General features: G+C 65.8%; 54 protein-coding genes and 1 tRNA gene. 39 read left to right on the top strand and 16 right to left on the bottom strand.

What is annotated here, in order from left to right:
* Positions 1–207: 207 nt before the first annotated feature.
* The 21 genes from QM470_RS16270 to QM470_RS16370 all read left to right on the top strand — a co-directional run bounded on the left by QM470_RS16270 (position 208) and on the right by QM470_RS16370 (position 14,786).
* A complete protein-coding gene (locus QM470_RS16270) occupies positions 208–1,941 on the top strand; it encodes an ABC transporter substrate-binding protein (RefSeq protein WP_280024768.1) in 1,734 nt (577 codons plus the stop codon).
* Positions 1,942–2,209: 268 nt separating this feature from the next.
* Positions 2,210–3,802, top strand: a complete 1,593-nt coding sequence (locus tag QM470_RS16275) for a glycerol-3-phosphate dehydrogenase/oxidase (RefSeq protein WP_218334114.1) — start codon at positions 2,210–2,212, stop codon at positions 3,800–3,802.
* A 448-nt stretch (positions 3,803–4,250) separates the two neighbouring features.
* Complete coding sequence (gene rplN, locus QM470_RS16280; RefSeq protein WP_016449173.1) at positions 4,251–4,619, top strand: 50S ribosomal protein L14; 369 nt, start codon at positions 4,251–4,253, stop codon at positions 4,617–4,619.
* 12 nt (positions 4,620–4,631) lie between these two features.
* The gene (gene rplX / locus QM470_RS16285) at positions 4,632–4,952 is read left to right on the top strand and encodes a 50S ribosomal protein L24 (RefSeq protein WP_066541323.1); all 321 of its coding nucleotides are present in this window, start codon (positions 4,632–4,634) and stop codon (positions 4,950–4,952) included.
* Between the two features lie 10 nt (positions 4,953–4,962).
* Positions 4,963–5,502, top strand: a complete 540-nt coding sequence (gene rplE, locus QM470_RS16290) for a 50S ribosomal protein L5 (RefSeq protein WP_066541321.1) — start codon at positions 4,963–4,965, stop codon at positions 5,500–5,502.
* 8 nt (positions 5,503–5,510) lie between these two features.
* Positions 5,511–5,816 carry a 30S ribosomal protein S14 gene (gene rpsN, locus QM470_RS16295; RefSeq protein ID WP_066541319.1) on the top strand — a complete coding sequence of 102 codons (306 nt, stop codon included), beginning with the start codon at positions 5,511–5,513 and terminating at the stop codon, positions 5,814–5,816.
* Positions 5,817–5,836: 20 nt separating this feature from the next.
* Positions 5,837–6,232, top strand: coding sequence for a 30S ribosomal protein S8 (rpsH, locus tag QM470_RS16300; protein ID WP_066541317.1), 396 nt, complete (start codon positions 5,837–5,839; stop codon positions 6,230–6,232).
* A gap of 24 nt (positions 6,233–6,256) precedes the next feature.
* Entirely contained in the window at positions 6,257–6,790 is a 534-nt protein-coding gene (gene rplF / locus QM470_RS16305; protein WP_066541315.1) for a 50S ribosomal protein L6, read from the top strand.
* Between the two features lie 11 nt (positions 6,791–6,801).
* A complete protein-coding gene (gene rplR / locus QM470_RS16310; protein ID WP_066541313.1) occupies positions 6,802–7,167 on the top strand; it encodes a 50S ribosomal protein L18 in 366 nt (121 codons plus the stop codon).
* Between the two features lie 16 nt (positions 7,168–7,183).
* Positions 7,184–7,705 (top strand): 30S ribosomal protein S5, encoded by a 522-nt coding sequence (rpsE, locus tag QM470_RS16315; protein ID WP_066541309.1) that lies wholly within the window; start codon positions 7,184–7,186, stop codon positions 7,703–7,705.
* 14 nt (positions 7,706–7,719) lie between these two features.
* The gene (rpmD, locus tag QM470_RS16320) at positions 7,720–7,902 is read left to right on the top strand and encodes a 50S ribosomal protein L30 (RefSeq protein ID WP_066475638.1); all 183 of its coding nucleotides are present in this window, start codon (positions 7,720–7,722) and stop codon (positions 7,900–7,902) included.
* 11 nt (positions 7,903–7,913) lie between these two features.
* Positions 7,914–8,348, top strand: a complete 435-nt coding sequence (gene rplO, locus QM470_RS16325) for a 50S ribosomal protein L15 (protein ID WP_066541308.1) — start codon at positions 7,914–7,916, stop codon at positions 8,346–8,348.
* A 19-nt stretch (positions 8,349–8,367) separates the two neighbouring features.
* Positions 8,368–9,684 carry a preprotein translocase subunit SecY gene (secY, locus tag QM470_RS16330; protein WP_066541306.1) on the top strand — a complete coding sequence of 439 codons (1,317 nt, stop codon included), beginning with the start codon at positions 8,368–8,370 and terminating at the stop codon, positions 9,682–9,684.
* Between the two features lie 134 nt (positions 9,685–9,818).
* Positions 9,819–9,932, top strand: coding sequence for a 50S ribosomal protein L36 (gene rpmJ / locus QM470_RS16335; protein ID WP_003050535.1), 114 nt, complete (start codon positions 9,819–9,821; stop codon positions 9,930–9,932).
* 25 nt (positions 9,933–9,957) lie between these two features.
* A complete protein-coding gene (gene rpsM, locus QM470_RS16340) occupies positions 9,958–10,323 on the top strand; it encodes a 30S ribosomal protein S13 (RefSeq protein WP_066541304.1) in 366 nt (121 codons plus the stop codon).
* Between the two features lie 12 nt (positions 10,324–10,335).
* Positions 10,336–10,740 carry a 30S ribosomal protein S11 gene (rpsK, locus tag QM470_RS16345; protein ID WP_066541302.1) on the top strand — a complete coding sequence of 135 codons (405 nt, stop codon included), beginning with the start codon at positions 10,336–10,338 and terminating at the stop codon, positions 10,738–10,740.
* Between the two features lie 90 nt (positions 10,741–10,830).
* The gene (gene rpsD / locus QM470_RS16350; protein ID WP_066541300.1) at positions 10,831–11,454 is read left to right on the top strand and encodes a 30S ribosomal protein S4; all 624 of its coding nucleotides are present in this window, start codon (positions 10,831–10,833) and stop codon (positions 11,452–11,454) included.
* Between the two features lie 107 nt (positions 11,455–11,561).
* Positions 11,562–12,560, top strand: a complete 999-nt coding sequence (locus QM470_RS16355) for a DNA-directed RNA polymerase subunit alpha (protein WP_066541298.1) — start codon at positions 11,562–11,564, stop codon at positions 12,558–12,560.
* Positions 12,561–12,696: 136 nt separating this feature from the next.
* Complete coding sequence (rplQ, locus tag QM470_RS16360) at positions 12,697–13,083, top strand: 50S ribosomal protein L17 (protein ID WP_066541296.1); 387 nt, start codon at positions 12,697–12,699, stop codon at positions 13,081–13,083.
* 24 nt (positions 13,084–13,107) lie between these two features.
* Positions 13,108–13,184: transfer RNA gene (locus QM470_RS16365), tRNA-Met, on the top strand.
* Between the two features lie 351 nt (positions 13,185–13,535).
* Entirely contained in the window at positions 13,536–14,786 is a 1,251-nt protein-coding gene (locus QM470_RS16370) for an Hsp70 family protein (RefSeq protein ID WP_283339979.1), read from the top strand.
* A gap of 36 nt (positions 14,787–14,822) precedes the next feature.
* On the opposite strand, the gene rsmI is transcribed toward QM470_RS16370, so the two are convergent.
* Positions 14,823–15,758 (bottom strand): 16S rRNA (cytidine(1402)-2'-O)-methyltransferase, encoded by a 936-nt coding sequence (rsmI, locus tag QM470_RS16375; protein WP_283339980.1) that lies wholly within the window; start codon positions 15,756–15,758, stop codon positions 14,823–14,825.
* Between rsmI and QM470_RS16380 the strand changes: the two genes are divergently transcribed.
* From QM470_RS16380 to QM470_RS16390, 3 genes are all read left to right on the top strand, one after another.
* Positions 15,758–16,171 carry a YraN family protein gene (locus tag QM470_RS16380; RefSeq protein WP_283339982.1) on the top strand — a complete coding sequence of 138 codons (414 nt, stop codon included), beginning with the start codon at positions 15,758–15,760 and terminating at the stop codon, positions 16,169–16,171. The genes rsmI and QM470_RS16380 overlap by 1 nt on opposite strands.
* A 126-nt stretch (positions 16,172–16,297) precedes the next feature.
* Positions 16,298–16,894, top strand: a complete 597-nt coding sequence (locus QM470_RS16385; RefSeq protein ID WP_066541284.1) for an SIS domain-containing protein — start codon at positions 16,298–16,300, stop codon at positions 16,892–16,894.
* Entirely contained in the window at positions 16,891–17,550 is a 660-nt protein-coding gene (locus QM470_RS16390; RefSeq protein WP_280014128.1) for a BON domain-containing protein, read from the top strand. The genes QM470_RS16385 and QM470_RS16390 overlap by 4 nt, the downstream gene beginning before the upstream one ends.
* Positions 17,551–17,633: 83 nt before the next feature.
* On the opposite strand, the gene QM470_RS16395 is transcribed toward QM470_RS16390, so the two are convergent.
* The gene (locus tag QM470_RS16395; protein WP_218334118.1) at positions 17,634–18,536 is read right to left on the bottom strand and encodes an NAD(P)-dependent oxidoreductase; all 903 of its coding nucleotides are present in this window, start codon (positions 18,534–18,536) and stop codon (positions 17,634–17,636) included.
* Positions 18,537–18,741: 205 nt separating this feature from the next.
* Between QM470_RS16395 and QM470_RS16400 the strand changes: the two genes are divergently transcribed.
* From QM470_RS16400 to QM470_RS16410, 3 genes are all read left to right on the top strand, one after another.
* A complete protein-coding gene (locus QM470_RS16400; RefSeq protein WP_283339984.1) occupies positions 18,742–19,470 on the top strand; it encodes a YggS family pyridoxal phosphate-dependent enzyme in 729 nt (242 codons plus the stop codon).
* Between the two features lie 140 nt (positions 19,471–19,610).
* Positions 19,611–20,747, top strand: coding sequence for an aminotransferase class V-fold PLP-dependent enzyme (locus QM470_RS16405; protein ID WP_066541276.1), 1,137 nt, complete (start codon positions 19,611–19,613; stop codon positions 20,745–20,747).
* A 170-nt stretch (positions 20,748–20,917) separates the two neighbouring features.
* On the top strand, positions 20,918–21,301 hold the full coding sequence (locus tag QM470_RS16410; protein WP_225608885.1) for an FKBP-type peptidyl-prolyl cis-trans isomerase: 384 nt from the start codon (positions 20,918–20,920) through the stop codon (positions 21,299–21,301).
* Positions 21,302–21,502: 201 nt separating this feature from the next.
* On the opposite strand, the gene QM470_RS16415 is transcribed toward QM470_RS16410, so the two are convergent.
* Positions 21,503–21,745 (bottom strand): DUF3297 family protein, encoded by a 243-nt coding sequence (locus tag QM470_RS16415; RefSeq protein WP_066541273.1) that lies wholly within the window; start codon positions 21,743–21,745, stop codon positions 21,503–21,505.
* 184 nt (positions 21,746–21,929) lie between these two features.
* Between QM470_RS16415 and QM470_RS16420 the strand changes: the two genes are divergently transcribed.
* Complete coding sequence (locus tag QM470_RS16420) at positions 21,930–23,213, top strand: DUF445 domain-containing protein (RefSeq protein ID WP_283339985.1); 1,284 nt, start codon at positions 21,930–21,932, stop codon at positions 23,211–23,213.
* A gap of 7 nt (positions 23,214–23,220) precedes the next feature.
* Here the strand turns inward: QM470_RS16420 and QM470_RS16425 are convergent, their stop codons facing one another.
* Entirely contained in the window at positions 23,221–24,630 is a 1,410-nt protein-coding gene (locus QM470_RS16425; RefSeq protein ID WP_283339986.1) for an ATP-binding protein, read from the bottom strand.
* A complete protein-coding gene (locus QM470_RS16430; protein WP_283339987.1) occupies positions 24,627–25,286 on the bottom strand; it encodes a response regulator in 660 nt (219 codons plus the stop codon). Before QM470_RS16430 ends, QM470_RS16425 begins: the two co-directional genes overlap by 4 nt.
* 141 nt (positions 25,287–25,427) lie before the next feature.
* Between QM470_RS16430 and QM470_RS16435 the strand changes: the two genes are divergently transcribed.
* Positions 25,428–27,197 (top strand): phosphoethanolamine transferase, encoded by a 1,770-nt coding sequence (locus tag QM470_RS16435; RefSeq protein ID WP_283339989.1) that lies wholly within the window; start codon positions 25,428–25,430, stop codon positions 27,195–27,197.
* 116 nt (positions 27,198–27,313) lie between these two features.
* Here the strand turns inward: QM470_RS16435 and QM470_RS16440 are convergent, their stop codons facing one another.
* Together QM470_RS16440 and QM470_RS16445 are read right to left on the bottom strand one after the other, a co-directional pair.
* Positions 27,314–28,699 (bottom strand): class I SAM-dependent methyltransferase, encoded by a 1,386-nt coding sequence (locus QM470_RS16440; RefSeq protein ID WP_283339991.1) that lies wholly within the window; start codon positions 28,697–28,699, stop codon positions 27,314–27,316.
* Between the two features lie 142 nt (positions 28,700–28,841).
* Entirely contained in the window at positions 28,842–31,064 is a 2,223-nt protein-coding gene (locus QM470_RS16445) for a FepA family TonB-dependent siderophore receptor (protein ID WP_283339992.1), read from the bottom strand.
* Positions 31,065–31,241: 177 nt separating this feature from the next.
* On the opposite strand from QM470_RS16445, the gene QM470_RS16450 reads away from it, so the two are divergent.
* The gene (locus tag QM470_RS16450) at positions 31,242–32,225 is read left to right on the top strand and encodes a siderophore ABC transporter substrate-binding protein (RefSeq protein ID WP_283339993.1); all 984 of its coding nucleotides are present in this window, start codon (positions 31,242–31,244) and stop codon (positions 32,223–32,225) included.
* Positions 32,226–32,264: 39 nt separating this feature from the next.
* Here QM470_RS16450 and QM470_RS16455 read toward each other — a convergent pair whose 3' ends face one another.
* Positions 32,265–32,726 (bottom strand): hypothetical protein, encoded by a 462-nt coding sequence (locus QM470_RS16455; protein ID WP_283339994.1) that lies wholly within the window; start codon positions 32,724–32,726, stop codon positions 32,265–32,267.
* Positions 32,727–32,883: 157 nt separating this feature from the next.
* Between QM470_RS16455 and QM470_RS16460 the strand changes: the two genes are divergently transcribed.
* The 8 genes from QM470_RS16460 (at position 32,884) to QM470_RS16495 (ending at position 42,145) form a co-directional block, all read left to right on the top strand.
* Positions 32,884–33,351 (top strand): hypothetical protein, encoded by a 468-nt coding sequence (locus QM470_RS16460; protein ID WP_283339995.1) that lies wholly within the window; start codon positions 32,884–32,886, stop codon positions 33,349–33,351.
* 124 nt (positions 33,352–33,475) lie between these two features.
* A complete protein-coding gene (locus QM470_RS16465; RefSeq protein WP_283339996.1) occupies positions 33,476–35,605 on the top strand; it encodes a TonB-dependent copper receptor in 2,130 nt (709 codons plus the stop codon).
* Positions 35,606–35,753: 148 nt separating this feature from the next.
* The gene (locus QM470_RS16470) at positions 35,754–36,299 is read left to right on the top strand and encodes a hypothetical protein (RefSeq protein WP_283339997.1); all 546 of its coding nucleotides are present in this window, start codon (positions 35,754–35,756) and stop codon (positions 36,297–36,299) included.
* A 148-nt stretch (positions 36,300–36,447) separates the two neighbouring features.
* Positions 36,448–37,383, top strand: a complete 936-nt coding sequence (locus QM470_RS16475; protein WP_283339999.1) for a TauD/TfdA dioxygenase family protein — start codon at positions 36,448–36,450, stop codon at positions 37,381–37,383.
* A 263-nt stretch (positions 37,384–37,646) separates the two neighbouring features.
* Positions 37,647–38,606, top strand: a complete 960-nt coding sequence (locus tag QM470_RS16480) for an ABC transporter substrate-binding protein (protein WP_098066295.1) — start codon at positions 37,647–37,649, stop codon at positions 38,604–38,606.
* 169 nt (positions 38,607–38,775) lie between these two features.
* Complete coding sequence (locus QM470_RS16485) at positions 38,776–39,768, top strand: ABC transporter ATP-binding protein (protein WP_283340168.1); 993 nt, start codon at positions 38,776–38,778, stop codon at positions 39,766–39,768.
* Positions 39,769–39,775: 7 nt separating this feature from the next.
* Complete coding sequence (locus QM470_RS16490) at positions 39,776–40,681, top strand: ABC transporter permease (RefSeq protein ID WP_283340000.1); 906 nt, start codon at positions 39,776–39,778, stop codon at positions 40,679–40,681.
* Between the two features lie 132 nt (positions 40,682–40,813).
* Positions 40,814–42,145: a serine hydrolase domain-containing protein gene (locus tag QM470_RS16495; RefSeq protein ID WP_283340001.1), complete on the top strand. Its 1,332-nt coding sequence runs from the start codon at positions 40,814–40,816 to the stop codon at positions 42,143–42,145.
* Between the two features lie 16 nt (positions 42,146–42,161).
* Here the strand turns inward: QM470_RS16495 and QM470_RS16500 are convergent, their stop codons facing one another.
* From QM470_RS16500 to purU, 8 genes are all read right to left on the bottom strand, one after another.
* Positions 42,162–43,289, bottom strand: coding sequence for an ABC transporter permease (locus QM470_RS16500; RefSeq protein ID WP_280013524.1), 1,128 nt, complete (start codon positions 43,287–43,289; stop codon positions 42,162–42,164).
* Between the two features lie 207 nt (positions 43,290–43,496).
* Positions 43,497–46,259 carry a ribosome-associated ATPase/putative transporter RbbA gene (gene rbbA, locus QM470_RS16505; RefSeq protein WP_502846853.1) on the bottom strand — a complete coding sequence of 921 codons (2,763 nt, stop codon included), beginning with the start codon at positions 46,257–46,259 and terminating at the stop codon, positions 43,497–43,499.
* Positions 46,260–46,271: 12 nt separating this feature from the next.
* A complete protein-coding gene (locus QM470_RS16510; RefSeq protein WP_283340003.1) occupies positions 46,272–47,351 on the bottom strand; it encodes an HlyD family secretion protein in 1,080 nt (359 codons plus the stop codon).
* 15 nt (positions 47,352–47,366) lie between these two features.
* Positions 47,367–48,812 carry an efflux transporter outer membrane subunit gene (locus tag QM470_RS16515; protein ID WP_283340004.1) on the bottom strand — a complete coding sequence of 482 codons (1,446 nt, stop codon included), beginning with the start codon at positions 48,810–48,812 and terminating at the stop codon, positions 47,367–47,369.
* Between the two features lie 186 nt (positions 48,813–48,998).
* Positions 48,999–49,619, bottom strand: coding sequence for a TetR/AcrR family transcriptional regulator (locus QM470_RS16520; RefSeq protein WP_283340005.1), 621 nt, complete (start codon positions 49,617–49,619; stop codon positions 48,999–49,001).
* A 216-nt stretch (positions 49,620–49,835) separates the two neighbouring features.
* Positions 49,836–51,338: an FAD-linked oxidase C-terminal domain-containing protein gene (locus tag QM470_RS16525; RefSeq protein ID WP_192334806.1), complete on the bottom strand. Its 1,503-nt coding sequence runs from the start codon at positions 51,336–51,338 to the stop codon at positions 49,836–49,838.
* A gap of 181 nt (positions 51,339–51,519) precedes the next feature.
* Complete coding sequence (locus QM470_RS16530) at positions 51,520–52,458, bottom strand: LysR substrate-binding domain-containing protein (RefSeq protein ID WP_280013529.1); 939 nt, start codon at positions 52,456–52,458, stop codon at positions 51,520–51,522.
* 10 nt (positions 52,459–52,468) lie between these two features.
* Positions 52,469–53,317 carry a formyltetrahydrofolate deformylase gene (gene purU / locus QM470_RS16535; RefSeq protein ID WP_066541228.1) on the bottom strand — a complete coding sequence of 283 codons (849 nt, stop codon included), beginning with the start codon at positions 53,315–53,317 and terminating at the stop codon, positions 52,469–52,471.
* Between the two features lie 97 nt (positions 53,318–53,414).
* Between purU and QM470_RS16540 the strand changes: the two genes are divergently transcribed.
* On the top strand, positions 53,415–56,108 hold the full coding sequence (locus QM470_RS16540; protein WP_283340008.1) for a sensor domain-containing protein: 2,694 nt from the start codon (positions 53,415–53,417) through the stop codon (positions 56,106–56,108).
* The last annotated feature ends 66 nt before the right edge of the window (positions 56,109–56,174 follow it).

Here is a 56,174-nt window from a genome sequence, read left to right on the forward strand (position 1 = left end):
ATTTTAAACAACCACACCCCGCAACACGCTTTGTTTTTTTTTTTGGGGGGGGTTGTTTTTTTTTATTACTTTACTTGGGTTTGGGGGGCGGGGGCGCGGGGGGGGCGGCCCCGCTGCCCAGCGAACAGGTCTGGCCCGATCCTCCCCCGTGGCCGGGATCCATGTGACGGCGGGGAGCGCTTGCAAACACACCAACAGGAGACAGCTATGAACGTGCAATTTCGGGCCATTGCCTTTGCCGCTGCGGCACTGGTAGCAGGCCATTCCGCCTGGGCCGGTGAAGCCGAGGCCAAGAAATGGGTGGACAGCGAATTCCAGCCCAGCACCTTGAGCAAGGACCAGCAGATGGCCGAGATGAAATGGTTCATCGAAGCGGCCAAGAAGCTGCAGGCCAAGGGGGTGAAAGAGATTGCCGTGGTGTCCGAAACCATCACCACGCACGAATACGAAAGCAAGACGCTGGCCAAGGCCTTCACCGAAATCACCGGCATCAAGGTGACGCACGACCTGATCCAGGAAGGCGATGTGGTGGAGAAGCTGCAGACCTCGATGCAGTCGGGCAAGAGCATCTACGACGGCTGGATCTCGGACTCCGACCTGATCGGGACCCACTACCGCTACGGCAAGATCATGAACCTGACCGACTACATGGGCGGGGCCGGCAAGGAGTGGACCAATCCCGGGCTGGACCTGAAGGATTTCATCGGCATCAGCTTCACCACCGCCCCGGACGGCAAGGTCTACCAGCTGCCCGACCAGCAGTTCGCCAATCTGTACTGGTTCCGCGCCGATCTGTTCGAGCGCAAGGACCTGAAGGACAAGTTCAAGGCCAAGTACGGCTACGACCTGGGCGTGCCGCTGAACTGGAGCGCCTATGAAGACATTGCCGAATTCTTCACCAACGATGTGAAGACCATCGATGGCAAGCCCATCTATGGCCACATGGACTACGGCAAGAAGGACCCGTCGCTGGGCTGGCGCTTCACCGATGCCTGGCTGTCCATGGCGGGTGCGGCCGACAAGGGCATTCCCAACGGCATGCCGGTGGACGAGTGGGGCATCCGCGTGGCGGATGACAAGTGCACGCCGGTGGGCGCCTCGGTCTCGCGTGGCGGGGCCACCAATTCGCCGGCCGCGGTCTATGCGCTGACCAAGTATGTGGACTGGATGAAGAAGTACGCGCCCAAGGAAGCCATGGGCATGACCTTTGGCGAATCCGGCCCCGTGCCGGCCCAGGGGCATATTGCGCAGCAGATCTTCTGGTACACCGGCTTCACCGCCGACATGACCAAGCCGGGGCTGCCGGTGGTGAACGCCGATGGCTCGCCCAAGTGGCGCATGGCCCCCGGCCCCAACGGCCCGTACTGGAAGCAGGGCATGCAGAACGGCTACCAGGATGTGGGCAGCTGGACCTTCTTCAAGAACCATGACGCCAACCGCACGGCTGCTGCCTGGCTGTATGCCCAGTTTGTGACGGCCAAGACCACGAGCCTGAAGAAGACCATCGTGGGGCTGACGCCGATCCGGGAATCCGACATCCGCTCCAAGGCCATGACCGATATGGCGCCCAAACTGGGCGGGCTGGTGGAGTTCTACCGCAGCCCGGCCCGGGTGGCCTGGACGCCCACCGGCAACAACGTGCCCGACTATCCCAAGCTGGCCCAGCTGTGGTGGAAGAATGTGGCCCAGGCCGTGACGGGGGAAAAGACACCGCAGGCGGCCATGGACACGCTGGCGGAGGAAATGGACCAGGTGATGGCCCGTCTGCAGCGCGCCGGCATGGCCCAGTGCGCGCCCAAGCTCAACCCCAAGGGGGACCCAGCCAAGTGGCTCAGCGACCAGCATGCGCCATGGAAGAAGCTGGCCAATGAAAAGCCCAAGGGCGAAACCATTGCCTACGACAGCCTGCTGAACGCCTGGAAGAACGGCAAGGTGCGTTGAGTGGGCCTGCTGCCTGCGCACCCTGGGCAGGCAGCAGCGCCAGGCAGGGCGTGTGCCAGGGGCAGCCCTGCCCGCAGTACGGCGTGGCGACGCCGTTTCTTTTTCGTATTGTGAATTTTTGCCGTGTAACGAGCAGAAGCGAAACAAAATTTCGCGCAAAAACGCGCACTAAAAACGAAAAAGAGCGAAAATTCTGTTTGCCCCTTTGGGTTTTTCCGTGGCGCAGCTGTTGTGACCCTGCGGGAAGGCCTTCACCAGATTTTTGCCCATGAACACCACCGCCCCCCAGTCTACCGACCGCGCCGCCCTGCTGGAGCGGCTGGCACAGCCCGAAACCTATGATCTGGCCATCATCGGCGGCGGTGCCACCGGCCTGGGCACGGCGCTGGATGCCGCTGCACGCGGCTTCAAGGTGGTGCTGCTGGAGTCCCACGACTTTGCCAAGGGCACGTCCTCGCGCGCCACCAAGCTGGTGCACGGCGGTGTGCGCTATCTGGCCCAGGGCAATATCGCCCTGGTGCGCGAGGCGCTGCACGAGCGCACCACGCTGCTGCACAACGCGCCCCATCTGGCGCAGCCGCTGGCGTTCGTGATGCCGTCCTACCGCCTGCTGGACACGCCGTTCTACGGTGCCGGCCTGAAAATGTACGATGCGCTGGCCGGCAAGGACGGCCTGGGCCGCACCGAATTCCTCAGCCGCGACAAGACCTTGCGCTTTCTGCCCACGGTGCGCGGCGAAAGCCTCAAGGGTGGCGTGAAGTACTGGGATGGCCAGTTTGACGATGCCCGCCTGGCGCTGGCGCTGGCGCGCACGGCCGTGGCCAAGGGGGCGCTGCTGGTGAACTACTGCCCGGCCAAGGAGCTGGTGCACGAAGCCGGCAAGGTGGCCGGGGTGGTCTGCGAAGACGCCGAGACCGGCCGTCGCTTTACCGTGAAGGCGCGCTGCGTGGTGAACGCCACCGGCCCCTGGGTGGATCTGTTCCGCCAGCAGGACGCCGAGCTGCTGGGCAAGCCGGTCAAGCCCATGGTGGCGCCCAGCCAGGGCGTGCACGTGGTGGTGGACCGCGATTTCCTGCCCTCGGACCACGCGCTGCTGGTGCCCAAGACGGCCGACGGCCGGGTGCTGTTTGCCGTGCCCTGGCTGGGCAAGGTCATCCTGGGGACCACCGACACGCCCCGCAACGACCTGGCGCGCGAGCCGCAGGCCTTTGCCGAAGAGATCGAATTCATCCTGCGGGAAGCCGGCAACTACCTGAGCCGCCGCCCCACGCGGGCCGACATCCGCAGCATCTGGGTGGGCCTGCGCCCGCTGGTCAAGCCGCAGGACGATGACGGCGAGAACACCAAGAAGATCAGCCGCGAACACACGGTGCTGACCAGCAAGTCCGGTCTGGTGACCGTGACCGGCGGCAAGTGGACCACCTACCGGGCCATGGCCGAGGATGTGCTGTCCGAATGCTTCAGCCAACGCCTGCTGGATCCGCGTGCCGGCGGTGTGACCGTGCACCTGCCGCTGGTGGGGGCACCCGCCGCAGGTACTGTGCGCCACGGCATGAATGCCGCCCAGGGGCTGCACAGCTATGGCACCGAGGGGGAGGCCGTGCAGGCGCTGCCCGGGGCCGGTGTGGAACTGGTGCCTGGCCTGACCGAGGCCATGGTGCGCTTTGCCGTGCGCTTTGAGTATGCGCGCACGGTGGAAGACATGCTGGCGCGCCGCAGCCGCCTGCTGTTCCTGGACGCCCGCCAGGCCGCGGCCGTGGCGCCGCGTGTGGCCGAGATCCTGCAGGAAGAGCTGGGACAGGACCCCCGTCTGGAAGATTTCCTGGCACTGGCGCAGCAGTACCTGCCCGCCGGCGCCTGAGGGCAGGGTGCCTGCGGCCGCGGTTCCGGGTGGCCGTTGCTGCGGCGTTCTCCGTCCAGGTCGGACCATGCACCCCACAAGCCGCTTCGGAATGGAGCGGCTTGTGCGTTTCTGGTTTCTGGCAGGCTGTTGCGTGCTGCGCCTTTTTTTGCGCAGAACGCTTTGTTGCAAGGGCCGCGGCAGCTATGGTTTTGGGGGTGTGTCGGCGCCGGTGCGGGAGGCATTTGCGCAACAGGGGAATGCCTGGCTAAACGCTTGACGCATAAAGGAATTTCTGCGACAATCCCAGGCTTCACATGTAAAAGTGTGAGCTTTCTGCCCAGCGGGAAGCCTTTCGGAATGGTCCGAGAGGTGGACGACGGGCCCAAGACTGACCGGCTGTTTTGTTCAGCCCTTGAGAAGTTCTCTGGGGCTGTCGAGATTGCTGGAGCAAGTTGGGAATATTGAAATGATCCAAACAGAATCTCGTTTAGAGGTTGCCGACAACACCGGCGCGAAGTCTGTCCAGTGCATCAAGGTGCTGGGCGGTTCTCATCGTCGCTACGCAAGTGTTGGCGACATCATCAAGGTGAGCATCAAAGAAGCCGCTCCGCGTGGCCGCGTCAAAAAAGGCGAGGTCTACAGCGCTGTGGTGGTGCGCACTGCCAAGGGCATCCGTCGTGCTGACGGTTCGCTCGTGAAGTTCGACGGCAATGCCGCCGTGCTGCTGAACGCCAAGCTGGAGCCTATCGGCACCCGCATCTTTGGCCCCGTGACCCGTGAACTGCGCAATGAGAAGTTCATGAAGATCGTGTCCCTGGCCCCTGAAGTTCTCTAAAGGAAAAGCACCATGAACAAGATTCGCAAGGGCGACGAAGTCATCGTGTTGGCTGGCCGTGACAAGGGCAAGCGTGGCGTCGTTTCGCTGCGCAAGGATGACTCCCACCTGGTGATCGATGGCATCAACCTGGTGAAGAAGCATGTCAAGCCGAACCCCATGAAGGGCACCACTGGCGGCATCGTGGAAAAGGCCATGCCTATCCACCAGTCCAACGTGGCTATCTTCAATGCTGCGACCGGCAAGGCCGATCGCGTGGGCATCAAGGTGAACGCCGACGGCACGCGTGCTCGCGTGTTCAAGTCCAGCGGCGCCGAAATCAAGGCTGCCTGAGGAGTAACACATGGCACGACTGCAAAAACTCTATCGCGAAAAGATCGCGGCTGAACTGAAAGAAAAGTTCGGCTACACCTCCGCTATGGAAGTGCCCCGTCTGACCAAAATCACCCTGAACATGGGTGTGAGCGAAGCCGTGGCCGACAAGAAGGTGATGGACAACGCCGTGGCTGACCTGACCAAGATCGCTGGTCAGAAGCCTGTGGTGACCAAGGCCAAGAAGGCTATCGCTGGTTTCAAGATCCGCGAAGGCCAAGCTATCGGCTGCATGGTGACCCTGCGTGGCGTCCAAATGTACGAATTCCTGGACCGTTTCGTCACCGTGGCTCTGCCCCGCGTGCGTGACTTCCGTGGTATTTCGGGCCGTTCGTTCGACGGTCGCGGCAACTACAACGTTGGCGTCAAAGAACAGATCATCTTCCCTGAAATCGAATACGACAAAGTGGATGCTCTGCGTGGTCTGAACATCAGCATCACGACTTCGGCGAAGAACGACGAAGAGTGCAAGGCACTGCTCGCTGCGTTCAAATTCCCCTTCAAGAACTGAGGCAGCGCATGGCTAAGAAAGCTTTGATCGAGCGCGAACTGAAGCGCGAAAAACTGGCCGCCAAGTATGCTGCCAAGTACGCAGAATTGAAGGCCATCGCCGGCGACGCCAAGCGTTCCGACGAAGAGCGTGACGCAGCCCGTCTGGGTCTGCAAAAGCTGCCCCGTAACTCGAACCCCACTCGCCAACGTAACCGTTGCGAAATCACGGGCCGTCCCCGTGGCACATTCCGTCAATTCGGTCTGGGCCGCGCCAAGGTGCGTGAAATGGCCTTTGCTGGTGATATCCCCGGCGTGACCAAGGCCAGCTGGTAAGCAAGCAGGAGAGATACAAGATGAGCATGAGTGATCCTATCGCCGACTTGCTGACCCGCATCCGCAACGCCCAAATGGTGTCCAAGGCCACCGTGTCGGCTCCTTCCTCCAAAGTGAAGGTTGCCATTGCACAAGTGCTGAAGGACGAGGGCTACGTTGACGGTTTCGAAGTCAAGACCGAAGACGGCAAGTCTGAACTCGTTATTACCCTGAAGTACTACGCCGGTCGCCCTGTGATCGAGCGTATCGAACGTGTGAGCCGTCCTGGCCTGCGCGTGTACAAGGGCAGCAACGCAATCCCCCAGGTCCAGAACGGTCTGGGCGTGGCCATTGTCACCACTCCCAAGGGCGTGATGACCGATCGCAAAGCACGTGCTACCGGTGTCGGCGGCGAAGTGCTGTGCTATGTGGCCTAACGGACATTAAGGAGAAATACTGAAATGTCTCGCGTAGCAAAAGCTATTGTGACCATCCCCGCTGGCGTGGATGTGTCTTTGAATGCTGACTCCATCAAGGTCAAGGGCAAGGGCGGTGATCTGTCCCTGGCCATGAACGCTCTGGTGGCTATCAGCAATAACGACGGCAAGCTGTCGTTCGCACCCGCTAATGACTCCCGTGAAGCTGACGCTCTGGCCGGTACTTTCCGCCAGCTGGTCAACAACATGGTCAAGGGCGTGACCGAAGGCTTCGAAAAGAAGCTGTCGCTGATCGGCGTGGGCTACAAGGCCGCTGCACAAGGTTCCAAGCTGAACCTGGCTGTGGGCTTCTCGCACCCCGTCAACTTCGAGATGCCTGCCGGCATCACCGTTGCTACCCCCACTCCGACCGAAATCGTGATCAAGGGTGCTGACCGCCAAGTGGTGGGTCAGCTGGCTGCTGAGATCCGCGCCGTTCGTCCTCCCGAGCCTTACAAGGGCAAGGGCATCCGCTATGTGGGTGAGAAGGTCGTGATCAAAGAGACCAAGAAGAAGTAAGGAGCTGCATTATGTTGACCAAGAAAGAGCAGCGTCTGCGTCGTGCACGTCAAACCCGCATTCGCATTGCACAGCAAGGCGTGGCGCGTCTGAGCGTGAACCGCACCAACCTCCACATCTACGCCTCCGTGGTGTCGGAAGATGGCACCAAGGTGCTGGCTTCGGCCTCCACTGCAGAAGTCGAAGTGCGTTCGCAAATCGGCGCCGCAGGCAAGGGTGGCAACGTGGCCGCCGCCACGCTGATCGGCAAGCGCATTGCTGAAAAGGCAAAGGCTGCTGGCGTGGAGAAGGTGGCTTTCGATCGCGCTGGTTTCGCATACCACGGCCGCGTGAAGGCCTTGGCTGAAGCCGCTCGCGAAGCGGGCCTGCAGTTCTAAGCGGAGCGGATAGAAAATGGCAAAGTTTTCCCCCAAGGTGCAAGACGAAGGTCGTGACGACGGTCTGCGCGAAAAAATGATCGCGGTGAACCGCGTCACCAAGGTTGTGAAGGGTGGCCGTATCCTCGGCTTCGCTGCACTGACCGTGGTTGGCGACGGTGATGGCCGCGTGGGTATGGGTAAGGGCAAGTCCAAGGAAGTGCCCGCAGCCGTGCAAAAGGCAATGGAAGAATGCCGTCGCAATCTGGTGAAGGTTTCGCTCAAGAGCGGCACCATCCACCACTCTGTGATGGGTCACCACGGTGCTGCTCGCGTTGAGCTGCACCCCGCCCCCAAGGGTACCGGCATCATCGCTGGCGGCCCGATGCGCGCTGTTTTCGAAGTGGTCGGTATCACCGACATCGTGGCCAAGAGCCACGGCTCTTCGAACCCCTACAACATGGTTCGCGCCACGTTCGACGCTCTGCAAAACGCTACGACCCCTGCGGAAGTGGCTGCAAAGCGCGGCAAGTCGGTTGAAGACATCTTCACCGCCTGATCGGAGTTCAGCACATGACAACGCAACAAACCGTGAAGGTGCAATTGGTGCGCAGCCCCATTGGCACCAAGCAAGATCACCGCGCTACCGTGCGCGGTCTGGGTCTGCGCAAGCTGAATAGCATCAGCGAACTGAAGGACACCCCTGAAGTGCGCGGCATGATTAACAAGATCGCCTACTTGGTGAAGGTTCTCTGAAAGGATTGATGATGGAACTCAATAGCATCAAGCCTGCAGACGGCGCCAAGCACGCCAAGCGTCGCGTGGGTCGCGGTATCGGTTCTGGTCTGGGTAAGACCGCCGGCCGTGGTCACAAGGGTCAGAAATCGCGTTCGGGTGGCTACCACAAGGTGGGCTTCGAAGGCGGTCAAATGCCTCTGCAGCGTCGCCTGCCAAAGCGTGGCTTCAAGTCGCATCTGCTGAAGTTCAATGCAGAAGTGACCCTGTCCGCTCTGGAGCAACTGGGTCTGGCTGAAGTTGATCTCGCAGCACTGAAGCAAGCTGGCCTGGTGCCCGCTATCGCTCAGGTGGTGAAGGTCATCAAGAGCGGCGAAATCAGCAAGGCTGTGAAGCTGAGCGGTATCGGCGCTACTGCTGGTGCCAAGGCTGCCGTTGAAGCTGCCGGTGGCAGCTTCGCTGAATAAGATCTGAAAGAAGACATCCGTGGCTACTAGCGCAGCGCAAATTGCAAAAACTGGCAAGTTCGGTGACTTGCGTCGCCGACTGGTTTTTCTGCTGCTCGCGTTGGTCGTGTACCGCATCGGGACTCACATCCCGGTGCCGGGAATCGACCCTGCGCAGCTGCAACAGCTGTTCAATGGCCAGCAAGGCGGTATCCTCAATCTGTTCAACATGTTCTCGGGCGGCGCCTTGTCGCGCTTCTCGGTGTTCGCTCTGGGGATCATGCCGTACATCTCGGCATCGATCATCATGCAGCTGATGTCTTATGTCATCCCGACATTCGAACAGATGAAGAAGGAAGGTGAGGCGGGTCGTCGCAAGATTACCCAATACACCCGCTATGGCACTTTGGGCCTGGCAATCTTTCAATCCCTGGGTATTGCAGTCGCTCTGGAAAGCCAAGCAGGTCTGGTGTTTGCTCCAGGCATCGGTTTCCGCCTCACGGCGGTGGCCAGCCTGACAGCCGGCACCATGTTCCTGATGTGGTTGGGTGAGCAGATCACGGAACGTGGTCTGGGCAACGGCATCTCCATTCTGATCTTTGCTGGTATCGCCGCAGGCCTGCCCAGCTCGATCGGTGGATTGCTGGAGCTGGTGCGCACCGGTGCCATGAGCATTCTGGCCGCGATCATCATTGTTCTCGTGGTGGCAGGCGTGACGTATTTCGTCGTGTTTGTCGAGCGGGGCCAACGAAAGATCCTGGTGAATTACGCACGCCGTCAAGTCGGCAACAAGGTGTATGGTGGCCAGTCTTCGCACTTGCCGTTGAAGCTGAACATGGCAGGTGTGATTCCTCCCATCTTCGCTTCGTCCATCATCCTGCTGCCCGCAACGGTGGTGAACTGGTTCAGTGCAGGGGAGTCCATGCGCTGGCTGAAGGACATCGCAGGTGCTCTGACCCCCGGTCAGCCCATCTATGTGATGCTCTACGCAGCCGCCATCATCTTCTTCTGCTTCTTCTACACCGCCCTGGTTTTCAACAGCCGGGAAACTGCGGACAACCTGAAGAAGAGCGGCGCCTTCATCCCCGGGATTCGTCCTGGTGACCAGACGGCTCGCTACATTGACAAGATCCTGGTGCGTTTGACACTGGCTGGTGCTGTCTACATCACCTTTGTGTGCTTGCTGCCCGAATTCCTGATCCTGAAGTACAACGTTCCGTTCTACTTCGGTGGTACATCGCTGCTGATTATTGTGGTGGTGACCATGGACTTCATGGCACAGGTGCAGAACTACATGATGTCTCAGCAGTACGAGTCACTGCTGAAGAAGGCCAACTTCAAGACATCTGGCAATTAAGCAAGAAATGGTCTATCCTTGCGGGTTCGCCCGTAAGGTGCCCCAACCTCGTGAAGAGCCCTGCGCATTCTTGTCGGTCACAGGCAGTGTCCAGGACAAGAAAGAGCTCGGATGAAAAGTTTTAGGAGAATGAAATGAGAGTTTCGGCTTCGGTCAAGAAAATCTGCCGCAACTGCAAGATCATCCGCCGCAAGGGTGTGGTGCGCGTGATCTGTACCGACCAGCGCCACAAGCAGCGCCAAGGTTGATTGAAAGTATTAGAGGACTACTAATATGGCACGTATCGCCGGCATTAACATCCCGCCGCACAAGCATGCTGAAATCGGCCTGACCGCCATCTTTGGCATTGGTCGTACCACTGCACGCAAGATCTGCGAAGCATGCGGCATCGATTACTCCAAGAAGGTCAAGGACCTGACTGACGCTGATCTGGAAAAGATCCGCGACCAGCTGACTCCCATGACCCTGGAAGGTGACCTGCGTCGCGAGACCACGATGAACATCAAGCGTTTGATGGACATCGGTTGCTACCGTGGTTTCCGTCATCGTCGTGGCCTGCCCATGCGTGGTCAACGTACCCGCACCAACGCTCGCACCCGCAAGGGTCCGCGTAAGGGCGCAGCGGCTCTGAAGAAGTAAGGATAGATCACTATGGCAAAGTCTCCTTCTAACAACGCAGCTCAACGCGTGCGCAAGAAAGTTCGCAAGAACATTTCTGACGGTATCGCTCACGTTCACGCTTCGTTCAACAACACGATCATCACCATCACCGACCGCCAAGGCAACGCTCTGTCGTGGGCCTCGTCGGGTGGCCAGGGCTTCAAGGGTTCGCGCAAGTCGACTCCCTTCGCTGCTCAGGTCGCTTCGGAAGTGGCCGGCCGTGCTGCTATCGAACAAGGCATCAAGAACGTGGACGTGGAAATCAAGGGCCCCGGTCCTGGCCGCGAATCTTCGGTTCGCGCCCTGGGTGCTCTGGGTATCCGTATCACTTCCATCTCGGACGTGACCCCGGTTCCCCACAACGGCTGCCGCCCTCAAAAGCGTCGTCGTATCTAATCTGTACTGAAGACCACCGCCGCCCTGGGTGTTTCACCCTGGGCGGCTCCCGTGCGTTATTGGCACGGTAGATGAAACAAAGGAAATCAAGTGGCACGTTATACCGGCCCCAAGGCCAAACTCGCCCGCCGTGAAGGCACCGACCTGTTCCTGAAGAGCGCTCGCCGCTCCATCGCGGACAAGGCCAAGTTCGACTCCAAGCCCGGCCAACACGGTCGCACCTCGGGTCAGCGTACGTCTGACTTCGGTCTGCAACTGCGTGAAAAGCAGAAGGTCAAGCGCATGTACGGCGTGCTGGAAAAGCAATTCCGCCGCTACTTCGCTGAAGCCGATCGCCGCCGTGGCAACACCGGCGCCATGCTGCTGACCCTGCTGGAAAGCCGCCTGGACAACGTGGTGTACCGCATGGGCTTCGGCTCCACCCGCGCTGAAGCACGCCAACTGGTGTCGCACAAGGCCATCACCGTGAACGGCAAGTCCGTGAACATTCCTTCCTTCATGGTCAAGGAAGGCGATGTGGTCGCTCTGCGCGAAAAGTCCAAGAAGCAAGCCCGCGTGGTCGAAGCCCTGCAACTGGCTTCGCAAGTTGGCTTCCCCGCTTGGGTGGAAGTGAGCCTGGACAAGGCTGAAGGTACCTTCAAGAAGGCTCCTGACCGCGACGAATTCGGCGCCGACATCAACGAATCTCTGATCGTTGAACTGTACTCGCGTTAATTTTCCCGGTTTTTAGCAACCCGTCCCTACGGCGCGAGGCATCGCGCCGTAGGTGCTTCACCAGCCTTACCGGTGTAACGAGCCGGGGGTATTGAGAGGAAGTCTGCATGCAAACAAATCTGCTGAAACCCAAGACGATCAATGTAGAGCAGCTGGGCCACAACCGTGCCAAAGTGACCCTGGAGCCTTTCGAACGCGGCTACGGCCATACGCTGGGCAACGCCCTGCGTCGCGTGTTGCTGTCGTCCATGGTGGGTTATGCAGCGACGGAAGTCACGATTGCTGGCGTGTTGCACGAGTACTCGTCCATCGACGGTGTGCAAGAAGATGTGGTGAGCATCCTCCTGAACCTCAAGGGCGTGGTGTTCAAGCTGCACAACCGTGATGAAGTCACCCTGAGCCTGCGCAAAGACGGCGAAGGTGTGGTCACCGCTGGTGACATCCAGACTCCGCACGATGTGGAAATCATCAACCCTGATCACGTCATCGCCACCCTGTCGCAAGGCGGCAAGCTGGACATGCAGATCAAGGTGGAAAAGGGCCGTGGCTATGTGCCCGGTAACGTGCGCCGCTATGGTGACGAGTCGACCAAGTCGATCGGCCGTATCGTGCTGGACGCATCGTTCTCGCCCGTGCGCCGCGTGAGCTACAACGTGGAATCCGCTCGCGTGGAACAGCGTACCGATCTGGACAAGCTGGTCGTTGAAATCGAAACCAACGGCGCCATCAATGCCGAAGACGCCGTGCGCGCATCCGCCAAGATCCTGGTGGAACAACTGGCTGTGTTTGCACAGCTGGAAGGCGAGTTCGGTGAAGGCGGCATCCTGCAAGCCGGCGGCAACCAACGTGCCAACGCAACGTTCGATCCGATCCTGCTGCGCCCTGTGGATGAGCTGGAACTGACCGTTCGCTCGGCCAACTGCCTGAAGGCAGAAAACATCTACTACATCGGTGATCTGATTCAGCGCACCGAAAACGAGCTGCTCAAGACGCCTAACCTGGGTCGCAAGTCGCTCAACGAAATCAAGGAAGTCCTCGCTTCGCGCGGCCTGACCTTGGGCATGAAGCTGGAAAACTGGCCACCCGCTGGCCTGGAAAAGCGTTAATCAGACGCTTTTTTCAGCATCACGCTATAATCTGCGGCTCCCCACCCGAGAGGGTGGTGGGCCGCAACATTTATACAGTGCACCGGGCAGTACCTGATACGGCTTGCCCGCAAACATCAAATCAAAGGAAAGCACCATGCGTCACGGTCACGGCCTCCGCAAACTGAACCGCACTTCGTCTCACCGCAAGGCGATGCTGCAAAACATGATGAATTCGCTCATCGAGCACGAAGCCATCAAGACCACCGTCCCCAAGGCCAAGGAACTGCGCCGCGTGATCGAGCCCATGATCACCCTGGCCAAGGTTGACTCCGTTGCCAACCGCCGTCTGGCTTTCGACCGTCTGCGCGACCGCGACAGCGTGACCAAGCTGTTCAACGTGCTGGGTCCCCGCAACGCCAAGCGTCCTGGCGGCTACACCCGTATCCTGAAGATGGGCTTCCGCGTGGGCGACAACGCTCCCATGGCCTATGTGGAACTGGTTGAGCAAGAAGAAGTGGCTCAAACCCAAGCTGCAGAATAATTCTGTGCTATAATTTGGACATATCGCGAGGTGGAGCAGTCTGGTAGCTCGTTGGGCTCATAACCCAAAGGTCGTTGGTTCAAATCCAGCCCTCGCAACCAAATTCATCAACGCCTGCTGGAAACAGCAGGCGTTTTTGTTTTTGCATCTCCCATGCCCCATTGGAGCATCGGCTCCGCCGGCGTCCCATGGGTCTGGAGGCACAGCCGGCACGATCTGTGCAGCGCTGGAGAGCGGGCACCCAGGCATTCGCCGTGCACCGGTGCTGCGGGGCGGTGCCGTGCAGGACCCTCGCAGCGGCCTGTATCTGCTGGCTTTGCACCTATGCGCCGCATGCGCCTTGCTACCAGGCGCATGCCTTTGTCTTGAATCTGAAGCGGTTGCGGCAGCGACCGCGCCTCTTTGGAAGAAATGCAGCCCGCTTTCGGCAGCGGCTGCCCCCGGAATTCGCTATGCAGACCCTCACTGGCACCACCCTTGGCATCGACTTTGGCACCTCCAACTCCGCCATGGCCTGGCGCCAGGGCGCGCGTGCGGCACAGCTGCTTGCGCTGGAAGGCGGCGCCACCGGCATGCCCACGGCGCTGTTCTTCAATACGGAAACCCAGGGCACGCACTTTGGCCGTGACGCCATGCGCCAGTACCTGGCGGGGGAAGACGGTCGGCTGATGCGCTCGCTCAAAAGCCTGCTGGGCAGCAGCCTGTTGCAGGACAAGACGGCCGTGCATGGCCAGATGGTCAGCTACCAGGACATCATTGCGCTGTTCCTGAAGCAACTCGCCCAGCGGGCCCAACAGGAGCTGGGCGGCTTGCCTGAGCGCGTGGTGCTGGGCCGCCCGGTGCATTTTGTCGATGCCCATCCCGAGCGCGATCGCCAGGCGCAGGATGCGCTGGAGCAAGCCGCGCAGGCCGCCGGTTTTGCGCAGGTGGAGTTCCAGCTGGAGCCCATTGCCGCCGCGCTGGACTACGAACAGCGCCTGGAACGCGAGACCGTGGTGCTGGTGGTGGACATCGGCGGCGGCACCTCCGACTTCACCGTGGTGCGCCTGGGGCCGCAGCATGCGGGCAAGCCCGACCGCGCGGCCGACATCCTGGCCACCAGCGGCGTGCACATCGGCGGTACCGACTTTGACCACCGCCTGAGCGTGGACACGGCGATGCCGCTGCTGGGCCTGCGCCACACGGGGCCCAGCGGCCGCGAAGTGCCCAGCCGCGTGTTCTACGACCTGGCCACCTGGCACCTGATCCAGTGGCAGTACAGCCCCAAGGCGCTGCGCGATGCGCAGGCCCTGCGCACCGACTACCGGGACGCGCAGCTGCACCAGCGCCTGATGGCGGTGTTAGAAGAGCGCCTGGGCCACCGGCTGGCCGATGCGGTGGAGCAGGGCAAGATCCAGGCCTCCAGCACCGGCGGCGATGCGCTGCTGGACCTGGGCTGGCTGGAGACGGGTCTGCAGACCGGCATCACCCAGGACGGGCTGCACCGCTCGCTGCAGGCGCCGCTGGTGCAGGTGGTGGAATGTGCCCAGCACTGCGTGCAGCTGGCGGGCTTGCCGGCCGGGGGCGTGGATGCCATCTACCTGACCGGCGGTTCATCTGCGCTGCGCACGCTGCGCGATGCGCTGGCCCAGGCCTTCCCGGCCGTGCCCCAGGTGGAAGGCGATCTGTTTGGCGGGGTGGCCACGGGCCTGGCCTACGCCTGAAGCCGCGCGCAGCGCCTGTCCAGGCGCTGTGCCTGCTTATGCGGCTTCGTCGCCGTCCTGGTCCGCGCGCTTGAACTGCAGCGCCAGGTCATAGAGCTGGTTGCGGTTGCCGCCGGTGATGTCGGCCGCCAGCTTGACGGCGGTCTTGGTCGGCAGCTCGGCCAGCAGCAGGCGCAGCACACGTTCGGCGTCGCCGTCATCCTGGTGCACCGCCACCGGGTGCAGCACCACCACAAACTCGCCCTTGGCGCGGGTGGCATCGCCATTCAGCCAGGCGGGCAGGTCCTGGGCGGCGTGGGTGCTGATCTGCTCGAACTGCTTGGTGATTTCGCGCGCCAGCGTCACCGGGCGCTCGCCCAGCACGGCCAGGGCCTTGGCCAGCTCGTGGATGCGGTGCGGGGCTTCCAGCAGCACGGTGCAGCGCGGCTCGGCGGACAGCCGCTGTACGGCGGTCTGGCGCTCGGCATTCTTGGTGGGCAGGAACCCGGCAAACACAAAGCCACCATCGGTCTGGCCCGGCGGCACGCAGCCGGCCACGCTGATGGCGCTGGTGATGCTGCTGGCACCCGGCAGCGGCATGCAGCGCAGCCCGGCCGCCTGCACGGCGGCGCACAGGCGCGCGCCGGGGTCGCTGACGCCGGGGGTGCCGGCATCGCTGACATAGGCAATGCGCTGGCCTTGCTGCAGGCGTGCGATCACGCCGGCGGCGGCTTCGGCCTCGTTGTGCTGGTGCACGGCCAGCAGCTGGCTGCCGGGGCGCTCCAGGCCGTAGCTGCGCAGCATGCCCTGGGTGTGGCGCGTGTCCTCGCAGGCCACAGCATCCACCAGTTGCAGCACATGCAGGGCGCGCAGCGAGATGTCAGCCAGGTTGCCGATGGGCGTGGCCACCACATACAGCGTGCCCTGCGGATAATTCTGGGCAGCCGCTGCCTCGCGGGCAGCATGCAGGGCCGGAGCGAAAGAGGTGCTCAATGGGTTTCCTTGGAAAAGAGCCGCCGCTGGAGGCAAAAAAGCCGCCGCCGGAGGCGGCCACAGGCCGCACGCCGGGGCAGCAGGCCGAAGACCGGGCGCTGCGCCACGCGCTGGCGCGCGGCTGGCGGCTGATAGAGCGCAATTATCGGACGCCTGGGCGCGGCGGGGGCGAGATAGACCTTATCTTGCGTGCCGCGGATGGCACGGTGGTGTTCGTGGAGGTGCGCAGCCGCGCCAGCAGCCAGTTTGGAGGGGCCGATGGCAGCATCCATGCAGCCAAGCGCCAGCGCATCGTGCTGGCCGCCCGCCACTGGCTGGCGCGCCAGCCGTCGGTGCCGGCCTGTCGTTTTGACGCGGCCCTGGTGCAGCAGGACCAGCTGCAGTGGCTGGAGGCGGCCTTCGACGCAGAATGAGGCCGGGTGCCAGCGCCTGCCGTCCGCCGCGGCCAGGCTGTTGCGGCCACAGGGGCGTTGCACACAGTGCCAGCACAAACTTTCTGCTACCAAAGGTATAACGCAGCACAGGTATCATCGCAGCCCATGCTAGAGCTACGTATCCAACAGCATTTCATCGACAGCGCCGACCTGAAATACCAGGCCGCCCAGGCGCTGAGCCAACCCATTGCCTTGGCCGTGCAGGCCATTCTGGCCAGCGTGACCAGTGGCGGCAAGGTGCTGGCCTGCGGCAGCGGCGTGTCCGCCAGCCAGGCCCAGACCTTTGCCACGCTGTGCGTGACCGGCTTCGAGCGCGAACGTCCCGAACTGGCGGCCATGGCCCTGGGCAGCGACGGCGGGCTGCTGGGCGGCTCGGCCGGTACGGCGCCGGGCTCGCAGTACCTGGCGCGCCAGGTGCGGGCGCTGGGCCAGGCGGGCGATCTGCTGCTGGTGATCTCGGTCAGCGGCAACGACCACAGCCTGCTGGAAGCCGTGGATGCGGCGCACGAGCGCGAAATGATGGTGGTGGTGCTCAGCGGCCATACTGGCGGCGCCCTGGCTTCCCGGGTGCGCGAGACCGATGTGCTGATCTGCGTACCGCATGAGCGGGCTGCGCGCGTGCGCGAAGCCCATGAGTTGGTGGTCCATTGCCTGTGCGACGGCGTGGACACACAGTTGCTTGGCGAACAGGAGATGTTATGAAGCGAATGGGTTCCCCTCTGGTACGCGCAGTCTTGGCTGCGGCAGCCATCACGGCAGGCCTGTCGGGTTGCGTGCCCCTGGTGGTCGGCGGCGGCATGGCCACCGCGGCACTGTCGGCGGCCGATCGCCGCACGACCGGTACGCAGGTGGAAGACCAGGGTATCGAGCTGCGGGCGCAGGACCGCATCCGCCAGTCCCCGCTGAACGAGCGCAGCCGCGTCAACATCACCAGTTTCAACCGCAAGGTGCTGATCACCGGTGAAGTGCGCAACGAGCAGGACAAGCAGGAAGTGGCCCGCATCGTGCGCGATGTGAACAATGTGGACGGCATCCACAACGAGCTGGAAGTGACGCCGTTTTCCTCTTCGCTGGGCCAACGCAGCAAGGACACCCTGCTCACCAGCCAGGTCAAGGGCAGCCTGATCAATTCGCGAGATCTGCAGGCCTCGGCCATCAAGGTGGTGACCGAGATGAACGTGGTCTACCTGCTGGGCATCGTGACCGAGCGTGAATCCCGGCGCGCCGCGGAAATTGCCCGTGGCGTGAACGATGTGCGCAAGGTGGTGCGGGTGTTCGAGCTGACCACCGAAGATGCGCTGGCCAACTACATGCCCGGCAGTGCGCCGGTGACGCGCGACCCTGCGGCAGAGAACTGACCGCCAGGCGTTCCACGCCCAATGCAAAACGGCAGCCACGAGGCTGCCGTTTGTTTTTGGGGGGGCAGCCGAAGCTGCACCGATCAGCGCAGGCGGCGGATCAGGCTGGAAGTATCGTTGCGACCGCCGTCCATGGCCTGCACGTCGGCGTAGAACTGGTCCACGAGGGCGGTCAGCGGCAGGCGGGCGCCATTGCGCTTGGCCTCGTCCAGCACCAGACCCAGATCCTTGCGCATCCAGTCCACGGCAAAGCCGAAGTCGAACTTGCCTTCCACCATGGTCTTGCCGCGGTTTTCCATCTGCCAGCTCTGGGCCGCGCCCTTGCTGACCACGTCCAGCACCTTGTTCACATCCAGTCCGGCCTTTTCACCGAAGGCAATGGCTTCGGACAGGCCTTGCACCACGCCGGCAATGCAGATCTGGTTGACCATCTTGGTCAGCTGGCCCGCGCCGCTGGCGCCCATCAGCGTGAAGGCGCGCGAGAAGCACTGGGCCACCGGGGCCACGGTGTCGAACACGCTCTGGTCGCCGCCGCACATCACCGTCAGCGCACCATTCTGGGCACCGGCCTGGCCGCCGGAGACCGGGGCGTCGATGAAATGCTGCCCCTGGGCCTGTGCCGCGGCATACAGCTCGCGGGCCACTTCGGCCGAAGCGGTGGTGTGGTCGACAAAAATGGCGCCCGCCTGCATGCCGGCCAGGGCACCGTCGGCGCCCAGCACCACGGAACGCAGGTCGTCGTCATTGCCCACGCAGCAGAACACGATGTCGGCGCCCTGGGCCGCCGCACGCGGGGTGGCGGCTTCGGCGCCGCCGAATTCGGCCACCCAGGCCTGGCGCTTGGCGGCACTGCGGTTGTACACGGTGACCTGGTGGCCTGCCTTGGCCAGGTGGCCGGCCATGGGGTAGCCCATGACGCCCAGGCCCAGGAAGGCAACTTTGCGGGAAGGAGTGGCTGCGTAATCGCGGGGGGTGATGCTCGACATGTCGGTGGATCAGAAAGGCAGAAAGCAGCGCACAGACGCTGCGGCGAAGCCCCCATGGTGACACAGGCGGCCCCGCTTGTCGCCCCTTCTTGCGACAGATCAGACACCGGTGAAGTGGACGCTGGCAGCGGCCTGGTCCGAACCCGGGTGCGGGTTGCGAGGACCGGCTCCATGCGGCACAAGGGTTTGGTACGCTCCACGGCTTATGACGACCATAGCCGAGAACCTTCAGCGCATACACAGCCGCATGGCACGCGCCTGCGATGGCGCACAGCGCCCCCACGCCAGCGTGGGCCTGCTGGCCGTGTCCAAAACCTTTGGTGCCGATGCCGTGCGCGAGGCGGCGCTGGCCGGCCAGCGCGCCTTTGGCGAGAACTACATCCAGGAAGCCGTGGACAAGATCGCCCAGGTGCGCGCCATGGCCGATGTGCCGCCGCTCACCTGGCACTGCATAGGCCCGATCCAGAGCAACAAGACCCGGTTGGTGGCCGAGCACTTTGACTGGGTGCACACGGTGGACCGGCTGAAGATTGCCCAGCGCCTGTCCGACCAGCGGCCTGCCAGCCTGCCGCCGCTGCAAATCTGTCTGCAGGTGAATGTGGACGGAGGGGAGACCAAATCCGGTTGCAGCCCGCAGGAGGCGCTGGCACTGGCCCAGGCCATTGCCGCCCTGCCGCGGCTGCAGCTGCGCGGGGTGATGAGCATTCCCGATCCCCAGCCTACTCCCGAGGCCATGCTGGCCGTGCACCAGCGGGTGGCGGCCGTGTTTGCGCAGATCCGCGCCAGCGGCCTGCCGGGGCTGGAGACCTTCGACACCCTGAGCCTGGGCATGACCGACGATCTGGAACTGGCAGTGCAGGCCGGCAGCACCCTGGTGCGCGTGGGCAGCGGCATCTTTGGCCGCCGCAGCTACCCGGCGGCGCCTGTCGCCTGAGTGCGCGCCACCGTGATGGCCTGCGCCAGATCAGCCGAAGGGGGACAGACGGCATATTAAGATGGGGACATACCTGTCCGACCCGGTGGCCACAGAACCACCCGCCGGACCTGATCCATTGCTCAAGGAGATACCCCTTCATGCCCGGACTGTTGCCCGATATCGATCCCGATGGACTGCTGGAATTCTCGGTGGTCTACACCGACCGCGCCCTGAACCACATGTCCAAGCGCTTTGCCGGCGTGATGCAGGACATTCTGGGGACGCTCAAAGAGGTCTACCACGCCCACACCGCCGTGCTGGTGCCCGGCAGCGGCACCTTTGGCATGGAAGCCGTGGCGCGCCAGTTCGCCAACGGCGAGAAGGTGCTGATCGTGCGCAACGGCTGGTTCAGCTACCGCTGGACGCAGATCTTCGACACCGGCAACTTTGGCCTGGGCGGCGGTGCCGTGGTCTGCAAGGCGCGCAAGCAGGGCGAAGGCAGCCAGGATCCGTGGACACCATGCCCTGCACAGGACGTGGCCGACACCATCCGCGCCGAGCGCCCCAAGGTGGTGTTCGCCCCCCATGTCGAAACGGCCAGCGGCATCATGCTGCCCGACGACTACATCCGCACCATCGCCGATGCGGCCCATGACGTGGGCGCGCTGATGGTGCTGGACTGCGTAGCCTCCGGCGCCATGTGGATCAACATGGAAAAGACGGGCGTGGATGTGCTGATCAGTGCGCCGCAAAAGGGCTGGAGCAGCTCGCCCTGCTGCGCCATGGTGATGCTCTCGGCCCGTGCACGCGAAGCCATCGAACACACGCAAAGCTCCAGCTTCTCCTGCGATCTGAAGAAGTGGATGCAGATTGCCGAAGGCTACGAAAAAGGCCAGCACGCCTACCACACCACCATGCCCACCGACGCCCTGGTGCGCCTGCGCGACGTGATGCTGGAAACGCGTGCCTACGGCTTCGAGAAGGTGCGCGAGGAACAGATCGCCCTGGGTGACCAGGTGCGCAAGCTGCTGGAGTCGCGCGGTTTCCCCAGCGTGGCGGCCGGCGGGTTCAAGGCCCCGGGTGTGGTGGTGAGCTACACCACCCACCCCGACATCCAGAGCGGCAAGGCCTTCCTGAATGTGGGTCTGCAGACCGCTTCGGGTGTGCCGCTGATGTGCGACGAAGGTCCGGATTTCAAGACCTTCCGCATCGGCCTGTTCGGCCTGGAGAAGTGGCACAACGTGGACCGCACCGTGGGCCATCTGCGCGATGCGCTGGACCGCATCGGGGTGTGATGCACTCTGAGGCGGTGTGTGCCTTTCCCCGCTCCGGCAGCGCCGCTGGGGAAGGGGGCTCCGGCCTGTTCTATGGTTGAAAGGGCCGTTCCGGCGCAGCGCATGCGCGGGCACGGTCCCGGTGAAAGGAAATTCCCATGTTTGCACGCATTGCAGGCGCTGCCTGCCTGATGGGCGCGATGCTGGCCGGTCACGCACTGGCACAGTCGCAACCGGTGACCTCGGCCAGCGGCCTGGTCTATGAAAGCCTGAAGGAAGGCACGGGCGCGAGCCCCAAGGCCACGGACAAGGTGAAGGTGCATTACCGCGGCTACTTTCCGCAGACCGGCGCGGATTTCGACAGCTCCATCACCCGGGGCGAGCCGATCGAGTTCCCGCTCAACGGCGTGATTCCCTGCTGGACCGAAGGTGTGCAGAAGATGAAGGTGGGGGGCAAGGCGCGCCTGACCTGCCCGCCCGGCATTGCCTACGGCAGCCGTGGTGCGGGCCGGGTGATTCCGCCCAACGCCACGCTGATGTTTGAAGTCGAGCTGCTGGGCATCAACGGCAAGTAAGCGCCGCGGCGTGCCGCCGGTCGGCGGCCGCTCCGGTCCGATGCCGGGCTGCGGGGCGTATCGGGTGCAGGGGTATGGCCTGTGGCACGGTGGCACAGGCCGCAGGCCGGAGAGGGGCGTGGCATGCGCTGGACCGCCCACGCCCACGCGGTCCATCCGCCTGGGTCTGGGACTCGCTTGCGGTCGTCCCAGCCTGTGGGCTTACTTGTAGAACACCTCGACCGGGCCCTTGAGCTTGATCAGCAGCGGGTAGCCCTTGCGGTCCACGGTCTTGCCGGCAGGCACACGCACCCAGCCTTCGCTGATGCAGTATTCCTCCACATCGAAACGCTCCTTGCCGTTGAAGCGGATGCCGATGTCGTGCTCAAAAATCGCGGCCACATAGTGGGGGCTGCGCGGGTCGATGGAAAGGTGGTCGGGCAGCTCGGGGCGGGTGTCGCTCATGGTGCAGGTCGGTCAGAGAGTTGTGAATGCCCGGATTGTCCGGGATTTGCCTTGGCCCTGGCGCCCGCTGCCGTGCTGCGGCTGCGGGAGGGCCCTACACCGGGCAGCCACCAACGCGTGCTAGGCTGAAACCGCTGCTGAGGCAGATGGGCTGCTGCAGCGCGCCGGAGTGAACCGCACGCTTATGACTTCGACTGCATCCACACTGCACCGCGCCAAGCGCCTGGCGCTGGGTCTGCTGCTTCTGGTGACGGCCGTGTTTGTGGCCACCCATTTTCTGCCGCAAACGCTGCTGGTGCGCTGCCTGCAGTCCATGGCTGAAGCTGCCATGGTGGGCGCACTGGCCGACTGGTTTGCGGTGTCGGCACTGTTTCGCCACATCCCCATTCCCTGGGTGCAGCGGCACACGGCCATCATCCCGCGCAACAAGGACCGTATCGGCGAGAACCTGGCCGTGTTCGTGCGCGACAAGTTCCTGGATGCACCCTCGCTGGTGGCGCTGCTGCGCCGCCACGATGCCGCCCAGTCGCTGGCCGACTGGCTGGGCGCGCCCGGCAACAGCCAGATGCTGGGCCGTCAGTTGGCCCGTCTGGCCCAGGCCGGGCTGGAGATGGTGCAGGATCGGCAGGTGGAACGGCTGCTGACCCAGACGCTGCGCAGCGTGCTGGCGCAGGTGGACCTGTCGCGCTCGCTGGCTACGGTGCTGGGGGCGTTGACGCAAGGCGGTCGCCACCAGGCGGTGCTGGACGATGTGCTGCGCCGCATCGGCGGCGTGCTGCAGCAGGCCGATACGCACCACTTCATTGCCGAAGCCATCGTGCAGTGGCTCAAGCGCGAGCACCCATTGAAGGAAAAAATGCTGCCCACCGACTGGCTGGGCGACAAGGGGGCCGAGTTGGTGGCCCAGGCACTGGAAAGCCTGCTGGACGACATCGCCCACAACCCCCAGCACCGCATGCGCGAGGCCTTCGATGCGGCCGTGCAGCGGCTGATCGTGCGGCTGCAGAACGACCCGGACTATGCGGCGCGCGCCGAGCAGGTGCGCCACTACCTGCTGCACGACGAGAAGCTGGCCGCCTATCTGCGCGACCTGTGGAGCGGCATGCGCCAGCGCCTGGAGGCAGATCTCGACAACCCGAAATCGCATATCGCGCGCAAGCTGGGCGGCCTGGGGCGCTGGCTGGGTCTGTCGCTGGCACAGGATGCGGCGCTGCGCCGCTCCATGAACGAACGGCTGGAGCGCTGGGCGCAGGCGCTGGCGCCCGAGGTGTCGGAATTCATTGCCCGCCACATCCGCGAAACCGTGCAGCGCTGGGATGCACGCGAGCTGTCGGCCCTGGTGGAGCAGCACATCGGCAAGGACCTGCAGTTCATCCGCATCAACGGCACCTTGGTGGGCGGCGCCATCGGGCTGCTGCTGTTTGCCTTCAGCCATCTGCCCGAACTGCTGCGCAGCATGCCGCGCTGAACCTGCCTCACGTCAGCGGTTGGGGGGCGGTTGCCAGTGCCTCCTCGGTGAGGGTGGCAAACACCAGCCGCACTTCCAGCCCCTGTGCCTTGCCGGGCGGGGGCGACAGCAGTTCCAGCTGGGCGTTGTGCCGGTCGGCGATGCTGCGCACAATCGACATGCCCAGCCCATAGCCGATGTGGCGGGTGTCACCGCGCACATGGCGCTCCAGGATCTGCAGGCGCTGTGTCGCATCCAGGCCGGGGCCGTCGTCGCGCACGGCCAGGGCCGGTGGCTGGCGCAGCACGGTCAGCACCACCTCGCCGCTGGAATAGGTGAGGGCGTTGTCGATCAGGTTGCGCAGTGCAATCGCCAGCGTGTCCATGTCCCCTTGCACCCAGACCGGGGCCGCGTCCTCGGGCGGCTCCCAGTCCAGCCGGCGCTGGGCGCGGGGGTGCTGCCAGAATTCCTGGGCCATGGTGGTCGCCAGCTGCAGCAGGTCGACGGTGTGAAAGCGCGCCGTGTTCCCCGCTTCGGCGCGTGACAGCTGCAGCAGGCGCTCAGTCCGGTGGCTCAGGGTTTCCAGGGCGGTCAGGGCGGTCTGCGCCTCGCCCACGGCAATCTGCGTGCTGCCTTGCAGCTGGGCCTGCTCCACCGCCGTGTGCAGCCGCAGCCGCACGGAGGCCAGCGGGGTGCGCAACTCGTGCGCGGCATTGGCGGCCAGGGCGCGTTCCACATCCAGCGCCTGGTGCAGCCGGTCCATCAGCTGGTTCACGCCTTCGCCCACCTGGCGCAGTTCCAGCGGCAGGTCCTGCAGCACCAGGGGCTGCAGATTGCTGCTGCTGCGCTCGGTGATCTGCTGCTGCAGCCATTGCAAGCTGCGCAATTCCTTGCGCGCAATGTGGCGGATCAGGCCGGCCAGCACCGGCAGCATCAGCAGCAGCACGGTGATCAGTCCGGTCAACGTGCCGCTGCGGACTTCGGCACGTTCGCCCAGCGGGTCGGCCAGCTGCAGCCACAGATCATCCTGCGGGGTGTACAGCGTGTAGATGCGGTGTTCGATGGAGTTGTGAAATCCCGGTTTCAAGGGGGCATCGAACGGGGTGATGGGGGCGCCGCGCGAGCGCAGCAGCACCTTGCCGTCGGGGGTGCGCAGCTGCAGCAGCAGGGGTTCCGGGTGGTCATCTCCGGGCACTTCGCCCATGGTCAGAATACCCTGGCTGGGGCTGTCCGTATCGGCGCGTGACTGGCGGACGTCCAGCAGCGCCGGGTAGAGCTGGCGGTGGGCGCTTTCCACCAGTTCGGTGTCGAAGTTGTGCTGGATCTGGGAGTCCACATACCAGGCGACCAGGGCTGTTCCCAGCGCCCAGACGGTGATCACCGCCACCACCAGCGGGCGGGTCAGGCGGTAGGCCAGGCTGGCGGGCGCGGGCTTCATGCCACCGCCAGCCGGTAGCCCGTGCCGCGCACGGTCTGGATCAGGGGGCTTCCCAGCTTGCGGCGCAGCCGGCTGATGAACACCTCCAGGGTGTTGCTGTCCGAAGTGCTGTCCCATTGATAGAGTGCCTCCAGCAGCCGTTCGCGGGTGAAGGTCTGTTCCGGCCGGCTGGCCAGCACGCGGAGCAGGGCCCATTCCTTGGGGGTGAGCACCACCGGCAGGCTGTCGACCTTGACCACCTCGCGCGCCAGATCGATGCTGACCGGTCCGCGCTGCAGCACCGGGCTGGCCTGGGCACTGCGGCGGCGTTCGATGGCGCGCAACCGGGCCAGTAGCTCTTCGGGGTCATAGGGTTTGACCAGGTAGTCGTCAGCGCCGGTGTCCAGGCCGCGGATGCGGTCGCTGACCTGGTCGCGGGCGGTCACCACCACCACGGTGGGGGGATCGTCCCGTCTGGGCAGATGCTGCAGCAGTTCCAGCCCGTCGCCATCGGGCAGGTTCAGGTCCAGCAGGATGGTGGCGTAGTGGGTCACGGCCACCAGCGCGCGCGCGGCCGTCAGGTCGGGGGCCAGGTCCACCTTGAATTGCTTGCTGTGCAGATAGCCCAGCACCGCCTGGGCCAGGGCTGCATCGTCTTCCACCAACAGTATTCGCATGGTGCAGGATCATGAACGGAAAACACCAGTGTAGAGACGCTGGCCGCCCGTGTTGGAAAAGACGGCTTTGTACTGAAACTGAACGGAGTCTGAACAGAAGGTTCACTGCGGGTTCAGCTTGGGTACTTACCTTACGGGCCCATGCACAATATGTTCCCCGGCCGCGGCGATGCCATGCCTGCGGTGGCACTCCCCACATCCGATTCCGTTCCTGCCGATGCTGCACTGCCGCATGTCGGTCGCCGCTGGCGTTGGCCTGTGCTGCAGCTGTCTCCCCGCACTGTGGCCGGCGTGCTGGTGCTGTGGTGCACCTTGCTGCTGAACCAGGCCCTGTGGCAGAAGCTGGCGGGGCTGGCCGATTTCTCGGACCCCTGGATGCTGCGCCGGGCGGTGATGGCGGTGTTGGTGGGCTGCGCCACCTACCTGTGGTTCATGCTGTGGTCCTGGCCGCGCCTGCGCCGGGTCGCCTGGAGTGCCACCCTGGTGCTGGCTGCGGTGGTGCAGTACTACATGCTGCACTACGGCATGGTGATGGACAGCAGCATGGTGCGCAATGTAATGCAGACCAACTTCACCGAAGGTCTGGCGCTGTTCAGTCCGTTGATGCTGGTGCATGTGGCGGTGTATGCCGGTCTGCCGGTGCTGTGGCTGTACCGCGGGGTGCGCTGGCAGGAAGGCCGGGGGCGGCGTGCCTGGGTCCTGTCGGCATTGGCGGTGCTGCTGGCGCTGGGGACCCTGCTGGGCGGCGGCGTGGCCATGTACCGCGAACTGGCGCCGCTGATCCGCAACCACACGGAAATCCGCTTTCTGATCAACCCCCTGGCCACGGTGGTTTCGTTCGCGCAGGTCACGCTCAAACCCATTTTCAAACCGAACCGGCCGTTCCGTGCCATCACCGAAGGTGCCGCCCTGGGCAGCAGCTATGGTGCGGCATCTGCCGTGGCAGCTGCCACGCACAAGCCGCCGCTGCTGGTGCTGGTGGTGGGCGAAACCGCACGCGCCGACCACTTCGGCCTGAATGGCTACCCGCGCGACACCACGCCCGAGCTGGCTGGGCGCCAGGTCATCAACTGGCGCCAGGCCTGGTCCTGCGGCACCAACACGCTGGCATCGGTGCCCTGCATGTTCTCGCACCTGGGCAAGTCGGGCTACGAGGGCCGCAAGTTCGAATACGGCAATCTGATGGATGTGCTGCAGGCCGCCGGCCTGGGGGTGGACTGGCTGGACAACCAGTCCGGCTGCAAGGGCGTGTGCGACCGCATTCCCCATGCCCAGGCCGACCAGGTGGCCACGCCGGCCGAAGTCAAGCAATGGTGCAAGGACGGGGAGTGCCTGGACCAGCTGATGGTGGGCCTGCTGGACCAGCGCCTGCAGGCCCTGCCCGAGGCCGCACGCAGCAAGGGTGCGGTGCTGGTGCTGCACCAGATGGGCAGCCACGGCCCGGCATACTACCGCCGCTCCAGTGCGCAGACCAAGCAGTTCAAGCCGGAGTGCACCACGCACGTGACCTCGGACTGCAGCCATGCCGAACTGGTCAATGTGTATGACAACAGCATGCGTGAAACCGATCTGTTTCTGGCCAAGACCATCGACTGGCTGCAAAACAAGCAGGACCAGTACGCAACGGCGCTGATGTATGTGTCGGACCACGGCGAGTCCCTGGGCGAGAACGGTCTGTACCTGCATGGCCTGCCTTATGCGATCGCCCCTGACACGCAAAAGCATGTGCCCTGGGTGCTGTGGCCCGGCAGCCTGCAGGCGCGCACCGGCATGAAAGAGGCCTGCGCCCGCTCCGGAGCGGACCAGCGCATCACGCACGACAACTACTTCCACACCGTGCTGGGCATGCTGGATGTGCGCAGCCCGCTCTACAAGCCGGAGCTGGACATGCTGGCCACGTGCCGTTCCTGACGCCGCACGAAGGCGTGGCGGACCACACCACACCAAAGGGGGCTCTATCGCCCCCTTTTTTTGTTCCCGCTGCCCGCCCGTAATCAGCGATGCGGTGGGCGGGGCGGGGGCGCCGTTTAGGGCGTCGGAATGGCGCTGCCCGTGGCCGCATGGGCCTGGTAATACACGGCTGGCTGGCCGCAGGGACGCCCGGCCAGCGCCGCATTCAGGCGTTCCAGCATGGCCGATGTGGCAGGGGCCGGGGACGCATCGGCCCGCCAGTCCGGGCGCACAAATTGCACCCAGCCCACCCAGGCCAGCAGTTGCAGCAACTGGCTGACCGCGCCGGGCTGCTGGGCATACAGCGGCAGTTGCACCAGCTGGGCATAGCTTTGCGGGCCCTTCTGCAGCGCCGCCAGCAGCGGGGCCACATGTGCCATGGGCATCTGCACCGGACCGATGCGGGTGTCGAGCGTGAAGGCTGCCGGCAGAGGCGCCTGCAGCGAGGGTGCTGTCGGCAGCAGGGCGATGCGCTGTGCCAGCAAGGCGTGGCGGTGTGCGTCGGCAGACAGCACGTTGCCCTGGGGGTGCTGGCGCTGGTAGAGGTCGCGGCGCTGGTTCTGGTTGCGGGCAATGTCCTTGAAGGTTTCCTGGGCGGCCACGCTGCTGCCTTGCTGGCGCAGGCGGTTCAGCAGCGGCAGGGACTGTTCGGGCAGCGACGCACCGTCGATGTTTTCCAGCAGTGTGGCACTGCCGGCGTAGTCGCAGCCGACCCGCGCGAGATCGGTCATGACATCGGCCACGTGCAGGGACTCCCAGTGCGCGTTCAGGAATTCATGGGCGATGTAGCGGCGGTCCATACCGCGTAGCTGGCCCAGTTCCGCCGCAATGCGCGGATGTTCGCTGCAGTAGCCGGTGCCGGCTTCGGTCATCTTCTCCAGCAGCTCCAGGCCGGCATAGACCTTGTCCGTGGAGCCGCCGGCCATGCCTTGCGTGGCCAGGTGTGCCAGCTTTTGCGCAGCCGCCATGGAGGCGGAGCCGGGCTGGCTCATATAGGCCAGGTACAGCACGCCGCCGGGCTGCAGGTGGCGTTCCAGCAGCTGGCGCAGGGCGGCGCGGTGGTGGGCGCTGATCCAGGAGTACACCCCGTGGCTGACGATGAAATCACAGGGGGGCAATGCGGCATCGGCCGAATGCAGCGCGGCCTCAAAGCTCTGGCACACGAAGCGCACATTGGCCACGCCCACCGCCTGTGCCAGGGCCTGTGCCTGGGCGATGGCATCCGGGTTGAGGTCCAGACCGATGAAATGTCCCCGTGGGTTGGTGGCCGCCGCAATGACCGTGCTGATACCTGTGCCGCAGCCCAGTTCCAGCCAGGTGTAGGGCTGCTGCAGATCGGGTGTGCGGCGCCCCAGTGCCTGCAGGCTGCTGCACAGCCAGACGGGCATGAGCTCGCGGTGGAAGTAGTCGGGGTAGGCCACGTCGGTGACGTAGCCATCCAGGTGCGCGGCAGGGGATGTCATGGGGCGTCTGGGGGAAGAAACAATGCAAAAGCCTGCAGCCGGAGCTGCAGGCTTGATGGTGTCACAGCTGCGGGTGCACGGGTTGCCTGGGGAGGCCGGTCCATGCGCCCTGCAGTCTGCGACAAGCGCCGGGGCGCGCGGTTTAGAAGCGGCCGGTCAGCGACACGTAGTAGGCACGGCCCAGTTCGTTGTAGGTGGAGGCGCCTGCGGCAGAGTTGTTGGACTGGCGGTACAGGCGCTTGTCCGCCAGGTTGGTGATGCCGAAGTTCAGCGCATAGGCCTTGTTGATCTTGTACTGGGCGCCAATGCCGTACAGGGCGTAGGAGCTGATTTCCTGCAGCTGCGCGCCGGTGGAGGCCGCACCGCCGGTCTGGACGGTACGGGGTTCCTGGCGGCCGTAGAACGTGGCGTTCAGCTGGGTCGACCAGTTGCCGTTGATGGTCCAGTCCAGCGTGGAGTTCACGGTGTACTTGGGAATCACGGACAGCGGCTGGTCGTTTTCCTTGTTGTGGTTCTTCAGCATGTAGGTGAAGTTATTCACCAGCTTCAGCTTGCTGCCGTCCTTGCCATCCAGCGGCACGGTCAGGTTGCCTTCAAAGCCCTTGACGATGGCCTTGCTGGCATTCATCCACTGGTAGACCTGGGAGGTGCCGACCACGACTGGCGTGCCGTCGTTCATTTCGGCATAGATCTTGTCCTTGTAGTCGTTCTGGAAGTAGCTCAGGCTGGCGTCCAGACCGTTGTGGTTGGTGTACGCAACCCCCAGTTCCTTGTTGATGCTGGTTTCGGCCTGCAGATCGGGGTTGCCCACGATGTAGCAGCCACCGCCCAGATTGGGTGAGTTCACCGGGCAGCCCTGGCCCATGGTGAAGTACAGGTAGTTGTTGTTGGTCTGGTACAGATTGGGCGCCTTGAAGGCACGGGCGATACCGCCCTTGACCTGCCAGCTGTCGTTCAGCTGGTAGGTGGCATTCAGGCTGGGGCTCCAGTTGTTGCCCGACTGGCTGTGGTGGTCAAAACGCACACCCGGGGTCAGGATCAGGTTCTGGATGGGCTCGAAGTTGTCTTCCACGAACAGCGCAAAGTTCTGCGCATCGGACTTGCCGCTGCGGGTGCCTGCGCTGCCCACCAGGCCGCCGACGTTGTTGGCGCCCGTGCCCGTGCCCTGGCCCATGGCGGCAGCGTCATCCAGCTTTTCGTTGCGGTACTCGAAGCCCGTGGTCAGCATGTGGGTGGTGTTGCCCAGCTTCAGCGGGGTGTTCACTTCCCCGGACAGGAAGTAGTTGCCCAGCTTGGAGGTGACCTTGCTCGTGCCGCTGCTGATGGCGCCTTCCGGGCCGCCGGCCAGTGCCACGGGGTTTTGCCAGCGGCGGGTGTTTTCGTACTGGAAGATCAGGCGCGAGGTGCCCCAGTCCCATTTGCCGCGGTGGGTCACGCCCAGGGTGTTGCGGTTGGTGCGGTTGGTTTCCTGGCCCAGCAGCGATTCGCGGATGGCGGCGTTGGCGTCGATGCTGACGGCGGTCTCGCCAGCGTATTCATTGGTCTGGCGGCTGGCGCCCATTTCGAACTCCAGCACCTGCTGGGGCGTCAGGTCCCAGCGCAGCAAGGCGTTGATGTCCTTGTTCTTCACGCCTTCGCGGCCGGCAGGTGCCATTTCCGTGGTGGTGGCGGCAGTGCGGTTCAGGTCGGGGCTGTCGGCATCGCTGTGGGCCATGTTGCCGAACAGGCGGAAGGACAGGTTCTCGGCCAGCGGGCCGGACAGGTTGAAGCTGCTGCGCTTGGTGTCGCCTTCCTTGGAATCTTCCTGGAACTTGCCGTAGACGGTGACCGAGCCTTGCAGCTTGTCGGTGGGCTTCTTGGTGATGATGTTCACCACACCACCGGCGGCACCCGAACCGTAGCGTGCGGCCGCAGGGCCGCGGATGACTTCGATGCGCTCGATGGCTTCCACTGGCACCCAGTTGGAGTCGCCGCGGGTGTCGCGCTCGCCGCTGCGGCCCATCTTGGCGCCATTGCGCGATTGCACGGGCTTGCCGTCGATCAGGATCAGGGTGTTTTCCGGGCCCATGCCGCGCAGGTCGATCTGGCGGTTGTTGCCGTACTGGCCGGAGGCGGAGTTGCCTGTCAGGTTGACGCCCGGCATGGTGCGCACCAGCTCGGAAATGTCGTTGGCGGGAGCGCGTTCGGTCAGCTCTTCCTGGGTGATGACGGACACGCCCAAGGCCTGTTTGAGTTCTTCTTCGGCGGTGGCGCGGACCGTGGTTTCACCCAGCACGGTGTCGGTGGCGGCCTGGGCAGCGGTCAGATGGGCGGCCATCGCAATGGCGGAGAGGGCAAAAAGGCGGAAATTCAGTGAGCGGGACATGAAGCTGCAGTAAAGAATTCGTTAACAGGAATCGTTCTCATTACATTGTAGATACATGTTGTACGATCACGAATTGTTCTTGTTTGCGTTTTGTTGTTTTTTGCTCAAAAAAGCGTGCGAAATGACGGTGGATGCTGCAAGAAGTTGTGAATAGTCAACTTCATTGAAAGGAATGCCATGCTTGGAACCCCTCTGACTCCGTCGCGCCGCCACTGGTTGGCCGCTGCCCTTGCAGGGGCCTGCGGCTGGGGAATGGCTGCCGGAGCCTGGGCGGCCAGCCCCGCTGCGGCCCAGGCGCCCATCGCCATCGCGCATGCCAAGGGCGTGACCCAGGTGCCTGCTGCACCGCAGCGCGTGGTGGTGTTTGATCTGGGGGCGCTGGACACCATGCACACCCTGGGCCTGCCGGTGGCCGGGGTGCCCAAGGCGCAGTTTCCGGACTATCTGCAAGGCTATGCCGCTGCCCGCTATCCCGTGGCAGGCAGCCTGTTCGAGCCGGATTACGAGGCGCTGAGCCAGATCCGGCCGGATCTGATCATTGTGGGCGGCCGCTCCGCCGCCAAGTACGAGCTGCTGCGCAAGATCGCGCCCACGGTGGACTTCTCGGTCAATAGCCAGCAGATGCTGCAGGACATGGGGCGCAATGTGACGGCCCTCGCCAGCCTGTACGGCAAGCAGGCCCAGGGTCAGGCGCTGGTCGCCCGGATGCAGCAGGAGGTGGCGGGGTTGCGCCAGCTCTCCAGCCAGGCCGCGCCCGGGCTGCTGCTGATGGCGGTGAACGACAAGATCATGCCGCAGGCGCCGGGTTCGCGATTCGGCTTTCTGTTCGATGTGCTGGGCGCCCAGTCGGCCCTCACCGCGCAGCAGTTGCCGGCGCGCGGCATGGCCTATACCTTTGACGATGTAGCCAGGCTCAACCCGCAGTGGCTGTACGTGATCGACCGCAACACCGCCACCGGGCAGGCGGCCGGCGGCGGCGCCATCATTCCGTCGCAGCAGGTGTTCGACAACGCCCAGGTCAAGGGCACGGCGGCTGGCCAGAAAGGGCAGGTGGTGTTTCTGGACCCCAAGGGCTGGTATCTGATGGGCAGCACCGGCCCCACGGCCTTGCTGGGCAATGTGGCCCAGCTCAAGCAGGTCTACCAGGCAGCCGTCCGGTAAGCGGAGGTCACCTGGGGCGGGAAGGGGCGGTCCGGGCTATCAGCCGCCGCGGCCTTCCGCAGGGCCGCCGCTGCCGTGCGGAGCCTGGCCGGCACCGGCCTCGTCGTCGTGCAGCAGGTGCTCGCCGATCTGGCGCCAGGCCTTGGCGGCGTCATGCTGGCCGGCAAAGTGGTGGCAGCTGGCGGCCGTCATGGCAATGCGGCCGTTGCTGGGCTCCAGGTCGAAGGCCTTTTCGCACTGGGCAGCGGCATTGGCCCACATCACCGGCGCATTGGGTGATTCTTCCTTTTGCAGTGCATGGGCCTCGGCCATCCAGGCCTGGGCCAGACGGAAGGCTGCTTCGGCCTGCTCGGGGTCGGCCTGGTGGGCGCGGTAGAACTCCTTGCCGGCGGCCTGCCACAGGGCACGTGCCTGGGTGAAATCGGCGGTGGCAATGTGCTGGGCCTCGCGCACCAGCGCGTTGCCTGCTTCCATATGGGGGCGGTAACTGTCTTGAGACATGGGGGGCATTGTCGCCTGCCTTGGCATGCAGTGGGAGATGATGCGCACTTGATGTAGCACAGATATCTGGCATCTAGGCGACACCCGGTGTGGGCGATAGGCAGCATGTGCGCGCAAACGTGCGCCACCGCAGGCAGGGAACCAGATAATCGCCCGCATGCTGGAGCAGATTCGACGCAACCGACGCCTGGGCACCACGGTGCTCCTGCTGTGCGTTGCGCTCTGGCTGGTGGCGCTGTGGGCCGGGGTGCGCGTGCGCGCCATGCCCGGCCCGGCACCGGTGGCGGCCATGGCGCCTGTCAGCCTTGCCGAAGCCCATGGCACTGGCCATACCGGCGGCTCCCATAGTGTCCAGCAAGCCCACGACAGCCACGATAGGCACAGTGCGGCGGAGCCGGACGCAGGCACTGCATCCGAACCTGCGCATGAGCACGGCGGTCACCATGGTCCGGATTGCGTGCTGTGCATCGCCCTCAGTCCACCGGCCGCGGTGGCCGTGGTCGTCTACCGTCCGCCTGTGCCGCGCCAGGGACTGGGGTGGCACGCCCCGGCACGGGCGCCGCTTGCGCGCCTGGCCGCTGCGCCGCTGCCGGCACGCGGTCCGCCTGCAGCCCACCACGCTTGAGTGCGGCATGCCGTTGTGCATGCCGCGAACTTCCCCGTTTTGAAGCCCCGCCGACCGTGCCCGGTAGGTGCAGGCCGCATGGCCTGTGCCTACCGGGCACGGTCGGCGGCGGCGTGGATTTCGCATGCCAACTTATTCCGTTTTCCCCCGGGCCGCCGCTGCGCGTGCCCCGCAGTTCCGTTTCCGCTGGTCGCCCTGCGCCCTGGCCTGTGTGCTGGCTGGCATCTCCAGTGCCGCGGTGGCGGCCAACGCCAGCGACGCGGCGCAAGCGACCCCAGATGCCACTGGCCGCGCACTGGGCGAGGTGGTGGTCACTGCGGTGCACGACCATTCCCCCGTGCAGGTGGTGGCCGACCCCAAGCAGCCGCGCCAGCCGATTCCGGCCAGCGATGCGGCCGACTACCTCAAGACCATTCCCGGTTTTTCGGCCGTGCGCAGCGGCGGGTCGAACAGCGACCCGGTGTTCCGCGGCCAGTTCGGATCGCGTCTGCCGCTGCTGACCAACGGCACCAACCTGATCGGTGCCTGCCCGGCGCGCATGGATGCGCCCAGCTCCTATATTTCGCCGGAGACCTATGACCAGCTGACGGTGGTCAAGGGCCCGCAGACGGTGGTGTGGGGACCGGGTGCCTCGGCCGGGGTGGTGCGCTTTGACCGGCTGCCGCCCGAATTCTCCGAACCCGGCGCCCGTCTGTCTGCCAGCCTGCTGGGCGCCAGCGGCGGCCGCAATGACCAGACTGTGGACCTGGAGGCCGGCAACGCCCAGGTCTATCTGCGTGCCACCGCCAACCATTCCCATGGGCAGGATTACAAGGACGGCAATGGCCGCCGCGTGCCTTCCGGCTGGGACAAATGGAATACCGATGTGGCCGTGGGTTTCACCCCCGACGCCCACACCCTGCTGGAGCTGAGCGCCGGCGCGGGCGATGGTGAAGCACGCTACGGTGGCCGCAGCATGGACGGCACGCAATTCCGCCGCGACAGCTGGGGCCTGCGCTTTGAAAAGCAGCACCTCACGCCCTGGCTGGCCAAGCTGGAGGCCCAGGTCTACCGCAACCAGGCCGACCACGTGATGGACAACTACACGCTGCGCACGGCTCCCGCCACCGGCATGATGGCGGGCGGCATGGCCAGCAATGTGCGCCGCACCACCACCGGAGGCAGGGTGGCGGCGACACTGCTGCCGGCCGACGGTTGGCAGCTGGTCACCGGTTTTGACGCCCAGCGCAGCCCGCACGACAAGCGCAGCGGCACGCCCAGCCTGTCCTACGACACCCAGGCATGGACGCGGGATGCCAAGTTCGCCAACTGGGGCTGGTTTGCCGAACTGGGCTGGCAGGCCAGCGAGCGCACGCGCTGGGTGGGCGGGCTGCGCCTGGACCAGTCCGAGGCCTGGCGCTATCCCACCAGCAGCAGCGGCATGGGCGGAATGGGGGGCATGGGCGGCATGGCCGCCGCCACGGCCGACAATGACCGCGACCGCAGCGCCATGCCCAGCGGGTTTGTGCGCTGGGAGCAGCAACTGGCGTCCGGCGCCACGGTCTATGCCGGCCTGGGCCATGTGCAGCGCTTTCCGGATTACTGGGAACTGATCTCGCCCAGCAACAGCGCCGCCACGGCAGGCAATGCCTTTGCCAGCCTGAAGCCGGAAAAAACCACCCAGCTGGATGTGGGTGGGCAGTGGAAGGGCGAGGGCTGGCAGGCCTGGGCATCGGGCTATGCCGCCGTGGTGCAGGACTACATCCTGTTCGACTATGTGGGCATGGCCTCCAATGTGCGCAACGTCGACGCACGCCGTGCCGGCCTGGAGCTGGGAGGCAGCCGCCAGCTCAGCACCGCCTGGGCGGCGCAGGCCACGCTGGCCGGCACCTGGGCGCAGAACCGCAGCGATGGCCGGCCACTGCCGCAGACACCGCCGGTGGAGCTGCGCCTGGGGTTGGACTATGCCCAGGGACCCTGGACCGCCGGAGCGCTGTGGCGCCTGGTGGCGGCCCAGCACCGCGTGGCACAGGGCCAGGGCAATGTGGTGGGGCAGGATCTGGGGGCCAGCGCCGGGTTCGGCGTGCTGTCGCTCAACACCAGCTACCGTGTGAACCCGCAGCTCAAGCTGCTGCTGGGCGTGGACAACCTGTTCGACAAGGCCTATGCCGAGCACCTGAACCTGGCGGGCAATGCCGGCTTCGGTCTGCCCGGCAACACGCGCATCAACGAGACTGGCCGCACCTGGTGGTTGCGTGCCGACATGAAGTTCTGACGCTGCCTGCAAGGGCGGCACCAGGCGGTCCCCGCGTGCGTACGGCGGCCCGTGGTGACCCACGGTGGCCGTGCTGCACGGGGTTACGATCGGCCGTCCTTCTCTCTGACAGACCCGCCCATGGGCGGGGCTGTGTGCAAACTTCACCATGACATTCAGCGAACTTCTGGAGGCCGTGCGCGGCGCCTATACCGAGACCCTGTCCCAGGCCGTGCAGCAGCAGGCCTGCCATGTGGAGTCGGCCTTGCGCACGGCGGACGGTGCGCTGACCACCGAAGGGGAACTGGGCCTGCCTTGCCGGGTGGATGCCATCGTGCAGCAGGACGGCAGCAGCCTGACCGTGGATGCGCGCAGCCGTCTGCAGTTCGACCCGGTGCAGCTGCAACTGGCCGGCACGGCCGTGACCATGGTGCCGTTCACCTGGGACTGGCTGCAGTTGGAGGTGCAGGGTCTGGGCCGGGACCGGGTGGCGCATACGCTCCAGGACTGGTTCTGGCAGGGGTTCGACGCCGAAGACCAGAACGCCCTGGCGGCCGATGGCCTGTATGGCGTGCTGCATTTTCTGTCGGACCTGCAGCCGGCCGGCGAAGGCTGGCGCAGTGCGGTCGACCTGGGCTCCGCCCCGGCCGAGGCGCTGGAAGAGCTGCTGTGGCGGCTGTCCGATGCCGGGGCGACCCAGGTCACGCTGGGCTGAGATCGCCCGGGTCTGTGGGCAGCGGGCGCAGCGGCATATAAAGATGATTTGTTTATAAGTAAGTCGAAATTTATTCGTTTTCAGAATGAAGAGGGCTTTCTAGACTGGCTTCCAACGTCATCCGACCGCCAGAAAAAGGAAGCCCGCCATGTCTGCCGTCCTCGCCACCTACGATTTCTCCCGTCCCTCCCGCCTGCAGGAGGCCACGGTGCCGCCGCAGGACTTTGTGATCCGGCCGGCACCGGGTGCCGCAGGCAATCTGGGGGCGGAAGTGGTCGGGCTGGACCTGTCCCGTCCGCTGTCGGATGCCGACTTCGACCGCCTGCAGCAGGCGCACTGGCAGCACCATGTGCTGGTGTTCCGCGACCAGCGCATCACCCCGGCCCAGCAGGTGGCGTTCAGCCGCCGCTGGGGCCCGCTGCAGATCCATGTGCTGCGCCAGTTCCAGCTGGCGGGCTACCCCGAAATCCTGCAGGTCTCCAACATCCGTGACGCGCAAGGCCAGCCGGAAGGGCTGGGCGATGCCGGGCAGCTGTGGCATTCCGATCTGTCGTACAAGGAAAAGCCTTCTCTGGGCAGCCTGCTGCACGCGCAGGAGCTGCCCAGCGAAGGGGGGGACACCCTGTTTGCGGACCAGCATGCCGCCTATGACGCGCTGCCGCAGGCCGTCAAGCAGCGCCTGGAGGGGCTGCAGGCCGAACACAGCTACCTGCTGCACTACGAGACGCTGCGCGCCAAGAGCCCCTGGCGCCCGGCGCTGACGCAGGCGCAGGTCGATGAGGTCAAGCCCGCCGTCCACCCCGTGGTCCACACCCATCCTGGCAATGGCCGCAAGGCGCTGTTCGTCAGCGAGCATTTCACCAGCCGCGTGCTGGGCCTGACGGATGACGAAAGCCGCGATCTGCTGGACCAGCTGTTTGCCCACAGCGTGCAGCCGCAGTTTGTCTACCGCCACCAGTGGCAGCCGCACGACCTGGTGTTCTGGGACAACCGTTCGGTGCTGCACCTGGCCAGCGGCACGCCGGAACACCTGCGCCGCAAGCTCTACCGCACCACGGTGGAAGGCGATACGCCCGTGGCCTGATGCCGCGCACTGCCTGTGCTGCCCCGCAACGCTGCAGATGCCGCACCGCCGGGGAGCACTCTTGATTCCACCGCCCATGCTGCGCCATTGCGTGGTGTGAATGGGTTGCTTTGACGCTGCAGGAGCAGGTGTTGCTGCTGCTAACACTGCTCCGCAGCCTCCGTCTGGACTTCACCTTCACCATGAAAAAAATCTTTCACCTCCCTGCGCTGCGCCGTTCCGTGACCGGCACCCTGGCCGCCACTGCGGTGCTCGCCGCCGCCATGGCCGCACCTGCTGCCCATGCCAAGGAAGGCCAGTTGCGCATTGCCCAGCAGTTCGGCATCGTTTACCTGCTGCTGAACGTGGCGCAGGAGCAGAAGCTGATCGAAAAGCACGGCAAGAGCCGGGGCGTGGACATCAAGGTGGACTTTCTGCAGCTCTCCGGCGGCGCGGCCATCAACGATGCCCTGCTGTCCGGCAATGTGGACATCGCCGGCGCCGGCGTGGGCCCGCTGTTCACGCTGTGGGACCGCACCAAGGGCAAGCAGAACGTCAAGGGCGTGGCCTCGCTGGGCAACTTCCCCTACCTGCTGGTGAGCAACAACCCGGCCGTCAAGACCATTGCCGATTTCAGCGACAAGGACCGCATTGCGCTGCCGGCTGTGGGCGTGTCGGTGCAGTCGCGCATTCTGCAGCTGGCATCGGCCAAGCAATGGGGCGATGCGCAGTACAACAGGCTGGACCGGCTGCAGGTGGCCATTCCCCACCCCGAGGCGGCCGCGGCCATCATCAAGGGCGGCACGGAAATCACCGCCCACTTCGGTAATCCGCCGTTCCAGGAACAGGAGCTGGCCGCCAACCCGCAGGCGCGCGTGGTGCTGAACTCGTACGACGTGCAGGGCGGACCGGCCTCGTCCACCGTGCTCTACGCTACCGAGAAATTCCGCAACGACAGCCCCAAGACCTACCGCGCCTTCCTGGATGCACTGCACGAGGCGGCGCAATTCGTGCAGAAGAACCCGGAGCAGGCGGCCGACATCTACCTGAAGGTCACCGGCGGCAAGCAGGACCGCAAGCTGGTGCTGGACGTCATCCGCAGCCCGCAGGTGCAGTTCACCGTGCAGCCGCAGCGCACGCTGGCGCTGGGCCAGTTCCTGCAGCGTGTGGGCGCCATCAAGGCCACGCCGGCACAGCTGTCGGATTACTTCTTTGACGATCCCCGCGTGGCGGGCGGCAACTGACGCTGCGCCGGTTTCCGGGTTGGGAGAAATGACGATGACACGCTTTGCAGCGGTGCGCCAGCGCTTCTGGCAGCAACTGGCAGCCGAATGGGAAGGCCCGGCCGGGCTGATGGCCGGGGGCCACTGGCACACCGATCTGGCCGAAGCCGCGGCCGTGCCTGCCGCCGTCATGCCGTGGCCGACCCACACGGCGCCGGTGCACAGAACGGCGGTGGTGCAGGAGGCGGCTGCACCTGCCGCCGCTGCCGCAGGTGGAGCGTCGGCGCACGCAGAGCGCAGTCCCCAGCCGCTGCTGCAGGTGCAGGATGTGAGCCTGGTCTACGCCACCGCGCGGCAGCAGGTGCGGGCCACGCACCGGGTCAGCCTGGACGTGTTCGAAGGCGACCGCTTTGTGCTGCTGGGCGCTTCGGGCTGCGGCAAGAGCAGCCTGCTCAAGGCGCTGGGCGGCTTCATCACCCCAGCCGAAGGGCAGATCCTGCTGGACGGCCAGCCGGTGCACGGGCCCGGCCCGGACCGGGTGGTGGTGTTCCAGGAGTTTGACCAGCTGCCACCCTGGAAGACGGTGCGCGAGAACGTCATGTTCCCGCTGCTGGCCTCTGGCCAGCTGCCACGCGCAGCGGCACGCGAACGCGCCGATGCCGTGATCGCCAAGGTGGGCCTGGCGCAGTTTGCCGATGCGCACCCGCACCAGCTGTCCGGAGGCATGAAGCAGCGCGTGGCCATTGCCCGTGCGCTGGCCATGCAGCCGCGCGTGCTGCTGATGGACGAGCCTTTTGCCGCGCTGGATGCGCTGACCCGCCGCCGCATGCAGGAGGAACTGCTGGCGCTGTGGGAGGAGTTCCGCTTCACGCTGGTGTTTGTCACCCACTCGATCGAAGAGGCGCTGGTGGTGGGCAACCGGATTGCCATCCTCTCGCCCCATCCGGGTCGGGTGCGGGCCGAGGTCAACAGCCATGCCTTCGATCTGGCCAGCCAGGGCAGCGAAGCCTTCCAGGCCACGGCCCAGCGCATCCACCGTTTGCTGTTCGAGGCGCCGGCCGTGGCCGCTTCGCCCGCTGCCCCCGGTGCGCAGCCGCCGTCGGCGGCCCCGCCCGTGCGGGAGGCGCGCGATCTGGCGGACGGCCTGCAACCCACCTGGGCCACCATGCCCGTCAGCCTGTGAGCACGCCATGAGCACGATCACCGCCATCCCGGACCGGAACCCCCAGGGGGCCACCCAGCCGCCGGTGCGCCCGGAATACGAACGCGCGCTGGAGCCTCTGGGCACGGTCGCACCCACCCAGCCCCTGTCCTGGTTTGCCCGTCTGTGGCGACTGGCCGCCGTGCGCCGGGGGCTGATCCTGGCCGTGCTGGCGGCGCTGTGGCAGGCGCTGGCGCTGTGGCAGGACAACGATCTGCTGCTGCCCACGTTCACCGCCACGGTGCGCGCCTTGGTGGAAGGCTGGGCCAGCGGCGAACTGCTGGGCAAGGCCGTGGCTTCGCTGGTGGTGCTGGTGCAGGGCTATGCGCTGGGCATTGTTGGTGCGCTGGTGCTGACCACGCTGGCGGTGTCCACCCAGCTGGGGCGCGATCTGCTGACCACGCTGACCAGCATGTTCAACCCGTTGCCCGCGATTGCGCTGCTGCCGCTGGCGCTGCTGTGGTTCGGTCTGGGCCAGGGTAGCCTGCTGTTCGTGCTGGTGCATTCGGTGCTGTGGCCGCTGGCGCTGAACACCTATGCCGGCTTCCAGGCCGTGCCCGAGACGCTGCGCATGGCGGGGCGCAACTACGGCCTGTCCGGTGTGCGCTATGTGCTGCAGATCCTGATTCCGGCCGCGCTGCCGTCGATTCTGTCGGGCCTGAAGATCGCCTGGGCCTTTGCCTGGCGTACGCTGATTGCGGCCGAGCTGGTGTTCGGTGCCTCCTCCGGCAAAGGCGGACTGGGCTGGTACATCTTCCAGAACCGCAATGAGCTCTACACCGACAAGGTGTTTGCCGGCCTGCTCACCGTGATCGCCATCGGCCTGCTGGTCGAGACGCTGGGATTCCACACGCTGGAGCGCCTGACGGTGCGCAAATGGGGCGTGCAGCGCTGAGCACTGCCTGGGCGCCGGTCTCGCGGTTCGCCTGGGTGCGGCGCCGAAGGGTGTTGCCGGGGCAGTAGACGGCAGGTTCTGGCAGCATGCAGGGAGGTGCTGTGGGGCACCGCCTTCTGAAAGCCTGCTGCCATGACATTGCCACACCGTGTTTCCTCCATCGCCTGTGCATGGCTGCTTCTGGCATCGGCCGGGGTGCAGGCCCAGGTCCAGACCGCCTACCCCGATGCCGCGGCCAGTGACCCGGTCCGCATGGGGTGGATGGTGGGATCGCCGCCGCCCGCCGACCGCGTGCTGCGTTTTGACGATGGTTCGTACTTCCGCTTTCCGGCACTGCGCTGGAGCGTGGCCCATTTTCGCCAGCTGATGCCCACGGTGAATGTGTCGCGCGGGCTGGGAGCTCCTGTGGCGCTGCCGCGTGCGTTGCGCGGTGATATCGATGCGCTGCAGTTCCTCCCCCTGGGGTCCGACCAGCCCATGAGCTGGGAGCAGTCGCTGGCCGCCAATTACACCGACGGGATCGTGGTGCTGCACCGCGGCCGCGTGGTGTACGAGCGCTACTTCGGCGTGCTACAGCCCCAGGGCCAGCATGCGGCCATGTCGGTGACCAAGTCGTTCGTGGGCACCCTGGCCGCCATGCTGGCGGCCGAAGGCCGGCTGGACCCGGCACGCCGCGTGGCCGACTATGTGCCGGAGCTGGCGGCTTCCGCCTTCGGCAGCGCCACCGTGCGCCAGGTGATGGACATGACCACCGGCATCCGCTTCAGCGAAGACTATGCCGACCCCGAGGCCGAGGTCTGGGCCCATGCGGCCGCAGGCAACCCGCTGCCCAAGCCGGCGGACTACACCGGCCCGCGCAGCTATTACGAGTTTCTGCAGACGGTGCAGCCACAGGGCACGCATGGTGCGGCCTTTGGCTACCGCACAGCCAATACCGACGCCCTGGGCTGGGTGCTGGCGCGGGTTTCCGGGCAGTCGGTGGCCGAGCTGCTGTCCGACCGCATCTGGAGCAGGTTGGGCACCGAGCAGGATGCCTATATGACGGTGGACGCCACCGGCACGCCCTTTGCCGGCGGTGGCCTGAACCTGGGCCTGCGCGACATGGCCCGGTTCGGTGAGATGCTGCGCAATGGCGGGGTGTTCCAGGGCCGGCGCATTCTGCCGGCTGCGGCGGTGGCCGACATCCGCCGCGGCGGCAATCCGGCCGATTTCGCCCAGGCCGGCTACAGCCAGCTGCCCGGCTGGTCGTACCGGAACATGTGGTGGTTGACGCACAACGCCCACGGTGCCTTTGCCGCGCGCGGCGTGCACGGCCAGACCCTCTACATCGATCCCAAAGCCGAGATGGTGATTGCGCGGTTTGCATCACACCCGGTGGCCGGCAATGCGGCCAACGACGCCACCTCGCTGCCGGCCTACCACGCGCTGGCGCTGCACCTGATGCGCTCCGGCAAGGTGCCCTAAGGCGGCGTAGCGGGCGTCAGGCCATCTGGCTGATGGTCTTGCGAAAGCGCGCGAGGGACAGGGCGAACAGGGCGGCGCCGATCACGGCCAGTGCGGCAAACGGCTTCCACACCACGTCCAGGCCCGCGCCGCGATAGAGGATGGCCTGGCCCAGTTCCACAAAGTGCGTGGTGGGCGCCAGCAGCATGATGTCCTGCACCAGCTGGGGCATGGATTCGCGTGGGGTCATGCCGCCGGACAGCAGCTGCAGCGGCAGCAGCGTCAGCACCATCAGCAGGCCGAACTGGGGCATGGAGCGTGCCACCGTGGCCATGAAGATGCCCATGGCCGTGGTGGCAAACAGGCACAGCGCCGCACCGGCCATGAACAGCGGAATGCTGCCCTCGATCGGCACCTGCAAAAAGCCGCGCACCACCAGATTGAGCGACACCCCGGCTGCTACCAGCACCACCGCCCCCATGGACCAGACCTTGGCCAGCATGATCTCGGTGGGGGTGACGGGCATCACCAGCAGGTGTTCGATGGTGCCGTGCTCGCGCTCGCGGATCAGGGCCGCGCCGGTCAGGATGATGGACAGCATGGTCACGTTGTTGATGATCTGCATCAGCCCGCCGAACCAGACCTTGTTCAGCGACGGGTTGAAGCGCGCACGCAGCTCCAGGTCCACCGGCAGCGTGCTGGCCGAGCGGTGGCGCTGGGTGAATTCAGTGATTTCGGCGGTGACGATCTGCTGGATGTAGCCGCTGCCGGAAAATGCCTGGCTCATGCGGGTGGCGTCCACATTCAGCTGCAGCTCGGCCTTCTTGCCGGCCAGCACGTCGCGCTGGAACCCGGGGGGAATGGTCAGGGCAAAGGTGAAGCGGCCGGCATCCATGCCGGGGTCGACCTGCTGCCATTCCAGCATCTGCGGCGGCATGAACTGCGGCGGATAGAAGGCCGAGCTGATGCGGGCCGACAGCGGCGACTGGTCCTGGTCCACGATGGCGATGGGCGCGTGGTGCAAGGTCTCGGGCATGGCCGAGGCGGAGGTGTAGACCGAGGCGGTGAAGGTGTAGACGATGAGCACCAGCATCACCGGGTCGCGCCACAGGCTCCACAGTTCCTTGACGCCCAGGCGCCAGATGTTCTTCAGGCTATGCAGCATGGCATGGCTCCCCCTGCATGGTTGGGTGGTTCGTGCGGGGCGCCCGGCCCGCAGGCGGGATGCCTGGGGCGGCCCCGGTTGCATGCCCGGCCCCCTTGTACCAACGGCAGCGCGCCGGCGCCGCTCCGCCGCGATCCGGCCCTCGCCCTGTCCTCGCGCAGCGAGCGCGTGGGGAGAAGGGGGGCAGCGACGCAGGGCGGTGTTCCATCATTTTTCCTGCTTGGGCAGCGCCCAGATGGCAATGCCCATGATCACAGGGATGGCCAGCAGCAGCGGCACATAGGCGCTGGCCAGGTCGTGCAGGCCCAGGGCCTTGCTGAACACGCCCCGGCTGATGGCGAACATGTGGGTGGCGGGGTAGATCTCGCCAATCCAGCGGCCCGCGCCTTCCAGCGAGCTGACCGGGTCGGTCAGGCCCGAGAACTGCGTGGCCGGAATCAGGGTGCCCAGCATGGCAAAGAACAGGGCGGCGATCTGGCTGCGCGTGACGGCCGAGGCCAGCAGCCCCATGCCGGTGGCGATGATGGCAAACAGCACGGCGGCCAGCGTCAATGCCACAAAGCTGCCGGTCATGGGCACGCCAAAGGCGAACACCGCCATGGCGCACATCAGCAGGTAGTTCAGCAGCGCCAGGGCCACATAGGGCAGTTGCTTGCCCAGCAGGAATTCCGTGCGGGTCACGGGTGTCACGTACAGGTTGACGATGGAGCCCAGCTCTTTTTCACGCACCACGGCCAGGGCGGTGAGCATGGCGGGGAACATCAGCAGCAGCATGGGAATCACGGCGGGCACCATGGCCGGCAGGCTCTTCACGTCCGGGTTGTAGCGAAAGCGGGTCTCGATGGAAACCTGGCTGCCCATGCTGACCCCCGTGCGCTCGCGCACCTGCTGGGCCAGCCAGTGCTGGTGCATGCCCTGCACATAGCCTTTGACGGTCTCGCCGCGCTGGGGCATGGCGCCGTCGAACCAGGCGCCCACGGCCACCGGGCTGCCGCGCAGCACGTCGCGGCCAAAGCCCGGCGGGATCTCGATGGCCAGTGCGATGGCGCCGCTGCGCATGCGCTGGTCCAGGTCTTCGTAGGAGGTCAGCGGTGGCTGCTCGATGAAGTAGCGCGAACCCGACAGGCTTTGCGTGTAACTCTGGCTCAGCGTGCTCTGGTCGCGGTCCAGCACGGCGAACTTCAGGTCCTCCACGTCCATGCTGATGCCAAAGCCGATCACCACCATCAGCACCAGCGATCCCACCAGGGCCAGCGTGGCACGCACCGGGTCGCGCTGCAGCTCCAGCGATTCGCGCCACAGGTAGCTCCACAGGCGCTGCAGGCTGAAGCGGGGAGGGGCCTTGCCGGCATCCGGTGCCGTGGCGGCCGGGGTGGCCGTCGAAGGGGCGGCGTCCTTGGCGGCGTCGAGCTGCGGCGCCGCCTCGCCCGAGGCTTCGACCAGATAGCCGATGAAGGCCTCTTCCAGGGTGGCTGCGCCGCGTTTGGCGGTCAGCGCGGCGGGCGTGTCGCTGTCCAGCACCTTGCCGGCGTGCATCATCGACATGCGGTCGCAGCGTGCGGCCTCGTTCATGAAGTGGGTGGAGATGAAGATGGTCACGCGGTCGCGGCGCGACAGCTCCACCAGCAGGCGCCAGAACTGGTCGCGCGCCACCGGGTCCACACCCGAGGTGGGCTCGTCCAGGATCAGCAGTTCGGGCCGGTGCACCATGGCCACGGCCAGCGACAGGCGCTGGCGCAGGCCCAGGGGCAGCTTGTCGGGCAGGTCCTGGCGCTCTCCGGTCAGGCCGAAACGCTCCAGCATCTCCTGCACGCGTGCCGGCACATCGGCTTCGGGTACGTGGAACAGCCGGGCGTGCAGCACCAGGTTCTGTTCCACCGTCAGCTCTCCATAGAGCGAAAACGCCTGCGACATATAGCCCACGCGCTTGCGCGTGGCGATGTCGTTGGGATTGACGGCCTTGCCGAACAGCCAGGCCTGGCCTTCGCTGGCCGGCATCAGGCCGGTCAGCATCTTCATGGTGGTGGATTTGCCGCAGCCGTTGGAGCCGAGAAAGCCAAAGATCTCGCCCCGGCGGATGCGGAAATTCACATGGTCCACGGCGACAAAGTCGCCAAAGCGCATGGTCAGGTCCTTGGCCTCGATGGCGATGTCTTCTGCGCCGCCGGTGCCGGCGGGCAGCGGGGGAATCACCACTTCGGCGTGGCCGCGTTTCTTGGCTTCGGGCAGCAGGGCGATGAAGGCCGCCTCCAGCGACTGTGTGGCGGTGCGTGCCAGCAGCTCGGCCGGTGTACCGGTGTCCAGCACCAGGCCGTCGTCCATGGCCACCAGCCAGTCAAAGCGCTGGGCCTCGTCCATATAGGCCGTGGCCACCAGCACGCTCATCTGCGGGCGGGTGGTGCGGATGCGCTGGATCAGGTCCCAGAACTGGGCGCGGGCCAGCGGGTCGACGCCGGTGGTGGGCTCGTCCAGGATCAGCAGGTCCGGGTCGTGGATCAGCGCGCAGCACAGCCCCAGCTTCTGCTTCATGCCGCCCGACAGCTTGCCGGCCGGGCGCTGCAGGAATTTCTTCAGGCCGGTGCTCTGCGTCAGATCGTCGATGCGGGCGCGGCGCTCGGCCGCATCGTGGCCGAACAGGCGACCGAAGAACTGCAGGTTCTCTTCCACCGACAGCGTGGGGTACAGGTTCTTGCCCAGGCCCTGGGGCATGTAGGCGATGCGGGGGCAGACGCGGTCGCGGTGCGCCTTGCTGCGCATGTCGCCGCCCAGCGCCCAGACTTCGCCCTGCTGCACCGCGCGGGCGCCCGACAGCAGCGACAGCAGGCTGGACTTGCCCACGCCGTCCGGGCCGATCAGGCCCACCATGCCGCCCGCGGGAATGTCCAGCGTGATGCCACGCAGGGCCTCGGTGGCGCCATAGCGCAGGTGCACATCCTGCAGCCGGGCCGCAGGCGGGGCGGAGAGGGAGATGGCCATGCGTGCTTACTCCGGCAGCTTCACCTGCAGGTGGGCGGGCCACTGGGCGCCGGGTTCGGCCAGCACCCAGGCCTGGCCGGGCAGGCCGGTCTTGACCTGCTTGAGGTGTTTCTGCAGCAGCTCCGGATCGATCTGGGCCCTGACGCGGAACATCAGCTTCTGGCGCTCGCTGGCGGTCTCCACGGTCTTGGGGGTGAACTGGGCCGTGCTGGCCACAAAGCTCACGGTGGCCGGAATCACCCATTGCGGTGCGGCGTCCAGCACAATGCGCACCTCCGATCCCAGCGCCACGCGGCCGGCCACGGTTTCGGGCAGGAAAAAGCCCATGTAGACGTCCGACAGGTCCACCAGGTTCAGCACCTTGCCGCCGGCACCCAGCACCTCGCCGGGCTGGGCCAGACGGAACTGCACGCGTGCATCGCGCGGCGCGGTGAGCTGGCTGTCGTCCAGTTCGGCATCGACGCGCTGCACGGTGGCGGCAGCGGCCTTGACGGCAGAGTCCGAGCCGGTGACGTCGGCGCGGGCCGCCTCGATGGCGGCCTTGGCGGCAGAGGCCTGGGCCTGGGTGGCCTTGAGCGCGGCTTCGGCGCCGCGCACGCGGGCACGGTCATCGTCCAGCTCCTGCACGGCGCTGGCCCCTTCCTTGGTCAGTGTTTCGGAACGGGCCAGGCGACGGCGGGCCGCATCCAGTTCGGCTTCGCGCTGGCTCACCATGGCCAGCGCTGCGGCGTGATCGCTTTCGCGCAGCGCCACCTGGGCCTTGGCGGCGGCCACGGTGTGCACGGCGCGGTCCTTGCCGGCCACGGCCTCGGCGCGCTGGGCCTGCAGGGTGTGGATCTGCATGCGCGCCAGCAGCTCACCGGCCTTCACAAACGCGCCTTCGGTGACCAGGATCTCTTCGACCCGGCCGCCGAGCTTGGTGGCCACGTCGATCTCGGTGGCCTCGATACGGCCGTTGCCGCTGGCCAGGCCGGCATCGGCATGGCTGGCCTGCCATTGCTTCCAGGCGTAGCCGCCGGCCAGCACCAGTGCGGCGGCCACGGCCACCAGGGTCAGGGATTTCTGGGTACGGGGGGACAGGGACATGGCGGTGGACTTCGGTTAAGGGTTCACAGGGGCCGGTGCGCCACCCAGGGCCGTGTACAGGCTGACCTGGGCGGTCTGCAGCGCGTAATGGGCCTGCACCGCCTGCTGGGCAGCGGTGAGCAGGTCGCGCTGGGCATCCAGCACATCCAGATAGGGCGAGGCGCCGTTGTCGTAGCGCAGCTGGGCCAGGCGGGCGCGTTCCTGCAGTGCCTGCAGGTTGTCGCGCTGCACCTGGGTCTGGCGGGCCAGGTGGTGGCGGGCGGACAGTGCGTCGGAGACTTCGCGGAAAGCGGTCTGCACGCTGCGCTCGTAAGTGGCCACGGCGCTGTGCTGACGCACGGCCGCCAGGTCCAGATTGGCACTGCGGCGGCCGCCATCGAAGATCGGCAGGGAGATGCTGGGGGCAAAGGTCCAGGCCTGGCTGCCGGAGCCGAACAGTCCGTCGAGCTGGGCGCTGGCCGTGCCAAAGCTGCCGGTCAGTGCAATGCGCGGAAAGAACGCGGCGCGTGCGGCGGCCACCTGGGCGTGGGCGGCCTGCAGCTGGTACTCGGCCGCGACGATGTCCGGCCGGGCCTGCAGCAGGGCCGAGGGCAGGCCTACCGGCACGGCGCGGAACACGGAGGCTCCTGCAGGCAAGGTCGGCAGTTCGGCCAGCTGGGCCGCGGGCTGGCCGGTCAGCTGCGCCAGGCTGTGGGCGATCTGGGCCCGTTCCTGTTCCAGCGAGACGGCCAGCGACAGCGCCTGGTTGTGCAGGCTTTGTACCTGGGTCAGCGCGTACTTGGAGATGCTGCCCACTTCATAGCGCCGGGTGAAGATGCGCAGCGTTTCTGCACGGCTCTCGACGGTGCCGCGCGCCAGGCGCAGGCGTTCGTCCAGCTCGCGCAGCGCCAAGTAGCTGCGCGCCACCTGGCCCAGCAGGCTGAGCTGGGTGGCCCGGGCGCCCGCGGCAGTGGCCAGGTACTGCTGCAGGGCAGCTTCGTCCAGGCTGCGCACACGGCCCCACAGGTCCAGTTCCCAGCTGTTGAGGCCCACGAACACCTCGTGGTCGCTGCCGGTGACCGGGCGGCCGCTGACATTCAGGTCACCCGGCACGCGGGCGCGGGCGTGGCTGCTGCCCACCGCCAGCGTGGGAAAACGGTCGGCCCGCTGGATGCCATGGGCGGCACGGGCCTCTTCCACGCGCAGCAGGGCCAGACGCAGATCGTGGTTGTGGGCCAGGCTCTGTTCCAGCAGCTGGGCCAGCGTGGGATCCTGCACCATGGCGCGCCAGTCCGGCAGGACGGCATCCGCTGCGGCGGTGCTGCCGACAGGACTGTCTGTGGGCCACAGGCCGGGCAGGGCCGTGTCGGGCTGGGCCAGCGGCCGGGCACCCGGGGCACAGCCGCTGAACAAGGCGGTGCACAGCACGGCAGCGACCCAGGTGGGGCGACCCAAGAGGGGCGTAAATACAGGTGGTTGCATGGCAAGGCACTCGGTATGGCCAGTTCAAGACCGGCACATGGGCCACGGGACCATGGCCCTTGTTACTTGACAGTGTCATTGACAAGCCTCGGGCCTGCCTTGAGTTAAGTCAAGCGCGCTACCGACTGGTCAGTTTTTAGCGACACATCGATCGCGTGCTGCATGGAAGGTTCGGGTGCAGTGCGGTCAGGGACGCAGCAGGCGCAGCAGCAGGGCCTGGTGCTGGGGGCGCAGCGCGTCCAGCTGGGAGGGCGTCAGCGGCTGGCCGCTGGCCAGAATCATGAACACGCTGTGCAGCAGCGGTACCAGCAGCAGGCTGCAGTCCAGCGGTGCCGGGTGGGTGGGCAGCAGGCCCTGGTCGATGGCGCGCTGCATCAGGCGTGTGTGGGTCTGGGCATGCAGCTGCAGCATGCGCTGGTGCCAGTCCCACATGGCAGGGGGCAGGCGCGGGCTTTCGGCCAGCAGCAGGCGCAGCACGGGCAGGGTGGTGGGCTCGGCCAGGCGTTGCAGCGTGTGGTCCACGAAGGCATTTACCAACTGCTCCAGGGTCTGCACATGATCGGGCCACCAGTCCTGCTGTTCCACCAGGGGGCGTTCCAGCAGCCGTCCCAGCAGGGTCTGGAGCAGGGCTTCCTTGCTGGGGAAGTGGGCGTACAGCCCGCCCTTGGACAGCCGGGCCGCCTGGGCGATGTCCTCCATGCGGGCGGCGGTGTAGCCCTGGCGCGAGAACTCGGCCAGGGCCGCGTCCAGAATCTGTTGGGTACGGACGGCGGCTGGCAAGCGCTGGCGGCGGGGTGCGGTGGACATGGTGCGGGCGAAGGCGGAAACGCCGCTGACCATGCAAACACAGGCTGCGGCAGGCGATGGTGCGCCATCTTGCACCAGGCCGGGGTGGGCGCAGCCTGCGCTGGCGCAAAGCTGGCCGGTTTTTCCGGGGACGGCCTGCGCCTTATGCAGGGGCGCGGCATGCACCAGGTACGCCAGACGCATACCAAGGCCTGCCCAGCGCCCGGGGAGAGGCCGTTAGAAGCGCGGCAGGTCGGGGTGGCTGATCTGCCCGCCACGCACCAGCATCTTGCCGTATTCGGCGCAGCGGTTGTGGGTGGGAATCACCTTGCCGGGGTTCAGCAGCCCGGCCGGATCGAACGCGGCTTTCAGCGCGAACATCTGCAGGTTCTCCTCGGTGGTGAACTGGGTGCACATGCTGTTGAGCTTTTCCACGCCCACGCCATGTTCGCCCGTCACCGTGCCGCCCATGGCCACGCTGGTTTCCAGAATGTCAGCGCCAAACAGCTCGCAGCGGTGCAGCTCGTCCGGATCGTTCGCATCGAACAGAATCAGCGGGTGCAGATTGCCGTCGCCGGCGTGGAACACGTTGGCGCAGCGCAGCTGGTACTTCTTCTCCATCTCCTGGATCGACAGCAGGATGTCGGCCAGGCGCTTGCGCGGAATGGTGGAGTCCATGCACATGTAGTCGGGGCTGATGCGGCCGGACGCCGGGAAGGCGTTCTTGCGGCCGCTCCAGAAGCGCATGCGCTCTTCCTCGCTGTTGCTCACGGTGATGGCGGTGGCGCCGGCATTGCGCAGCACGGCGCTCATGCGGCCGATTTCCTCTTCCACCTCTTCGGGCGTGCCGTCGGATTCGCACAGCAGGATGGCTTCAGCCGTCAGGTCGTAGCCGGCCTTGACGAAGTCTTCCACGGCGGCCGTCATGGGCTTGTCCATCATCTCCAGACCGGCCGGGATGATGCCCGCCGCAATCACGGCGGCCACGGCGTCACCGGCTTTGCGCACATCGTCGAAGCTCGCCATGATGCAGCGCGCCAGCTGCGGCTTGGGTACCAGCTTGACGGTCACTTCCGTCACCACGGCCAGCATGCCTTCGCTGCCGATCATGGCGGCCAGCAGGTCGTAGCCGGGGGCGTCCAGCGCATCGGAGCCGAACTCGACCGGCTCGCCTTCGATGGTGAAGCCCTTGACCTTCAGCACGTTGTGTACGGTCAGGCCGTACTTCAGGCAGTGCACGCCGCCGGAGTTCTCGGCCACATTGCCGCCGATGGTGCAGGCGATCTGGCTGCTGGGGTCGGGGGCGTAGTACAGGTTGAAGGGCGCGGCCGCCTCGCTGATGGCCAGGTTGCGCACGCCGCACTGCACCAGGGCCGTGCGGCTGAAAGCGTCCACCTTCAGAATCTTGTTGAACTTGGCCAGCGACAGGGTCACGCCCATGGCGTGGGGCATGGCGCCGCCAGACAGCCCCGTGCCCGCACCGCGTGCCACCACGGGCACCTGCACGGCGTGGCAGGCCTTGAGCACGGCCTGGACCTGGGCATAGGTCTCTGGCAGGCAGACCACCAGTGGGCGCTGGCGGTAGGCGGTCAGGCCGTCGCACTCGTACGGGGTGGTGTCTTCGCTCTGGTAGAGCAGGGCGTGCTCGGGCACATGGGCGCGCAGGGCGGCGACCACTTCGGCCTGGCGGGCGGCGCGTTCGGACGCGCTCGGGGTGTGTGTGGGGCTGGCTAAGCTCATAGGCCGCCACTGTAGAGGAAGGCGGCCCGCCCGTGCGTGAGTTTTCTTGCAGCGCCGTGTGAAATGGCGCGGAGCGGTAGCGGCGGCCGTTGCTGTGAGGGAGTCCGTGCCGGCAGCACGCCAGGGCAGTGCCATGCGCCTGTCTGGCGGCCGGTCGGGCTTCACCGCGTGGCGCAGCGCCTCAGATGGCCTTGCTGACCCATTCTGCAAAGGCCGCGCATTCCCAGCGGTCCATGGTGCCGGTGCGCCAGCACAGGTAGTGGGCATGGGGGCTGGGCACTTCCAGGTCGAACAGGCGCACCAGCGCGCCGCTGTCCAGCCAGGGCGCGCCCAGCTTGAGCCGTACCGGCGCCACGCCCATGCCGGCCGCCGCAGCGTCGCACAGCAGGCCGATGTCGTTGAACTGCGAGCCTTCGGAGGGCTCGGGCCAGTCCAGGCCGGCGGCGTCCAGCCAGGTGCGCCAGGGTTCCAGCGGGCTGCGCAGCAGGGGCACGTCTTCCAGATCGGCCGGGGTGTCGAAAGGGCCGTAATCGCGCACGAAGGCGGGCGATGCCAGCGGGGTCAGCACATCGCGGGCGATTTCCATGTGCTCCACGTCGGCGTAGTGGCCGGGGCCGTAGCGCACCATCAGGTCGGCGTCTTCGGCCACCACGTCCAGCAGCGGGATGGCCACCTGCAGGGTCAGGTCGATCTCGGGGTAGGCGGCGGTGAACTGGCTCAGCCGGGGAATCAGGATGCAGCGTGCAAACGTGGGCGTGACGGCCAGCTTGAGCCGCCGCCGCCCCGTGGGCATGCTGGCGCCGGGAAAACGCTGCAGCGCGCCCAGGCCTTCGCGCACCTGGGCCAGGTAGGCGCTACCGTCGGTGGTCAGCGAAAAGTCGGCCCGCCCGAACAGGCGGGTGCCCAGGGTCTGCTCCAGCTGCTTGACGCGGTGGCTGACGGCGCTGGGCGTGACGCACAGCTCCTCGGCCGTCTGCGTCACGCTGCGCAGGCGCGCCAGGGCCTCGAAGGTCAGCAGGCACTGGATGGGCGGAATCCGCCGCGCCGCACTGCTGTTGAAGAAGGCCTGCGGCGGCGTGGTCACCGGCAGCTGTGGCGGTTTCGAGGCGGGCGAGACCATGGGCCGGGTGTCAGCGGAAAACGACGGTCTTGGTGCCGTTGAGGATCACGCGGTGTTCGCTGTGCCACTTCACGGCACGGGCCAGCACCTGGCTTTCGGTGTCGCGGCCGCGGGCGGTCAGGTCTTCCACGGTGTCGGTGTGGTCGGCACGGGCCACGTCCTGCTCGATGATGGGGCCTTCATCCAGGTGCGCCGTCACGTAGTGAGCGGTGGCTCCGATCAGCTTCACGCCCCGGTCGTGGGCCTGGTAGTAGGGCTTGGCACCCTTGAAGCTGGGCAGGAAGCTGTGGTGGATGTTGATAGCACGGCCAGACAACTTTTGACACAAATTATCCGACAGGACTTGCATGTATCGTGCCAGCACCACCAGTTCTGCGCCTTCCGCCTCGATAATTTCCATCTGGCGTGCTTCGGCCTGGGCTTTGGTGGCCGCGGTCACGGGGATGTAGTGGAAGGGAATGTTGTAACTGGCTGCAAGTTGGTAGAACTCGCGGTGGTTGCTGATGATGGCGCGGATGTCCACGGGCAGCAGGCCGGACTTCCAGCGGAACAGCAGGTCGTTCAGGCAGTGGCCTTCCTTGCTGACCATGATCACGGTTTTCATGGCTTCAGAGCGGGCGTGCAGGCTCCATTGCATCTGGAAGGGCTCGGCCATTTCGGCGGTGGCGGCCTTCAGCGTCTGCATGTCCTGGCTGTCGCAGGCGAACTGCACGCGCATGAAAAACAGCCCGGTGGCGTTGTCGTTGTATTGGGCAGCCTCTTCGATGTTGGCGCCCTGTTCCAGCAGAAAGCCGGAGACAGCATGCACCAGGCCGCGGCGGTCGGGGCACGAGAGAGTAAGAATATAGGCTTGGGTCATAGCCCTGCAATTGTCGCAGCAAGCTGGGGCAAGCCAGGGATTGAGGTAATACATGCAGCAAGAGGGCTCTGTCCCGCAACTGGCCCCGTGGCGGGCCATGGCTTTTTATGTGGCATTCGGCCTGCTCTGGTTCGGGGCGGCCGAGGTGCTGGCCCCGCATTGGGTGGACGATCCGGTGGCCTTGCCAGGGCTGCTGCGCTGGAAGACCTATATCTTTGTCTTCATCACCGGCTTGCTTGCCGCCTGGCAGGTGCGGCGCATGATGCGTGCCGAGGCCGCGCGCGTGGCCACCATGCAGGAGTTCTTCCACATCGTGCGCCATGCGCCTGTGGGCATTGCCCGCGTGGAGCCCGGAACCGGCCATGTGCAGTGGGCCAACGGCCGGCTGTGCCGCATGCTGGGCCTGACGCTGCAGGAGCTGGCACTGCGGGACTTCCGCGTGCTGGCGCCGTCCGGCGATGAAAGCGAAGCGCAGGAACAGATGCGCCGCCTGCTGAACGGCGAGATCGACCATTACCAGAACCAGCGCACGGTGCGCAACGCCGAAACCGGCCGCAGTGCCACGGTGCTGTGCACGGTGGCGGTGGTGCGCAACAACCACGGCACGCCCATGCTGGTGCATGTGCTGCAGGACCTGAGCGAGATCGAAGCTGCCCGCCAGGCCATGGACTACAGCACCCAGCAGCTGCGCCTGGCCCTGGACGGCAGCGGCAGCGGCATGTGGGACTGGGACATGGAACGCCGCCGCTACACCTTCTCCGATGGGGTGGCGGCCATGCTGCGCTACACCGGCAAGGACCTGGCGCATGACGTGCGCTTCAAGGAGCTGCTGCACCCCGAAGACCGCGAGCAGGTGCACCGTGCCGTGGCCCAGGCGTTGCAGACCGGGGACTTGTTTGAAGTGACGGCGCGGGTGCGCTGCTTCGATGGCGAATACCGCTGGTTCCAGGCGCGCGGCACGCGCCACCTGGATGCCCAGGGCAGGGTGCTGCGGTTTTCCGGCATCTTCACCGACCAGACCGAACACCGCCGGGAGCAGGACCGCCTGCGCCTGGCCGCCACCGTGGTGGACAACACCATGGAAGGCGTGGTGGTGACGGATTCGCAAAGCCACATCCTGTCGGTGAACCCCGCGTTCACCCGCCTGCTGGGCTATACCGAGCAAGAGCTGCTGGGGCGCACGCCGCGCGCCTTCAAGTCCGGGCGCCACGGCCAGGCGTTCTACCAGGGCATGTGGCAGTCGCTGAACCAGACGGGCCACTGGCGGGGCGAGATCTGGAACCGCCGCAAGAACGGCGACATCTTCCCGGAGCGCATGTCGCTGAGCGCCGTGCACGATGCCCAGGGCGCCGTCACCCACTATGTCTGCATGTTCACCGACATCTCCGAGGAGAAGGCGCAGCAGCAGCGGCTGGAGTTCCTGGCCCACAAGGACCCGCTGACCGGCCTGTCCAACCGCTCCTGGTTCGGCCAGGAGCTGGAGCGTGCGGTGCAGCAGGCCCGCCAGAGCAGCGAGCAGATGGCGGTGCTGCTGCTGAACTTGGACCGGTTCAAGGACGTGAACGACAGCTATGGCCACCTGGTGGGGGACGAGGTGCTCAAGCACATTGCCCGCCAGGTGCAGGGCGCGCTGCGCCCCGGCGACATGATCGGCCGCATGGCGGGCGATGAAATCATCGTGCTGGCCCGCGAGCTGCACGGCCATGGCGACGCGGAAGAAATCGCCGAGCGCCTGATCCGGGCCGCCGCCCAGCCCTGGCATTCCCCGGATGGCTTTGCGGTGGTGGTCAGCGTCAGCGCCGGCATCTGCATGTTCCCGGAACATGCCGACACCACGGCCTCCCTGTTGCAGGGGGCGCACGCCGCCGTGTATGGCGCCAAGGAAGGCCGGGGCGAAAGCAGCGCCTGGTGCTTCTACGACGAAGGCATGACGGCTTCCGCGCGCGAGCGCATTGCACTGGAAGCCAAGCTGCGCCTGGCCATGGGCCTGGGGCAGATGCAGCTGTACTACCAGCCGCAGGTGGACATTGCCAGCGGCCGCATCGTGGGTGCCGAAGCCCTGCTGCGCTGGAACGATCCGCAGGAAGGCTTCATTTCCCCGGCGCGCTTCATTCCGGTGGCGGAAAGCTCGGGCCTGATCGGTCCGCTGGGCGAGTGGGTGATCCACGAAGCCTGCCGCCAGGCGCAGGCCTGGCGCATGCAGGGCCTGCCGGAGGTGTCGGTGGCGGTGAACGTGTCGCCGCACCAGTTCCTGCTGACCGATGTGGCCGGCTGCACCGCCCGGGCCCTGCAAAGCTCGGGCTACAGCGCCCAGGCGCTGGAGCTGGAGATCACCGAAAGCGCGCTGGCCGAGCGGCCGGACGAAGCCCTGGCCGTGCTGCGCAAGCTGCGCGAGCTGGGTGTGCGCCTGGCGATCGACGACTTCGGCACCGGTTACTCGTCGCTGGCCCACCTCAAGCGCTTTCCCATCGATGTGCTCAAGATCGACCAGGGTTTCATCCGCGACATCCCGCACAACGGCGACGACATGGCCATCAGCCGGGCCATCATCGCCATGGGCCGCAGCCTGGACCTGCAGGTGCTGGCCGAAGGGGTGGAAACCGTGCAGCAGCTGGACTTTCTGCGCAGCAACGGCTGCGATGCCTTCCAGGGCTATCTGTGCAGCAAGCCTGTGCCTGCGGCCGAGTTCGCGACGCTGCTGGCCTGCAGCAGCGGGGCGGCGCGCATGGGCGGCCATGCCGGCCAGCCGGTGGCGCTGACGGCCGCCGATCCCCGCACGGACAGCCCGTAAATACCAGAAAAAAAGGCGCGCGTATGTGACGGCCGACATGCGCGCGCATTCCTCGGGACATGCCGG

Source organism: Comamonas sp. 17RB, from assembly GCF_030056555.1.
Taxonomy (GTDB): domain Bacteria; phylum Pseudomonadota; class Gammaproteobacteria; order Burkholderiales; family Burkholderiaceae_C; genus Comamonas; species Comamonas terrigena.

Bases quoted from the DNA above. Each gene is read 5' to 3' on its own strand.
- QM470_RS16270 (WP_280024768.1), top strand. From the start codon at position 208: ATGAACGTGCAATTTCGGGCCATTGCCTTTGCCGCTGCGGCACTGGTA.
- QM470_RS16275 (WP_218334114.1), top strand. From the start codon at position 2,210: ATGAACACCACCGCCCCCCAGTCTACCGACCGCGCCGCCCTGCTGGAG.
- rplN (WP_016449173.1), top strand. From the start codon at position 4,251: ATGATCCAAACAGAATCTCGTTTAGAGGTTGCCGACAACACCGGCGCG.
- rplX (WP_066541323.1), top strand. From the start codon at position 4,632: ATGAACAAGATTCGCAAGGGCGACGAAGTCATCGTGTTGGCTGGCCGT.
- rplE (WP_066541321.1), top strand. From the start codon at position 4,963: ATGGCACGACTGCAAAAACTCTATCGCGAAAAGATCGCGGCTGAACTG.
- rpsN (WP_066541319.1), top strand. From the start codon at position 5,511: ATGGCTAAGAAAGCTTTGATCGAGCGCGAACTGAAGCGCGAAAAACTG.
- rpsH (WP_066541317.1), top strand. From the start codon at position 5,837: ATGAGCATGAGTGATCCTATCGCCGACTTGCTGACCCGCATCCGCAAC.
- rplF (WP_066541315.1), top strand. From the start codon at position 6,257: ATGTCTCGCGTAGCAAAAGCTATTGTGACCATCCCCGCTGGCGTGGAT.
- rplR (WP_066541313.1), top strand. From the start codon at position 6,802: ATGTTGACCAAGAAAGAGCAGCGTCTGCGTCGTGCACGTCAAACCCGC.
- rpsE (WP_066541309.1), top strand. From the start codon at position 7,184: ATGGCAAAGTTTTCCCCCAAGGTGCAAGACGAAGGTCGTGACGACGGT.
- rpmD (WP_066475638.1), top strand. From the start codon at position 7,720: ATGACAACGCAACAAACCGTGAAGGTGCAATTGGTGCGCAGCCCCATT.
- rplO (WP_066541308.1), top strand. From the start codon at position 7,914: ATGGAACTCAATAGCATCAAGCCTGCAGACGGCGCCAAGCACGCCAAG.
- rpmJ (WP_003050535.1), top strand. From the start codon at position 9,819: ATGAGAGTTTCGGCTTCGGTCAAGAAAATCTGCCGCAACTGCAAGATC.
- rpsM (WP_066541304.1), top strand. From the start codon at position 9,958: ATGGCACGTATCGCCGGCATTAACATCCCGCCGCACAAGCATGCTGAA.
- rpsK (WP_066541302.1), top strand. From the start codon at position 10,336: ATGGCAAAGTCTCCTTCTAACAACGCAGCTCAACGCGTGCGCAAGAAA.
- QM470_RS16355 (WP_066541298.1), top strand. From the start codon at position 11,562: ATGCAAACAAATCTGCTGAAACCCAAGACGATCAATGTAGAGCAGCTG.
- rplQ (WP_066541296.1), top strand. From the start codon at position 12,697: ATGCGTCACGGTCACGGCCTCCGCAAACTGAACCGCACTTCGTCTCAC.
- QM470_RS16370 (WP_283339979.1), top strand. From the start codon at position 13,536: ATGCAGACCCTCACTGGCACCACCCTTGGCATCGACTTTGGCACCTCC.
- QM470_RS16380 (WP_283339982.1), top strand. From the start codon at position 15,758: ATGGGTTTCCTTGGAAAAGAGCCGCCGCTGGAGGCAAAAAAGCCGCCG.
- QM470_RS16385 (WP_066541284.1), top strand. From the start codon at position 16,298: ATGCTAGAGCTACGTATCCAACAGCATTTCATCGACAGCGCCGACCTG.
- QM470_RS16390 (WP_280014128.1), top strand. From the start codon at position 16,891: ATGAAGCGAATGGGTTCCCCTCTGGTACGCGCAGTCTTGGCTGCGGCA.
- QM470_RS16395 (WP_218334118.1), bottom strand. From the start codon at position 18,536: ATGTCGAGCATCACCCCCCGCGATTACGCAGCCACTCCTTCCCGCAAA.
- QM470_RS16400 (WP_283339984.1), top strand. From the start codon at position 18,742: ATGACGACCATAGCCGAGAACCTTCAGCGCATACACAGCCGCATGGCA.
- QM470_RS16405 (WP_066541276.1), top strand. From the start codon at position 19,611: ATGCCCGGACTGTTGCCCGATATCGATCCCGATGGACTGCTGGAATTC.
- QM470_RS16410 (WP_225608885.1), top strand. From the start codon at position 20,918: ATGGGCGCGATGCTGGCCGGTCACGCACTGGCACAGTCGCAACCGGTG.
- QM470_RS16415 (WP_066541273.1), bottom strand. From the start codon at position 21,745: ATGAGCGACACCCGCCCCGAGCTGCCCGACCACCTTTCCATCGACCCG.
- QM470_RS16420 (WP_283339985.1), top strand. From the start codon at position 21,930: ATGACTTCGACTGCATCCACACTGCACCGCGCCAAGCGCCTGGCGCTG.
- QM470_RS16425 (WP_283339986.1), bottom strand. From the start codon at position 24,630: ATGAAGCCCGCGCCCGCCAGCCTGGCCTACCGCCTGACCCGCCCGCTG.
- QM470_RS16430 (WP_283339987.1), bottom strand. From the start codon at position 25,286: ATGCGAATACTGTTGGTGGAAGACGATGCAGCCCTGGCCCAGGCGGTG.
- QM470_RS16435 (WP_283339989.1), top strand. From the start codon at position 25,428: ATGCACAATATGTTCCCCGGCCGCGGCGATGCCATGCCTGCGGTGGCA.
- QM470_RS16440 (WP_283339991.1), bottom strand. From the start codon at position 28,699: ATGACATCCCCTGCCGCGCACCTGGATGGCTACGTCACCGACGTGGCC.
- QM470_RS16445 (WP_283339992.1), bottom strand. From the start codon at position 31,064: ATGTCCCGCTCACTGAATTTCCGCCTTTTTGCCCTCTCCGCCATTGCG.
- QM470_RS16450 (WP_283339993.1), top strand. From the start codon at position 31,242: ATGCTTGGAACCCCTCTGACTCCGTCGCGCCGCCACTGGTTGGCCGCT.
- QM470_RS16455 (WP_283339994.1), bottom strand. From the start codon at position 32,726: ATGTCTCAAGACAGTTACCGCCCCCATATGGAAGCAGGCAACGCGCTG.
- QM470_RS16460 (WP_283339995.1), top strand. From the start codon at position 32,884: ATGCTGGAGCAGATTCGACGCAACCGACGCCTGGGCACCACGGTGCTC.
- QM470_RS16465 (WP_283339996.1), top strand. From the start codon at position 33,476: ATGCCAACTTATTCCGTTTTCCCCCGGGCCGCCGCTGCGCGTGCCCCG.
- QM470_RS16470 (WP_283339997.1), top strand. From the start codon at position 35,754: ATGACATTCAGCGAACTTCTGGAGGCCGTGCGCGGCGCCTATACCGAG.
- QM470_RS16475 (WP_283339999.1), top strand. From the start codon at position 36,448: ATGTCTGCCGTCCTCGCCACCTACGATTTCTCCCGTCCCTCCCGCCTG.
- QM470_RS16480 (WP_098066295.1), top strand. From the start codon at position 37,647: ATGGCCGCACCTGCTGCCCATGCCAAGGAAGGCCAGTTGCGCATTGCC.
- QM470_RS16485 (WP_283340168.1), top strand. From the start codon at position 38,776: ATGCCGTGGCCGACCCACACGGCGCCGGTGCACAGAACGGCGGTGGTG.
- QM470_RS16490 (WP_283340000.1), top strand. From the start codon at position 39,776: ATGAGCACGATCACCGCCATCCCGGACCGGAACCCCCAGGGGGCCACC.
- QM470_RS16495 (WP_283340001.1), top strand. From the start codon at position 40,814: ATGACATTGCCACACCGTGTTTCCTCCATCGCCTGTGCATGGCTGCTT.
- QM470_RS16500 (WP_280013524.1), bottom strand. From the start codon at position 43,289: ATGCTGCATAGCCTGAAGAACATCTGGCGCCTGGGCGTCAAGGAACTG.
- QM470_RS16510 (WP_283340003.1), bottom strand. From the start codon at position 47,351: ATGTCCCTGTCCCCCCGTACCCAGAAATCCCTGACCCTGGTGGCCGTG.
- QM470_RS16515 (WP_283340004.1), bottom strand. From the start codon at position 48,812: ATGCAACCACCTGTATTTACGCCCCTCTTGGGTCGCCCCACCTGGGTC.
- QM470_RS16520 (WP_283340005.1), bottom strand. From the start codon at position 49,619: ATGTCCACCGCACCCCGCCGCCAGCGCTTGCCAGCCGCCGTCCGTACC.
- QM470_RS16525 (WP_192334806.1), bottom strand. From the start codon at position 51,338: ATGAGCTTAGCCAGCCCCACACACACCCCGAGCGCGTCCGAACGCGCC.
- QM470_RS16530 (WP_280013529.1), bottom strand. From the start codon at position 52,458: ATGGTCTCGCCCGCCTCGAAACCGCCACAGCTGCCGGTGACCACGCCG.
- purU (WP_066541228.1), bottom strand. From the start codon at position 53,317: ATGACCCAAGCCTATATTCTTACTCTCTCGTGCCCCGACCGCCGCGGC.
- QM470_RS16540 (WP_283340008.1), top strand. From the start codon at position 53,415: ATGGCTTTTTATGTGGCATTCGGCCTGCTCTGGTTCGGGGCGGCCGAG.